The organism is Neptunicoccus cionae, from assembly GCF_014643735.1.
Classification (GTDB): domain Bacteria; phylum Pseudomonadota; class Alphaproteobacteria; order Rhodobacterales; family Rhodobacteraceae; genus Amylibacter; species Amylibacter cionae.
Genome location: NZ_BMKA01000002.1, coordinates 1021240 through 1077350 on the forward strand (window position 1 = coordinate 1021240; position 56111 = coordinate 1077350).

The 56111-nt window shown below is 56.4% G+C and carries 59 protein-coding genes and 1 tRNA gene (2 of these 60 only partly in view); 30 read left to right on the forward strand and 30 right to left on the reverse strand.

Annotated elements, in window-relative coordinates; genetic code table 11:
• A protein-coding gene (locus IEX10_RS10155; protein ID WP_188674181.1) for a response regulator crosses the window boundary here: on the reverse strand, window positions 1–14 show its start. The gene continues 799 nt to the left of window position 1, outside the view; 14 of the gene's 813 nt are visible here — the first part of the coding sequence; the start codon lies at window positions 12–14; the stop codon falls past the left edge of the window.
• Between the two features lie 101 nt (window positions 15–115).
• On the opposite strand from IEX10_RS10155, the gene IEX10_RS10160 reads away from it, so the two are divergent.
• From IEX10_RS10160 to IEX10_RS10200, 9 genes are all read left to right on the forward strand, one after another.
• On the forward strand, window positions 116–280 hold the full coding sequence (locus IEX10_RS10160) for a NepR family anti-sigma factor (RefSeq protein WP_188674184.1): 165 nt from the start codon (window positions 116–118) through the stop codon (window positions 278–280).
• On the forward strand, window positions 280–834 hold the full coding sequence (locus IEX10_RS10165; protein WP_373287467.1) for an RNA polymerase sigma factor: 555 nt from the start codon (window positions 280–282) through the stop codon (window positions 832–834). Before IEX10_RS10160 ends, IEX10_RS10165 begins: the two co-directional genes overlap by 1 nt.
• A 59-nt stretch (window positions 835–893) precedes the next feature.
• On the forward strand, window positions 894–2558 hold the full coding sequence (locus tag IEX10_RS10170) for a sensor histidine kinase (protein ID WP_188674190.1): 1665 nt from the start codon (window positions 894–896) through the stop codon (window positions 2556–2558).
• A 204-nt stretch (window positions 2559–2762) separates the two neighbouring features.
• On the forward strand, window positions 2763–3953 hold the full coding sequence (locus tag IEX10_RS10175) for a tyrosine-type recombinase/integrase (protein WP_188674193.1): 1191 nt from the start codon (window positions 2763–2765) through the stop codon (window positions 3951–3953).
• Window positions 3946–4827, forward strand: coding sequence for a hypothetical protein (locus IEX10_RS10180; RefSeq protein ID WP_188674196.1), 882 nt, complete (start codon window positions 3946–3948; stop codon window positions 4825–4827). The genes IEX10_RS10175 and IEX10_RS10180 overlap by 8 nt, the downstream gene beginning before the upstream one ends.
• Window positions 4828–4903: 76 nt before the next feature.
• Window positions 4904–5074, forward strand: a complete 171-nt coding sequence (locus IEX10_RS10185; RefSeq protein WP_188674198.1) for a helix-turn-helix transcriptional regulator — start codon at window positions 4904–4906, stop codon at window positions 5072–5074.
• A 109-nt stretch (window positions 5075–5183) separates the two neighbouring features.
• A complete protein-coding gene (locus IEX10_RS10190) occupies window positions 5184–5468 on the forward strand; it encodes a hypothetical protein (protein ID WP_188674201.1) in 285 nt (94 codons plus the stop codon).
• A 93-nt stretch (window positions 5469–5561) separates the two neighbouring features.
• Window positions 5562–5732 (forward strand): hypothetical protein, encoded by a 171-nt coding sequence (locus tag IEX10_RS10195; RefSeq protein WP_188674204.1) that lies wholly within the window; start codon window positions 5562–5564, stop codon window positions 5730–5732.
• Window positions 5729–6220: a helix-turn-helix domain-containing protein gene (locus tag IEX10_RS10200; RefSeq protein WP_188674207.1), complete on the forward strand. Its 492-nt coding sequence runs from the start codon at window positions 5729–5731 to the stop codon at window positions 6218–6220. Before IEX10_RS10195 ends, IEX10_RS10200 begins: the two co-directional genes overlap by 4 nt.
• 122 nt (window positions 6221–6342) lie before the next feature.
• Here the strand turns inward: IEX10_RS10200 and IEX10_RS10205 are convergent, their stop codons facing one another.
• Together IEX10_RS10205 and IEX10_RS10210 are read right to left on the reverse strand one after the other, a co-directional pair.
• Window positions 6343–6780, reverse strand: coding sequence for a hypothetical protein (locus tag IEX10_RS10205; RefSeq protein WP_188674209.1), 438 nt, complete (start codon window positions 6778–6780; stop codon window positions 6343–6345).
• Between the two features lie 561 nt (window positions 6781–7341).
• Window positions 7342–7416, reverse strand: a tRNA-Thr gene (locus IEX10_RS10210).
• An 88-nt stretch (window positions 7417–7504) separates the two neighbouring features.
• Between IEX10_RS10210 and IEX10_RS10215 the strand changes: the two genes are divergently transcribed.
• The 6 genes from IEX10_RS10215 to IEX10_RS10240 are packed head-to-tail and all read left to right on the forward strand — an operon-like array spanning window position 7505 to window position 11735.
• On the forward strand, window positions 7505–7669 hold the full coding sequence (locus tag IEX10_RS10215; protein WP_188674212.1) for a hypothetical protein: 165 nt from the start codon (window positions 7505–7507) through the stop codon (window positions 7667–7669).
• Window positions 7670–7687: 18 nt separating this feature from the next.
• Window positions 7688–8953, forward strand: a complete 1266-nt coding sequence (gene murA, locus IEX10_RS10220; RefSeq protein ID WP_188674215.1) for a UDP-N-acetylglucosamine 1-carboxyvinyltransferase — start codon at window positions 7688–7690, stop codon at window positions 8951–8953.
• Window positions 8953–9432: a DUF2948 family protein gene (locus IEX10_RS10225; RefSeq protein ID WP_188674218.1), complete on the forward strand. Its 480-nt coding sequence runs from the start codon at window positions 8953–8955 to the stop codon at window positions 9430–9432. The genes murA and IEX10_RS10225 overlap by 1 nt, the downstream gene beginning before the upstream one ends.
• Before the next feature lie 45 nt (window positions 9433–9477).
• A complete protein-coding gene (gene hisD / locus IEX10_RS10230; protein ID WP_188674220.1) occupies window positions 9478–10791 on the forward strand; it encodes a histidinol dehydrogenase in 1314 nt (437 codons plus the stop codon).
• Window positions 10784–11272 carry a UPF0262 family protein gene (locus IEX10_RS10235; protein WP_188674222.1) on the forward strand — a complete coding sequence of 163 codons (489 nt, stop codon included), beginning with the start codon at window positions 10784–10786 and terminating at the stop codon, window positions 11270–11272. The genes hisD and IEX10_RS10235 overlap by 8 nt, the downstream gene beginning before the upstream one ends.
• Before the next feature lie 7 nt (window positions 11273–11279).
• The gene (locus IEX10_RS10240; RefSeq protein ID WP_188674755.1) at window positions 11280–11735 is read left to right on the forward strand and encodes an arsenate-mycothiol transferase ArsC; all 456 of its coding nucleotides are present in this window, start codon (window positions 11280–11282) and stop codon (window positions 11733–11735) included.
• A gap of 4 nt (window positions 11736–11739) precedes the next feature.
• On the opposite strand, the gene IEX10_RS10245 is transcribed toward IEX10_RS10240, so the two are convergent.
• The 3 genes from IEX10_RS10245 to IEX10_RS10255 all read right to left on the reverse strand — a co-directional run bounded on the left by IEX10_RS10245 (window position 11740) and on the right by IEX10_RS10255 (window position 14921).
• Entirely contained in the window at window positions 11740–12675 is a 936-nt protein-coding gene (locus tag IEX10_RS10245; RefSeq protein WP_188674225.1) for a DMT family transporter, read from the reverse strand.
• A gap of 145 nt (window positions 12676–12820) precedes the next feature.
• Window positions 12821–13927 carry a 3-isopropylmalate dehydrogenase gene (gene leuB / locus IEX10_RS10250; RefSeq protein WP_188674228.1) on the reverse strand — a complete coding sequence of 369 codons (1107 nt, stop codon included), beginning with the start codon at window positions 13925–13927 and terminating at the stop codon, window positions 12821–12823.
• 115 nt (window positions 13928–14042) lie between these two features.
• Window positions 14043–14921, reverse strand: coding sequence for a LysR family transcriptional regulator (locus tag IEX10_RS10255; RefSeq protein ID WP_188674231.1), 879 nt, complete (start codon window positions 14919–14921; stop codon window positions 14043–14045).
• A 108-nt stretch (window positions 14922–15029) separates the two neighbouring features.
• On the opposite strand from IEX10_RS10255, the gene IEX10_RS10260 reads away from it, so the two are divergent.
• Window positions 15030–15914: a Rossmann-fold NAD(P)-binding domain-containing protein gene (locus IEX10_RS10260; protein WP_188674234.1), complete on the forward strand. Its 885-nt coding sequence runs from the start codon at window positions 15030–15032 to the stop codon at window positions 15912–15914.
• Here IEX10_RS10260 and IEX10_RS10265 read toward each other — a convergent pair.
• The 5 genes from IEX10_RS10265 to IEX10_RS10285 form a co-directional block, all read right to left on the reverse strand.
• Window positions 15861–16985: an endonuclease/exonuclease/phosphatase family protein gene (locus tag IEX10_RS10265; protein ID WP_188674237.1), complete on the reverse strand. Its 1125-nt coding sequence runs from the start codon at window positions 16983–16985 to the stop codon at window positions 15861–15863. The two genes, IEX10_RS10260 and IEX10_RS10265, sit on opposite strands and share 54 nt — an antisense overlap.
• A complete protein-coding gene (locus tag IEX10_RS10270) occupies window positions 16985–17812 on the reverse strand; it encodes a hypothetical protein (protein ID WP_188674240.1) in 828 nt (275 codons plus the stop codon). The genes IEX10_RS10265 and IEX10_RS10270 overlap by 1 nt, the downstream gene beginning before the upstream one ends.
• A gap of 206 nt (window positions 17813–18018) precedes the next feature.
• Entirely contained in the window at window positions 18019–18624 is a 606-nt protein-coding gene (leuD, locus tag IEX10_RS10275; protein WP_188674243.1) for a 3-isopropylmalate dehydratase small subunit, read from the reverse strand.
• A 12-nt stretch (window positions 18625–18636) separates the two neighbouring features.
• Window positions 18637–20046, reverse strand: a complete 1410-nt coding sequence (gene leuC / locus IEX10_RS10280; RefSeq protein WP_188674245.1) for a 3-isopropylmalate dehydratase large subunit — start codon at window positions 20044–20046, stop codon at window positions 18637–18639.
• Window positions 20047–20413: 367 nt separating this feature from the next.
• Window positions 20414–21559, reverse strand: a complete 1146-nt coding sequence (locus tag IEX10_RS10285; RefSeq protein ID WP_188674248.1) for a DUF1176 domain-containing protein — start codon at window positions 21557–21559, stop codon at window positions 20414–20416.
• Between the two features lie 137 nt (window positions 21560–21696).
• Here IEX10_RS10285 and IEX10_RS10290 point away from each other — a divergent pair, with 137 nt between their 5' ends.
• The 3 genes from IEX10_RS10290 to IEX10_RS10300 all read left to right on the forward strand — a co-directional run bounded on the left by IEX10_RS10290 (window position 21697) and on the right by IEX10_RS10300 (window position 25357).
• On the forward strand, window positions 21697–23067 hold the full coding sequence (locus tag IEX10_RS10290) for a mechanosensitive ion channel family protein (RefSeq protein ID WP_229678505.1): 1371 nt from the start codon (window positions 21697–21699) through the stop codon (window positions 23065–23067).
• Window positions 23068–23153: 86 nt separating this feature from the next.
• Window positions 23154–24539, forward strand: coding sequence for a leucyl aminopeptidase family protein (locus tag IEX10_RS10295; RefSeq protein ID WP_188674251.1), 1386 nt, complete (start codon window positions 23154–23156; stop codon window positions 24537–24539).
• On the forward strand, window positions 24536–25357 hold the full coding sequence (locus IEX10_RS10300) for a C40 family peptidase (protein ID WP_188674254.1): 822 nt from the start codon (window positions 24536–24538) through the stop codon (window positions 25355–25357). Before IEX10_RS10295 ends, IEX10_RS10300 begins: the two co-directional genes overlap by 4 nt.
• 6 nt (window positions 25358–25363) lie before the next feature.
• On the opposite strand, the gene IEX10_RS10305 is transcribed toward IEX10_RS10300, so the two are convergent.
• Window positions 25364–25711, reverse strand: coding sequence for a DUF2794 domain-containing protein (locus tag IEX10_RS10305; protein ID WP_188674257.1), 348 nt, complete (start codon window positions 25709–25711; stop codon window positions 25364–25366).
• A 576-nt stretch (window positions 25712–26287) separates the two neighbouring features.
• Here IEX10_RS10305 and IEX10_RS10310 point away from each other — a divergent pair.
• Window positions 26288–27868 (forward strand): gamma-glutamyltransferase family protein, encoded by a 1581-nt coding sequence (locus IEX10_RS10310; protein WP_188674260.1) that lies wholly within the window; start codon window positions 26288–26290, stop codon window positions 27866–27868.
• Between the two features lie 406 nt (window positions 27869–28274).
• Here IEX10_RS10310 and hspQ read toward each other — a convergent pair whose 3' ends face one another.
• Window positions 28275–28601, reverse strand: coding sequence for a heat shock protein HspQ (gene hspQ, locus IEX10_RS10315; protein WP_188674264.1), 327 nt, complete (start codon window positions 28599–28601; stop codon window positions 28275–28277).
• A 107-nt stretch (window positions 28602–28708) separates the two neighbouring features.
• Between hspQ and IEX10_RS10320 the strand changes: the two genes are divergently transcribed.
• Entirely contained in the window at window positions 28709–29590 is an 882-nt protein-coding gene (locus IEX10_RS10320) for an AEC family transporter (RefSeq protein ID WP_188674267.1), read from the forward strand.
• Window positions 29591–29677: 87 nt separating this feature from the next.
• On the forward strand, window positions 29678–30253 hold the full coding sequence (locus IEX10_RS10325) for a transglycosylase SLT domain-containing protein (RefSeq protein ID WP_188674270.1): 576 nt from the start codon (window positions 29678–29680) through the stop codon (window positions 30251–30253).
• Between the two features lie 50 nt (window positions 30254–30303).
• Here IEX10_RS10325 and IEX10_RS10330 read toward each other — a convergent pair whose 3' ends face one another.
• From IEX10_RS10330 to IEX10_RS10345, 4 genes are all read right to left on the reverse strand, one after another.
• Complete coding sequence (locus IEX10_RS10330; RefSeq protein ID WP_188674273.1) at window positions 30304–30912, reverse strand: LolA family protein; 609 nt, start codon at window positions 30910–30912, stop codon at window positions 30304–30306.
• 104 nt (window positions 30913–31016) lie between these two features.
• Entirely contained in the window at window positions 31017–33878 is a 2862-nt protein-coding gene (locus IEX10_RS10335) for a DNA translocase FtsK (RefSeq protein ID WP_188674276.1), read from the reverse strand.
• Window positions 33879–33889: 11 nt separating this feature from the next.
• On the reverse strand, window positions 33890–35068 hold the full coding sequence (locus IEX10_RS10340) for an aminotransferase class I/II-fold pyridoxal phosphate-dependent enzyme (protein WP_188674280.1): 1179 nt from the start codon (window positions 35066–35068) through the stop codon (window positions 33890–33892).
• 155 nt (window positions 35069–35223) lie between these two features.
• Window positions 35224–36561 carry an amidase gene (locus tag IEX10_RS10345; RefSeq protein ID WP_188674283.1) on the reverse strand — a complete coding sequence of 446 codons (1338 nt, stop codon included), beginning with the start codon at window positions 36559–36561 and terminating at the stop codon, window positions 35224–35226.
• An 83-nt stretch (window positions 36562–36644) separates the two neighbouring features.
• Between IEX10_RS10345 and IEX10_RS10350 the strand changes: the two genes are divergently transcribed.
• Window positions 36645–37871, forward strand: coding sequence for a UbiH/UbiF/VisC/COQ6 family ubiquinone biosynthesis hydroxylase (locus tag IEX10_RS10350; RefSeq protein ID WP_188674762.1), 1227 nt, complete (start codon window positions 36645–36647; stop codon window positions 37869–37871).
• Here the strand turns inward: IEX10_RS10350 and IEX10_RS10355 are convergent.
• From IEX10_RS10355 to IEX10_RS10375, 5 genes are all read right to left on the reverse strand, one after another.
• A complete protein-coding gene (locus IEX10_RS10355; protein WP_188674286.1) occupies window positions 37868–38050 on the reverse strand; it encodes a Trm112 family protein in 183 nt (60 codons plus the stop codon). The genes IEX10_RS10350 and IEX10_RS10355 overlap by 4 nt on opposite strands.
• Window positions 38047–38694 (reverse strand): LON peptidase substrate-binding domain-containing protein, encoded by a 648-nt coding sequence (locus IEX10_RS10360; protein WP_188674289.1) that lies wholly within the window; start codon window positions 38692–38694, stop codon window positions 38047–38049. Before IEX10_RS10360 ends, IEX10_RS10355 begins: the two co-directional genes overlap by 4 nt.
• Before the next feature lie 26 nt (window positions 38695–38720).
• Complete coding sequence (trxA, locus tag IEX10_RS10365; protein ID WP_188674292.1) at window positions 38721–39635, reverse strand: thioredoxin; 915 nt, start codon at window positions 39633–39635, stop codon at window positions 38721–38723.
• An 84-nt stretch (window positions 39636–39719) separates the two neighbouring features.
• Window positions 39720–40511 carry an exodeoxyribonuclease III gene (gene xth / locus IEX10_RS10370; RefSeq protein ID WP_188674295.1) on the reverse strand — a complete coding sequence of 264 codons (792 nt, stop codon included), beginning with the start codon at window positions 40509–40511 and terminating at the stop codon, window positions 39720–39722.
• 121 nt (window positions 40512–40632) lie between these two features.
• On the reverse strand, window positions 40633–41319 hold the full coding sequence (locus IEX10_RS10375) for a response regulator transcription factor (RefSeq protein WP_188674299.1): 687 nt from the start codon (window positions 41317–41319) through the stop codon (window positions 40633–40635).
• 153 nt (window positions 41320–41472) lie between these two features.
• Here IEX10_RS10375 and ribA point away from each other — a divergent pair, with 153 nt between their 5' ends.
• A complete protein-coding gene (gene ribA / locus IEX10_RS10380; protein WP_188674302.1) occupies window positions 41473–42549 on the forward strand; it encodes a GTP cyclohydrolase II in 1077 nt (358 codons plus the stop codon).
• Window positions 42546–43055, forward strand: coding sequence for a L,D-transpeptidase family protein (locus IEX10_RS10385; protein ID WP_188674304.1), 510 nt, complete (start codon window positions 42546–42548; stop codon window positions 43053–43055). Before ribA ends, IEX10_RS10385 begins: the two co-directional genes overlap by 4 nt.
• A 15-nt stretch (window positions 43056–43070) precedes the next feature.
• Here the strand turns inward: IEX10_RS10385 and IEX10_RS10390 are convergent, their stop codons facing one another.
• The 3 genes from IEX10_RS10390 to IEX10_RS10400 form a co-directional block, all read right to left on the reverse strand.
• Entirely contained in the window at window positions 43071–43727 is a 657-nt protein-coding gene (locus tag IEX10_RS10390; RefSeq protein ID WP_188674307.1) for a YggS family pyridoxal phosphate-dependent enzyme, read from the reverse strand.
• Between the two features lie 101 nt (window positions 43728–43828).
• Window positions 43829–44779, reverse strand: a complete 951-nt coding sequence (locus IEX10_RS10395) for a porin (protein ID WP_188674310.1) — start codon at window positions 44777–44779, stop codon at window positions 43829–43831.
• Between the two features lie 287 nt (window positions 44780–45066).
• Entirely contained in the window at window positions 45067–46020 is a 954-nt protein-coding gene (locus tag IEX10_RS10400) for a porin (protein ID WP_188674313.1), read from the reverse strand.
• Between the two features lie 278 nt (window positions 46021–46298).
• On the opposite strand from IEX10_RS10400, the gene IEX10_RS10405 reads away from it, so the two are divergent.
• The 5 genes from IEX10_RS10405 (at window position 46299) to IEX10_RS10425 (ending at window position 51559) form a co-directional block, all read left to right on the forward strand.
• A complete protein-coding gene (locus IEX10_RS10405) occupies window positions 46299–46832 on the forward strand; it encodes a DUF3576 domain-containing protein (RefSeq protein WP_188674765.1) in 534 nt (177 codons plus the stop codon).
• 75 nt (window positions 46833–46907) lie between these two features.
• Entirely contained in the window at window positions 46908–49445 is a 2538-nt protein-coding gene (gene leuS / locus IEX10_RS10410) for a leucine--tRNA ligase (protein WP_188674315.1), read from the forward strand.
• Window positions 49432–49929, forward strand: coding sequence for an LPS assembly lipoprotein LptE (gene lptE, locus IEX10_RS10415; protein ID WP_188674318.1), 498 nt, complete (start codon window positions 49432–49434; stop codon window positions 49927–49929). Before leuS ends, lptE begins: the two co-directional genes overlap by 14 nt.
• A complete protein-coding gene (holA, locus tag IEX10_RS10420) occupies window positions 49926–50948 on the forward strand; it encodes a DNA polymerase III subunit delta (protein ID WP_188674321.1) in 1023 nt (340 codons plus the stop codon). Before lptE ends, holA begins: the two co-directional genes overlap by 4 nt.
• An 11-nt stretch (window positions 50949–50959) precedes the next feature.
• Window positions 50960–51559 (forward strand): glutathione S-transferase family protein, encoded by a 600-nt coding sequence (locus tag IEX10_RS10425; RefSeq protein WP_188674326.1) that lies wholly within the window; start codon window positions 50960–50962, stop codon window positions 51557–51559.
• Here IEX10_RS10425 and IEX10_RS10430 read toward each other — a convergent pair.
• The 5 genes in view from IEX10_RS10430 to IEX10_RS10450 are tightly spaced (at most 30 nt apart) and all read right to left on the reverse strand, a layout consistent with a single transcriptional unit that may run on beyond the window.
• Window positions 51556–52752: a TIGR03862 family flavoprotein gene (locus tag IEX10_RS10430; protein WP_188674329.1), complete on the reverse strand. Its 1197-nt coding sequence runs from the start codon at window positions 52750–52752 to the stop codon at window positions 51556–51558. The genes IEX10_RS10425 and IEX10_RS10430 overlap by 4 nt on opposite strands.
• An 8-nt stretch (window positions 52753–52760) precedes the next feature.
• Window positions 52761–53492: an enoyl-CoA hydratase/isomerase family protein gene (locus IEX10_RS10435; RefSeq protein WP_188674331.1), complete on the reverse strand. Its 732-nt coding sequence runs from the start codon at window positions 53490–53492 to the stop codon at window positions 52761–52763.
• Window positions 53489–54241, reverse strand: coding sequence for an SDR family oxidoreductase (locus tag IEX10_RS10440; protein ID WP_188674768.1), 753 nt, complete (start codon window positions 54239–54241; stop codon window positions 53489–53491). Before IEX10_RS10440 ends, IEX10_RS10435 begins: the two co-directional genes overlap by 4 nt.
• Before the next feature lie 13 nt (window positions 54242–54254).
• A complete protein-coding gene (locus IEX10_RS10445) occupies window positions 54255–55079 on the reverse strand; it encodes an MBL fold metallo-hydrolase (RefSeq protein ID WP_188674333.1) in 825 nt (274 codons plus the stop codon).
• Window positions 55080–55109: 30 nt separating this feature from the next.
• Window positions 55110–56111, reverse strand: the 3' portion of a protein-coding gene (locus tag IEX10_RS10450) for a mechanosensitive ion channel family protein (RefSeq protein ID WP_188674336.1). 1341 nt of this gene lie beyond the right edge of the window; 1002 of the gene's 2343 nt are visible here — the last part of the coding sequence; the start codon falls outside the window, past its right edge; its stop codon occupies window positions 55110–55112.

A 56111-nucleotide genomic window follows, 5' to 3' on the forward strand; every position in this document is an offset into this window, starting at 1 on the left:
TGGGTGGTCGACATTTTTTTCGCCTTTTTTTCGTATTCCTTGGAACCAAACGCACACTTGCGCGTTTGGTTCCCTAGTGTGATAATATTTTTATGTAGATGAAGCTATGGGCCTGATGAGTAGAAGCGACGACAATGAAAAAGAGCGGGTAGCAACCTTAATAGACCAGAATCTGAAGACGATATACTCTGATCTGGTCCAAGAGGAGCTTCCCGACAGATTTAAGGATCTTCTGGCGGTGTTGAAAGCACAAGACGCCGGTCAAAAGGACAGTCAATGATGTCCACAGATCCGCGGAATGAGCTGGTAGAGCATCTGCCGGCCCTAAGGGCGTTCGCCCTGAGTTTGACCAGAAATTCCGCAACTGCGGATGACATGGTTCAGGACGCTGTTGTTAAGGCGTGGACAAATATAGATAAATTCGAACCTGGCTCGAAAATGCGGGCTTGGCTGTTCACGATCCTGCGCAACACCTATTATTCCAGCCTGCGCAAATCCAACCGCGAAGTGGCGGATGTGGATGGTGCCTTCACCGAGGGTCTGTCCGTTAAGCCGGACCATGACGGGCGGATGCAGTTGAGCGATTTCAAAGAAGCGTTTGAGACCCTTCCCGACGAACAGCGCGAGGCGCTTGTACTGGTCGGGGCCTCGGGCTTTACGTACGAAGAAGCCGCATCGATGACAGGTGTAGCCGTTGGTACAGTCAAAAGCCGGGTGAATCGAGGACGGGAGAAATTGACCGAATTGTTAAATCTTTCGGAGGGCGACCCTATGGAACTCACCGATTCTGCCACAATGGCAGTGATCACAAGTTCCGCGCCGGTTAAACGTTGAGCGAAACAATAGAGTCAAACCCTAAATGGTATAAGAGTCTGCGAATCCGCCTTGTGCTGATGATGTCGCTGGCTCTTTTACCGATTGGTTTGATTGCACTGATCCAGACCAACACCGTTTCCACCAAGGCGCGCCAGAATGAAGAACTGGCGCTTTTGGCGTTAACTGAGCAAGCTGCATTGCAAGAGCGACTGGTCATACAGAGCGCCTTTGGTGCGGCGCGGGGTCTGGGGGCCATGCTCTCGGATAATTTCAACAATACCGAAGCGTGTGATCGTGCTTTGTCCAAGTTGGTCGCAAGCGTCAAAGGTTACAGCTTTGCCGAGGTCGTAGACCTGTCTGGCGGCAATATCTGTGTTTCTGACGACCTGTCCAAGCGCAAGTTTGCCTTCCCCGATATTTCCGCAGTCGCCGAAGCTGGAAAACCGGCTGTTGTCACAAAACGCAGCCTGCAAGCCGATGGCAGCTCTGCGGTGTTTGTCATGCAGCCCTTTTACAGCCGCGATACTCTCTCGGGGTTCATCTCGATCACGGTGCCTCATAAGGCGCTGACGATTGAAACCGATACCATCGCCAGCGGTCAGTTCTTCGATATTGTCACGCTAAACAACAAAGGGGAACTGCTGTCCTCTCAGAATGACTGGCAAGTCGCAAAGAAGGCTCTGCCCACGGGCTTTAACATGGACTGGCTGTCCACCTTCGGGTCCCGGGTCTTTCTGGCCCGCAGCAGCGACGGCGTTCCGCGTATGTACACAGCCGTGCCTGTAGAAGAAGGCCAAATTTTCGTCGTCGGCATTTGGTCGTCCTTAGGCGAAAGATCAGAGCGGCTGTTGCGTATCTTGTCGACGTCGGTCTTTCCGGTCCTGATGTGGATTTTCTCGCTGACAGTGGCGCTGATGACCATTCACCGGCTGCTGACGCGGCAGATCAACTCGATCGGGCAGCAGATGCTTGAATTTGCACGAGACCGGACATCGGTAACCGATACCATCGCGCCCGATATGCCCAACGAGCTGCAAACCATTCAGGATTCCTACCTGTCGATGGCGGACTCGATCCTGCGGGAAGAGGCCAAGATGGAAGACGCGATGCGGCACCAATCCGTGTTGACCAAAGAGGTTCACCACCGCGTCAAGAATAACCTGCAGCTGATCTCATCCATCCTTAACATGCAGATCCGCGCGGCAAGGCATGATGAAACCAAATTGATGCTGCGTCGCATTCAGGATCGTGTTCTCAGCCTCGCCACGATCCATCGCGATCTCTATCAGAGCGGAACCGGAGGGCAGGTTAACGTCGGTGAACTGGTCCGCGAAGTGATTGAGAAAACCGTCCAAATCGGCGCTGAAAAAAGTATGGATATCGAGGTTAAGCTTGATGTGGATGAGGTCATGCTCTTCCCGGACCAAGCCGTCCCAATGTCTCTGCTGGTAGCGGAAGCCGCCACGAACGCTCTGAAATACGTTGGCGCGCCCGAAGGACAAACGCCTTGGATCTCCGTCGAATTCAAAAAGCTGGATGATGGTAAGAGATGCTGCTTGGAACTGAAAAATTCCACTGGCGCGGAACGCGAAGTAGAAAGCACCGGCCTCGGAGCCAAACTCATCTCAGCATTCGCCATTCAACTGGACGCAGACATCGAGATTACCGAGGACGAAAACACCTACACCATGCTGGTAAATTTCGACATCGCCCAGTTCGAACCGGAGTCGGCAGACTTTTAAGACAGCGCTACCGCGCGCTGAAGTCCGTTGATAGGCGGGAAAAGTGGTGCTGCTGGAGAGAAAAGAATTACTATATCTTGGTGTTCCGTGGTATAGGTGAAAAACCTAAATCCCTCTATTTTACAGGCAAAAACTGGTGTAGCCTATTCCATGGCAACCCACGGCATACTATATGTTGAGGGTGGATAGAAAGGTGGATACGTTTTGGCCCGTCAAATTGACCGACTTTCAGCACAGAGTTTGAAATCTATAGCGCCGGGCAAATACGCGGATGGGAACGGGCTTTGGTTCCACAAGCGACCCAATGGCGGGGCGCAATGGGTCTTGCGCGTAAACGTCCACGGGCGGCGGCGGGAAATGGGGCTTGGGGGCTACCCCAATATTACCCTAAGGGATGCGCGGCAAATGGCGCGGGATAAACGCGCTTTGGTGGCGCTGGGCTTGGACCCGATCAAGGAACGCGAAAAACAGAAACGGGATGCGGCGCGGAACATCCATCTGTTGCGCGATATTGCCTTAGATGCCTTTGAAAGCCGCAAGGCAGAACTGAAAGGCGACGGTGTGAACGGGCGCTGGTTCTCCCCCCTTGAACTGCACGTCCTGCCCAAGCTGGGCGCGGTTCCGGTTTCTGATATTGACCAAAAAGACATACGCGACACGCTGGCCCCGATCTGGCACGACAAGGCGCATACGGCAAGCAAGGCGCTGAACCGTCTAAGCATCTGTCTGCGCCATGCGGCCGCGCTGGGCTTGGAGGTTGATTTGCAAGCGACTGAAAAGGCAAAGGCGCTGCTGGGCAAACAACGGCACAAGACACAGCACATTCCTGCAATCCCTTGGCAGCAAATGCCCGACTTCTACCAAAGCCTGAATGGGGGCAGCATAACCGAACTTGCAATGCGGCTGCTGATTTTAACGGCGGTTCGCTCCAAGCCTTTGCGGTTTATCCGCTTGGACGAAATCGAAGGCGATGTTTGGACCATCCCCAGCGAAGCCGTGAAAGGCCGCAAGGATGCGACAAGCGCGTTCAGGGTTCCCCTGTCACAAGAGGCGTTGGCCGTGATCGAGCAAGCCAAACCATTTGAACGGGATGGCTACCTGTTTCCCAGTATCCGCAAAGGCGTGATTTCAGACGCAACTATGAGCCGATTTATGGAGCGGCGCGGCATGGTGGAGCGTCCACACGGGTTCCGGTCCAGTTTCAGGGATTGGACCGCAGAAGCGACCTCTACGCCCCGTGACGTGGCAGAGACTTGTCTGGGGCATGTTTCTGGCGGCGTGGTGGAAAGGGCTTATAAGCGGACGGATTTTTTGGAGCAGCGGCGGATGCTTATGGAGCGGTGGGCGAGTTTGAATGCCGCTGACAATTTAAAGGTAATTATGCTGAGTGTCTGATATGAAAAACAAACTTAAGCCTACGCATAAGGAAGACCTTTCAGAGGCTTTAGAATTTGTAAAAGTCTTGCGGCCATCAAATCACCGTTTTGAGAGGTCTTGTTTGGAGGATTGCCGTCTGCGCTTTGAGGCTGGTGATAGTTTGGCACTGCATGAAGCGATAATACATTGTGAGAGAGGGGCTGTTCCTCTTCCAATTTGGTTGTCTACTGCACTGAAAGAGTTCCTAGTGGATGGACTTACGGATGGTGTTAAAGGGAGAAAAGGACGCAGCAATTCGCCTTTTGGTTTATCCGCGAAGGCATTTAAACAGGAGTTACACTATCGCCTAGTGGAGAGAATATTGGGGGCCTCTCTAGGGGTTGAGCTAGCGCATTTTGTTTCAAGAGCAGTTGGAATGGATGTAAAAAGTAACTTGGGCTCTTTGCCGTCTGGCCTACGTGAAAAATTAGCGGATTCCGCCAGCAAAATTAGATTGAAACAATTCGTCCACACTAAAGCAGCAGCGTATGAAATAGCGTCTCTCTTTCTGCGGGGAACTTTTGCACAAGCCGAACCAAGGACCATACGAAGCTCCCACAAAGCTTTTAAAAAGAAAATGCAGGAGTGCGATTGTTTGCAAAACAATAACGTCTCATTTTTCTCTGAGACTGACCCTGAAACACTGGATGCTTTTGGTCTGCAAATAGAACTAAGTGAGACAGAATTATATGCATGGGAAGCGGGCCAAGACCTAATAAATTTCTCACAGTCAATGGGAGTGGGGCACAAGCCCGAAGTACTTCCCTGCAAAAGATGCGGGGAATTGACAGAGAAGTTCGACAGTGAAGAGCAATCGTTGGTGTGCGATGATTGTGTGGCGTTGGCAGAATAATCGGTGTTTTGTCGTAATTGGAGAAAATATCGCTTTCGTTAGGTTGGTGTTCCGAAGCAACTAATGGAACATCAAAATGCGTTATCTTTCTTTCCGTGACCTGCAAGCCAAGCTAGGTGGCCGTGGGCGAACCACGATTTACCGTGACTGCGAAACGGGCCGCTTGCCCAAGCCGTTCAAAATAGGTTCGCGCCTGTATTGGAAGGAAGCCGACATCGACGCGGCGATTGAATCCCAGAACCAATAGAAAACCCCACCGCTCACGCGGATAACCGCGCTGGCATGTGGGGCCATTCCTGTGAGACGGAATACAATGACCTTACACGCCCAGCGCCCCTTTGAAAAGGAGGCCGCTCATGGCCCAAACCTCTTTTTACTCTCAACAAACGCAAGTCTACTGGGCTTGCAAATCACTTCTGGCAGGCCGGAAAATCTCAACCGGAACCGAAATTCGAGAAAGCCACGGCTGGCGCTTGGGCGCTATTGTCCATCGGCTGCGAACCGAATTTGGTTGGCCGATTGAAATGGAGCGCGGCGCTGGGCGTGTTGCCTATTACTCGCTTGCCGTGGATGCCGACAAATCCGCATTGCGCTTTCCGCCGTCTGCAAAGGCGCTGGGCGCTTCGGAGGTGCAGCAATGAAAGCCGTTCGCATCGCCCGCCTACGCCGCCGTTATGGACTAACCCCAACACAAGCCCGTCTGATAGACCGCTTGGCCTACGGAGGTGTTTAGAATGCCCCAGACATACCGACTGAAGCGCATGGCGGGCCGCTGGCACGTCATGGCCGTAAACGCCGCCACAGCCGCCCCAGAAACGGGCTGGCTGTCCCTTGGGGGCTGTGCCGATCCCGTAACCGCAACCCGCGTCTATCTGGCGCTGAAGCGGAGAAAGGACCACCAATGAGCCGCAAGCCATTCATTCGCGGCAAAAGGGGGGCTGGGCGTCACGTCCAGCTTCCTGAGTGGCTGCAAGCCTCCCCTGCATGGGCAACGCTAAGGCCGGGTCCAAGGGCGCTCTATATCGAGCTGAAGCGGCGATTTAACGGGGTGAACAACGGGCAAATAATCCTAAGCCACCGCGATGCGGCTATGGCCCTACACGTCCACCGCAACACAGTCGGGCCGTGGTTCCAAGAATTGCAGGAACGCGGGTTCATAGAAATGGTGCAAGCGCCCCACCTTGGCCCGTCCGGTTATGGCAAGGCGGCGGTGTGGTCGCTGCAAGAACTGCCCAGCGCAGACGGGCGTTCGGCTGCTAAGGCGTTCATGGGGTGGCGGGCAAAGGAAAAGCCCCGCACAAAAAGCCAGCACAGGTGCCACAAAAAACAGGACGGTTGCGGGGTAGATAGTGGATCTAGTGGGGGTACTGGCACAAAATCTGTGACGCTTTGAGGGGTTTGCCTGTAAGAAGCGTCACAAAAAGCAGGACATATATACATCTAGCCATGGGCAGTGTGTGGCTGGGACTCAAAACTGAGAAAAATGTTTCTAGCGAGTTCGCTACAATCGCAGTCTCAATCGCAGTTGGCTTGATATACTGCGACTTTGGGAACTATCGGGCCGAGTTTGTTGCTGGTCCAAGCGACCTGCCTCCCTACAAAGTCGAAAGTATAGACATCTGCGTAATTCGAATGGAACGCTCCAACTGACAAAAGGCTACCTTTGCTTATCAGCGGTACTACGGTTGCGCCGTCCTGCCTGTAGCCGGACGCTCCAACACTATCGTCAAACAGGATGTCCCATTCCTCCCCGTATCGAACTAAGACAATTTTACCGGTACTAATACCGTCTTGGCTCCAGTTTGGACCGTCTGGGTTGGTCAAATCATCTTGGAAGAAATACCCGTGACCCTTAGACGCTCCACAGCGTATTTGAACGCCGTCTTTTTGTTGGGCCAAAGCTAGTCCCGTGCTTAATCCGAACGTAATAAAGAAACGAAAAAAAAGGTTCATTTTTGCGCCTGCGAATATGTCGAAAAGAATGCAGTTATCCTCTGGGAGAGAGCAGGCAATTGTCCACCAAAAAGTTGCGCTCCCCAAGATTCTATTTGGATTTTAGCAACCAATACGCGCGTGTGGAGGGGGGGGCTTGGAAAGTCTTGGCGCGGTTCGATTGGGGACCGATACCCGCTGCGAAATTCGCGCACCCACAAATCAGGGAACTTGCGGCAACCTTTCTATCGGGCTTGCTTTGGCTCTTAGGTGTTCTGAAGCCTTAAAAAACCAAAACAGGCTTAAAAAGCAATCAACCTTTCAAAACCTGAAAAAACCTTAGTTTTGCGTAGCGGTTCAAGCGATGCGGGTTCAACATACTTCAACAGGGTTCTAAGCAACTGCGGTGACGTCGGACAGCCAGTGAGGCTACTGGAGGCAGGTCATTCGCGGCAATTTTACAACGGCGAACCAAAGCGGATTTTGAACGGGATGGAAACGGCTTAGGGTGGATAAAAGGGTGGATACGGAAACCAGACAGCTCTGAAACCCATTCAAAAACAACGATTTAGGTGGATTTAGTGGTGCTGCTGGAGAGAATCGAACTCTCGACCTCTCCCTTACCAAGGGAGTGCTCTACCTCTGAGCTACAGCAGCACGCTGTGATTGGCGGGGTTTTAGCGGAAAATTCCGCGAACGCAAGGCCTAACTGGACGGGTTTGTCAGTCTGATGTACAGAGTGGCTATGGGCAAGACAGATGCAGAGAACCGGGAACAGCTTTCCCCCAAGGAACGCGCCGCCGCCGAGCGGGCAGAGCGTTTGCGCAAGCAATTGCGTGACAACCTGCAACGGCGTAAGCAGCAGAGCCGTGCGCGCAAAGCAGACACGACAACAGACAACAACGAATAGCGCAGAGGGCAGCGTATTATGGACAGCATTCTCGTAACGGGCAACGGGCCTGTGAACGGCCAAATTCCTATTGCAGGCGCGAAAAACGCCTGTTTGACGCTGATGCCAGCGACCTTGCTGAGCGAGGAGCCTCTGACGCTGACGAACGCGCCGCGGCTTTCGGACATTAAAACGATGGCGGAACTGCTGTCCTCGCTCGGGACTGAGGTTGCCGGATTGCAGGATGGGACGGTTCAGGCGCTCGGCACCAAGGAAATCAGCAATCACGTCGCCCATTACGACATTGTGCGAAAGATGCGGGCGTCCAATCTGGTGCTCGGCCCGATGCTGGCGCGGCTGGGTCATGCGGTCGTTTCGCTACCGGGGGGCTGTGCCATTGGAGCACGGCCGATGGATATCCACACGGATGCGCTGGAACTGATGGGCGCGCAGATCGAACTGAAGGACGGCTATCTTCACGCCAAGACCAATGGTGGCTTGAAAGGCGCTGTGATTCCCCTGCGTTTTGCCTCGGTCGGGGCGACAGAGAACATCCTTATGGCAGCGACATTGGCCAAGGGGACAACGGTGATCGAAAACGCCGCGAAAGAACCCGAGATCGTGGATCTCGCCCAATGTTTGCGCAAAATGGGCGCGCAAATTGAAGGGGAAGGCACCAGCCGGATCGAAATTCAGGGTGTGGACCGCTTGCACGGGGCGACGCATCCGGTTGTGACCGACCGGATTGAGCTCGGCACCTATATGCTTGCCCCTGCGATTGCCGGCGGTGAGGTGGAGCTGTTGGGCGGACGCCGCGAATTGCTGGGCGCGTTTTGTGACAAGCTGGAAGAAGCGGATATTTCTGTCGAAGAAACGGAAAAAGGCCTGAAGGTTAAGAATAAGGGTGCGCGGGTGAAATCGGTGGACGTGAAGACCGAAATTTTCCCCGGTTTCCCGACCGATTTGCAGGCGCAGATGATGGCGTTGTTGTGTACAGCGGAAGGGACTTCGGTTCTGGAAGAAACCATTTTTGAGAACCGCTTTATGCACGCGCCCGAACTGATCCGGATGGGTGCAGATATAGAGGTCCACGGCGGTGTGGCCACGGTTAAAGGCGTGGATCGTCTGAAAGGTGCGCCGGTGATGGCGACGGATTTGCGCGCATCGGTTTCGATGATCCTTGCCGGTCTGGCAGCAGAGGGCGAAACCATCGTCAGCCGCGTGTATCATCTGGATCGCGGCTATGAAAAAGTCGTGCGCAAGTTCAGCGCGGTCGGTGCAAAGATTGAACGGGTAAAAGCGTGATGGCACAGGACGCAAAATTCGAAGATGGTGCAGAGCAGCCCTTGCGGTTGCGCGCCCTTGACGGGGACGATCTGGTTGCTGTTTCCGCAATGTTGCAGGATGCGGTGCTGCCCGTGTCCGAGATGGACTGGCAAGCGGGCAAGCGGCGGTTTGGTCTTTTGGCGAACCGGTTCCGTTGGGAAGACGCAGAGGCGGCCACCGTCGCGCGGCGCAAGGTTGAGCGGGTGCAGGCGGTTCTGGTGGTGGACAGCGTGTTGAAAGTGCGCACATCGGGGGTGGATATTACCGACAAGGATCAGGTGATCTCGCTGCTGACTGTGACGTTTGAACCGGCTGAAGATGGCGCAGGGACGATCCTGCTGACGCTGGCAGGGGACGGGGCGATTGCACTAGATGTGGAATGTGTTGAGGTCACGCTAAAGGACGTTACCCGCCCTTATGTTGCGCCATCGGGCAAGGTGCCGTCGCATCCTTCTTGAGCCTCTCCGCCCATGCGGGTATCAGCACGGCAGGAGAATTTGCCAATGCCCTTGTTTCTAGACACCTCATCCCCGAATTTTGACGCTGAATTCGATAACTTTCTGCATCTGAAACGTGACACAGACGTGCAGGTTGACGCTGTTGTTGCGGATATTCTGGCCGATGTTCAGACCCGCGGTGATGCGGCTGTGATTGATCTGACAGCTAAATTTGACGGGATGGATCTGACGCCCGAAACGCTGGCGTTTACCAAGGCAGAGATTGATGCGGCGATTGAAACTGTGCCTGCGGCAGAGCGTGCTGCGCTGGAACTGGCGGCAGACCGGATTCGCGCCTATCACGAGAAGCAACTGCCCGAGGATGCATGGTGGCAGGATGACAGCGGCGCGCAGCTTGGCTGGCGCTGGAGCGCGGTAGAGGCCGCAGGGCTGTACGTGCCGGGCGGTCTGGCGTCCTATCCTTCAAGTGTGCTGATGAATGCGATCCCTGCCTCTGTGGCTGGAGTGGAAAATCTGGTGATCTGTGCGCCCACCCCCAAAGGCGCGGTTAATCCGCTGGTGTTGCTGGCGGCGCGTCTGTCCGGTGTTGAAACCGTCTACCGGATCGGCGGCGCGCAGGCGGTTGGGGCGATGGCCTATGGAACGCAAACGATTGGCAAGGTGGATAAGATCACCGGACCAGGCAACGCTTTTGTGGCTGCGGCCAAGCGGCGGGTTTTTGGGACGGTGGGCATCGACATGATCGCTGGCCCATCCGAGATTCTGGTGATTGCCGATAAGGATAACAACCCGGACTGGATCGCGATGGATCTGCTGTCACAGGCGGAACACGATGAAAGCGCGCAGTCGATCCTGATCACGGATAACGCAGATTTCGCGCGGGCGGTGGCGGCTTCGGTCGAAAAGGCGCTGGAAACGCTGGAACGGCGTGAGATTGCCGCGAAAAGCTGGGCCGATTACGGCGCAGTGATTGTGACATCCGATCTGGATCAGGCGGCAAAGCTGTCCGACCGGATCGCACCTGAACATCTGGAACTATGCGTGGCGGATGCCGCCGACTACAGCCGAAAGATACGTCATGCGGGCGCTATCTTTATCGGGGCATGGACGCCCGAGGCGATTGGTGATTACGTGGGCGGGCCTAACCATGTGTTGCCGACCTCCCGTTCTGCAAGATTTTCCAGCGGGCTGTCCGTTCTGGATTTCATGAAGCGGACCACTCTGGCGCAGATGACTCCGGCAGCTTTGCGGGCCATTGGACCAGCGGCCGAAACACTGGCCATCTCCGAAAGCCTGCAAGCACACGGTCTGTCCGTTCGGGCACGACTGGATCAAATGAACGAGGACGACAATGGATGATCTTTCCAAGCTGATCCATATTGAACTGGACGACAGCGGCCTTCCAGCCCCCACACCCGAGGTGGAGCGGGAACGCAAAGTCGCGTTGTTCGATTTGATGGAAGAGAATGTGTTCGGCCTTGTGGCGCGCAACGGCAAAGACATTCCGGAAGGGCCTTATCAGCTGTTCATGTCAATCAAGGATCGCCGTGTCGTATGTGACGTGCGAACCGAGGACGGGTCACCGGCGTCTGAATTTCACCTCTCGGTGTCGCCGCTGAAGCAGGTGATCAAAGATTACTTCCAGATTTGCGAAAGCTACTTTGACGCGGTGAAAAAGCTCCCGCCGGCCCAGATAGAGGCGATTGATATGGGGCGGCGCGGTATTCACGACGAAGGCTCTCGTCAGTTGCTGGAGCGCTTAGAGGGGAAAATCCGCACAGACTTACCCACAGCGCGGCGCTTGTTCACCCTGATTTGCGTCCTGCATATGCGTGGCTAACCCGAATATGGAGCTGACCCGTCCCTCATCTGTTTTGTTTTGTTGTGACCACAACTCAATCCGTTCGCCGATGGCGGAAGGCTTGCTGAAACAGGCTGTTGGGACATCCATCTTTGTGCAATCCGCTGGCGTAAAAGGCGACATGGAGATCGACGGCTATGCCATTACGGTCTGCCGCGAACTTGGCGTGGAACTGTCCCGCCATCGCACCCGATCCTTTGACGACCTGATGGAATGGGGCGACGATCTGGACAGCTATGACCTGATTGTCGCGCTGTCCCCTGCCGCACAGCGCCGCGCGCTTGAATACACGCGCTATTATTCGCTGGAAGTGGAATACTGGCAGACCTTGGACCCGAGCGGATTTGGCGACAGCCGCGAGGCCAAGCTTGACCGGTACCGCGAAGTGCGGGACCAGATCGCAGAACGCATCCGCAAAAGATTTCCGACAGAAGAGTCCTGATCCGTCAGGGTTTCTTGCGCAGAAAGGGTGAAATATTGATTGCACCCGGGCTTTGGTTGCGTTGCCGTGTGCGCAAAACAGGCGTGTTGTTTGATCGTCCCCGACTCTCGCGCCAGACGATGTAGATGCCGCTCAGGATGATCAGGGACGTGCCGATCAGGGTTGCTGAATCCAGGGTCTCATTGAAAAGGGTGTAACCGAAGATCGTGGCCCATATGATCTGTGAATATTGCATCGGCGCAACCACTGCAGCCTCTCCGGCGCGGTAGGCGGCGATCAGGAACAGACCGGCCACAAAGGCCGAGACCGCGATCAACCCGACCAGCCCCAGATGTTCTATCGGCATCGGTTTGTAGACGAAGGCAAGCGCGGATCCCATGATCAGAAAGTTCAACGCCAACGGGTAGAGCATCAGCACAACAGAGCGTTCTTGCCGCCCGATCCGGCGCACAACCACCGAAGCAAAGGAGGAACACAGCGCTGCCATCAGCCCCGCCAGATGCCCCAGTTCCAGATCAGCACTGCCCGGTCGCAACACCACCAGCACGCCGCACAAGCCCAGCACCACAGCGCCCCAGCGGTGTATGCCCACTTTCTCGCCAAGGATTGGCACAGACAGCACCGTAATCAGCAAGGGCATGGCGAAAAGCAGGGCATAGACCTGTGACAGCGGCAGGTTGGAAAAGGCGTAAAACACGCATAGCGCGGCAGAGACGGATGCCAGCGTGCGCGCCGCAACCCACCACGGATTGACCGGCCGCAAGTTTCCCTCGGTCGGGTCGCGCATCAGCATGGCCGTGACCAGCGGGAAAGACATCAGTGAGGAGAAAAAGATCAATTGCACGGGGGAATAACTGCCCCCGAGGAATTTCACGATCAGGTCGTGGGTTGCAAAGAATGCAAATGCGAGAAGGGCGAAGATGATGCTGCGCAGGGCCATTGATAGACTGCTTTGGTCAGGGTCTTGGTGTCGCGGGCATCTTTGACCATTCCCGCCCTATTAGCAAATCCAAAGGGGGCCGGAGAGTGTTGCAAGGCAGCGGTTTTTCCCGCCGCCTTGCACGAATTTACGCGAGTGTTGCCGCTTACAGGCTGGCTTGCAGCTCTGCGATGATGGCGTCTGTCATTTCGGATGTGCTGACAGGTTTGCCACCGTCCGCCTGCATCAGATCGCCGGTGCGGATGCCTTTGGCCAGAACGGTTTCGACCGCTTTTTCCAGACGGGTTGCTTCTTCGCCCAGATCAAACGAGTAGCGCAGCGCCATTGCAAGGGACAGGATACAGGCACAAGGGTTAGCCTTGCTCTGGCCCATGATGTCAGGCGCGGAACCGTGGACCGGTTCGTACATTGCCTTGGGACGGCCGTTTGCCATTGGCGCGCCCAAAGAAGCGGACGGCAGCATGCCCAGCGAACCGGTCAGCATGGCGGCGCAATCGGACAGAATATCGCCGAACAGGTTGTCGGTGACGATCACATCGAACTGCTTCGGCGCGCGTACCAACTGCATTGCGCCGTTGTCGGCGTACATGTGGGACAGTTCTACATCCGCATAATCGGCTTTGTGGACAGCCGTGACAACTTCACGCCACAAGATGCCGCTTTCCATCACGTTGGCTTTCTCCATGGAACAAACTTTGTTGTTCCGCTTGCGGGCCAGTTCGAATGCGCTGCGGGCAACACGGTCAATTTCCGCTTCGGTGTAACGCTGGGTGTTGATGCCCACGCGCTGTCCGTCTTCTTCAAAGATGCCGCGCGGTTCACCGAAGTAGGAACCGGAGGTCAGTTCGCGCACGATCATGATATCCAGACCGGAAACGATGTCTTTCTTAAGCGAAGAGAAATCCGCAAGGGCATCAAAACATTGTGCCGGACGCAGGTTGGCAAACAGGTCCATTTCCTTGCGCAGACGCAGCAGGCCCCGTTCGGGTTTTACGGAAAAGTCCAGATCGTCGTATTTCGGACCACCCACAGCGCCCAGCAGAACCGCGTCTACCTCTTGTGCCTTGGCCATAGTCGCATCGGTCAGCGGGGTGCCATGCGCGTCATAGGCTGCACCGCCCACTAGATCCTCGCTCACGTCGAATTTAACATCGCGCTTGTCGCCGAACCAAGCAATAACGCGCTGCACTTCGGTCATAACTTCCTGCCCGATGCCGTCGCCCGGCAGGATCAGCATTGATGGAGTGTTCATTGTCCCATGTCCTTTTTTTAAATCTCGCATTTTCCTAGGCCGCAGGGGGCGTAGGGTCAAGACGGACGGCGCGGGAAAGCCGGCTCAAAGCCAGCATAAAACTGTGCTGCATTGCTTACAGGCGGCCGGGCAGATGATCTGTCAGAAAATCAAAAACCCGCCGCACCTTTGCCGAAGTGCGCAGCGCGGAATGGGCTGTTATCCAGACGGGCAAGGGCGGGATGGTCAACTCGGGCAACAGTTCGATCAGGCCATATCGCTCCGCCTGTCGTTTCTGGCAGGCACCAAGCCCCACACCCGCCCGAAGCGCCTCCATATAGGTGACTTGATCGTCTACACGAAAGGCAAAGTCCTCTCGTTTTATCGGAAAGCCAAGGGCTGCTATGCCACGGATCATCAGGTCGGAACGGTCATACCCCAGCAGTACATGGTTCGCGATTTCTTCAAATTGTTGCGGTCTGCCTTTGCGTGCCAAATAGGACGGCGCGCCGTATAGCCCAATGGGGATTACACCGATCCTGCGTGCGATCAGATCTTGTTGCATCGGTTGCACCATCCGCAGCGCAATATCCGCTTCGCGCAGCAACAGGTTTTCTGTGCTGTTGGTGGCGACCAGCTCAATCTGCAATTCCGGTTCCTGCGCCAGCAGCTCTGCGAGGAGTTCGGGCAGAATATAGGTCGCGACAATCTCGGAGGCTGTGATCCGGACGGTCCCGCGAACTTCGGCAGCGCGCCCTTCCGTGACCAGTGACATTTCCGCCGCCGCCCGTTGCATGGTTCGTGCGTGATCCAGCAGCGCGCGACCTGTGGGCGTCAGATCGTATCCTTTCGTGGCCCGCTGGAACAGGGTTGCGCCCAACTGGGACTGCAATTGTTCGATATGGCGGCCAATGGTGGGCTGGCTGCGTCCGCTCTTTCGCGCGGCGGCGGAATATGATCCGCTTTGCGCCACGGCAAGGAAGCTTTGGATCAGCGTCCAGTCAAAACTTTGCATGGGTTTCCATTCACTATTGAATAGTTGATATGCTTTTACAGGGAATTATCATTCAGATTTATTATAGATAGCTTTCCAGCACACACAATCACTTTGGAAGGACTGGAAATGACAAAAACTGTATTAATCCTTGGCGCTTCGGGCCGGTTTGGCCGCAGCATGGGCGTCGCGTTTGAACGCAAAGGTTGGCAGATTCGCCGCTTTGATCGCAAGCGCGATGATCTGGAAACGGCCGCGAAGGGCGTCGATATCATCGTTCATGGTTGGAACCCGCCCTATCACCGTTGGGCAAAAGATATGCCCGAGCAAACCCGCATGGTCATCTCTGCTGCCCGCAAATCTGGTGCGACGGTGCTGCTGGCAGGCAATGTGTACGTCTACGGTGCGGATGCGCCGGAGGTGTTCAGCAGCGATACCCCCCATCATGCCGAAAATCTTATGGGGCGTCTGCGGATCGAGCTGGAACAAGCCCTAAAACAAAGCGGCGTTCCGACGATTATCCTGCGTGCTGGCGATTTTCTGGACACGAAGGCCAGCGGGAACTGGTTTGACATGATCGTCAGCAAACCCGTGGCCAAAGGCCGGATCGCCTATCCCGGTCCGGTGGATACCACCCACGCTTGGGCCTATTTGCCCGATTTCTGCCGCGCGTTTGTGGAACTGGCCGAAAAGCGGGAGAGCCTGCCGCAGTTTACCACGCTCAATTTCGAAGGTTACACGCTGACTGGACAGGAAATGGCCCGTATCCTCGGGGTGCAGGCGGGCCGGTTTAACTGGCTGCAAATCTACGCGCTTGCGCCGTTCTGGCCGCTTGGGCGTCGAATATTAGAGATGCGTTACCTTTGGCACAAACCGCACCGGATTGATGGGGGTGCCTTTCAAAAAGTGTTACCGGATTTCGTCCAAACGCCCGTCGCCGAAGCGGTGCATCGTGCGGCTTCAGTCAATATCGATCCAGACAAGCCGATGGTCAGAACTGGCGCGACCGTCTGAACCAATCCATTCAAACCCTGCGGTGTCGGGTGCTGGCCAGAACACGCCAGCGTCTGACACGTTCAGGGCGGCCGAGGGCAAAACATAATCCACCCGCAGATTTCCCGGCCCGTTGCTATCGTTCCAGTCTGCCGTATCGGTGGCGGGATCGCTTTGATGTTCGGCGTTTACGCCAGCTTGGGCTTGCGCTGCCAAGGCACCGCCTTTTGAACGCGGTTCAGGGTCTTGAATGTACTCGGCAGACAAAAGAGTATTGATCGCATCGTGGCTGCCTTCGCCATCTGCTGGGTCCGCGTTCAGATCGCCCAGCAGGACAAAATCTGCATCGGTTGGCAGCAGGGTTTCGCGGATGTAGCTGTCCCAGAACAGGATTTCGGCACGGTTGCGTTTGCCGTTCATATCCTCGGGACCGTCAAAAACAGGGGGTGTCGGATGGGAGGCCAGAAGGTGTAAGCGGCGACCGTCCGGCAGAACAACCGGCACATCCCAGTGGGACTTGGACGACAGTCGCATCGCGTGCAGCGCGTCGTAGCTGGGAAAAGCGCTGCCATCTGCCGCTTTGGGCATTTCAGCATTCGGGATGTGCTTCCACAACAGGTCTGAAAAATCGAGGGCCTTTTCGGTATCCAGCGGGAAACGGGACACCAGCGCCATTGCGTATTGGCCGCGAAAATAGCCAAAGCCATAATTGTCTGCCGGACCACCCAGCCGCCCGTCGCCGTCAAGGTCACGACCGCTCGGCAGGCCGGTGTTCTGCGCTGGGGCATAGTAATAGGGATAGTCGAGCGCGGCCCCGTCTTCGGTGTCTTGGGCAAGCCTGCGGAGAAAGGCTTGCAGGGTAAGATTTTCGTGGTCGTGATCAAGCTCGTTGATCAGCAAGATGTCAGGGCGCACCGTTTGAAGAATTGCTATCACAGCTTTGATTTGCGCATCATTGCCCTGTTCAATATCCCGCAGCAATAGCCCCGGACCCTTCCGGCTGAGCGCGGCATTGAAGGTCGCGATTCGGATTGGATCGGCGGCAGCAGCAAGTCCGGTCAGGCAAAGTGCAACGACCGGAAGAAACCGCATCAGACGTCTTCGGATTTGGACAGTTCGATGCTTTGTGCGGCCAGCAAATTCGCCACCTTATAAAGCGCCACGGCCCGCAGGATGGACACTGCCGGAACAAAACACCAGATCACAATCATCCAAAGCAACAACAAGCTGTTTCCGCTGTTGATGGGATGAAGGGGACCAACAAAAGCGAAGGCGGCCTCTGGGATCAGATATGGCAGGGTAAAGCCAATGATCAGGCTGACCAAACCGGACTGACGCAAGGTATCTTGGGTTTCCTCATCCACCGCAACATCGAAGTTGGGCATGTTGATCCAGAGATTGAAGTTCTCTGCGTGAAGGGGCCAAGAGAAATTCCAGATTACAACGCTAGAGACCACCAGCGTGATTGCCGTCAGGCTTAGGGCCAGTGCGGCGGCATTGGTCACCAACCGTTGGCTCGTAGCGCCCATATTGGCTGTCAGCCCTTCAAAGAAGGTCAGCGGGCTGCCGGTGAAGTCCCATATCTGCGCGCTGGTTTTGGCAAATCCGGAAACTGCCAGCGAAGTACCGGTGGAGCTGACCGGCTCGCTGAAGGCGAATGCAATGCCTGTCAGCAGAAGCGCCAATATCGCAAAGCGGAACCTGTTATAGGGCGCCGCGAAACGGAATTCGATTAAACTGGGGGTGGTGAACCCGTATTCGAAGATCACGAAAGCTGCGGCGATTGCCGCCGCCAGAATCGCCAGATCCGCGGAGTTCGGTGATAGCTCGGGTAACACAATTACCGGCAATACAATCATTGCGGCAACCAATGCGGCCCTCACAGATGCGCCTGCAAGCCTCGTCAACACTGCTCTCATCCTCTCGTCCAGTTCATGCCGGACTTTTGTATAGGCCGAAGCCTTATTTATGCCTTAATGAAGCCCAAATCAAAAAAGTGATCAAGCGCCAGAGCATAAAATTGTTGAGAAACAGTGGGTTTTGGGGTGAACCTGTAGTAGAATTGCACCACCACAATATGGCCACATTTTACTGTGGCCATATCAATATCTGGTAGTCTGACCGATTAGACCCAAGGGGCCTGTGCCGCATAGCCGACTTCGAAACTGTCGATCGAAGCAGCCTTTTGCAGGGTCAGGCCGATGTCGTCCAAGCCATTCAGAAGGCAGTGTTTTTTGAACGCGTCCACTTCGAATTTGAACTCTGTTCCATCCGTGGCAGAGACGGTCTGGTCTTCCAGATTGACTGTGATCCGCGCATTGGAGCCACGTTCCGCATCTTCCATTAAAACATCGACGGCTTCCTTGGGCAGAACCACCGGAAGGATGCCATTTTTGAAGCAGTTATTATAAAAAATGTCTGCAAAAGATGTGGAGATGACGACTTTGATTCCAAAATCTCCCAGCGCCCAAGGGGCGTGTTCACGGGAGGAGCCGCAGCCGAAGTTGTCTCCGGCCACGAGAATCTCGGCCTCGCGGTAGGCGGGTTTGTTCAGAACAAAATCCGTTACCTCGGTGCCGTCGCGGTTAAAACGCATCTCGTCAAACAGGTTGGCGCCAAGGCCGGTGCGTTTGATGGTCTTAAGGAATTGCTTCGGGATGATCATATCGGTGTCGATGTTGACCAAGGGCATTGGGGCGGCAACGCCCGATACTGTCTGGAACTTTTCCATGATGATATCTCCTTACGCGAAGTCGCGGATGTCTGTCAGTTTACCGGTCACAGCAGCAGCAGCGGCCATGGCGGGGGACAGAAGGTGGGTGCGGCCTTTGTAGCCTTGACGGCCTTCAAAGTTGCGGTTGGAGGTGGACGCACAGCGTTCGCCTTCGGACAGTTGGTCGGGGTTCATCGCCAGACACATGGAACAGCCCGCCATGCGCCATTCAAAGCCTGCGTCGAGGAAGATCTGTGCTAGACCTTCTTCTTCGGCTTGTGCCCGTACCAGACCGGAGCCGGGCACGACCATAGCCCGCATCCCGTCCTTGATCTTCTTGCCCTTCAGTACCGCAGCCGCAGCGCGCAGATCTTCGATCCGCCCGTTGGTGCAAGAGCCGATGAAGACAGTGTCGATTTCCACGTCTGACAGTTTGGTGCCGGATTCCAGCCCCATATAGTCCAGCGCACGGCGTACGGCGTCTACCTTGCCGCCCTCAAAATCTTCAGGGCTCGGGATAGTGGCTGTGATCGGCAGCACGTCTTCGGGGGAGGTGCCCCAAGTGACGGAGGGCGCGATGTCCTCGCCCTTGATGGTGATCACTTTGTCGAAATGCGCGCCTTCGTCGGTGAACAGCTCTTTCCAGGATTCCACGGCCATTTCCCACTGTGCGCCTTTGGGGGCGTGGGGGCGGCCTTTGCAGTATTCGAATGTGGTTTCATCCGGCGCGATAAGACCGGCGCGGGCGCCGCCTTCGATGGCCATGTTACAGACGGTCATCCGACCTTCCATAGACAGTTCGCGGATCGCTTGACCACAGTATTCGATCACATAACCGGTCCCGCCAGCGGTGCCGGTTTCGCCGATCACGCGCATGGTGATGTCTTTGGCGGTGACGCCCGGTTTCAACGATCCGGTGATTTCCACCTTCATGTTCTTGGATTTCTTCTGGATCAGCGTTTGCGTGGCCAGAACGTGTTCCACCTCGGATGTGCCGATGCCGTGGGCGAGCGCGCCGAACGCACCGTGGGTGGCGGTGTGGCTGTCGCCGCACACCACTGTCATGCCGGGCAAGGTCCAGCCCTGTTCCGGTCCGACGATATGCACGATCCCCTGACGCACATCGGACACGGGGTAGTAGTGCAGGCCAAATTCCTTGGCGTTTGTGTCGAGCGCTTCAACCTGAATGCGGCTGTCTTCGGTCATGGTTTCCGCATTGGCGCGGTCCAGCGTGGTTGGCACGTTGTGATCCGGCACGGCGATGGTTTTTTCCGGTGCACGAACGGTCCGGCCTGCCATGCGCAGGCCTTCAAACGCCTGTGGGGATGTCACTTCGTGGACAAGGTGCCGGTCGATATAAAGCAGACAAGTGCCGTCTTCGGCTTCATGGGCGACGTGGGCATCCCAGATTTTATCATAGAGTGTTTTAGGTGCGGACATTTGATCCTCCCGCTATGTAGATTGGCTATTGGAGTTGGCGAGCGTAGAAAATTACGCGGATAGCCCCTGGATGCGCAGAATAACCTGTCCGTGGAAACGCCACGGCAGGCGGGAGCGGTCATCCATAGTGAATCTGTGTTTCATACTGCGTTGGAATAGACCGAAGTGCGTAGTCTCGCAAGTGTTGAGTCGTTTGCGGGGGGGAGGGCGTAGCGATGACCCTGCAAATATGAAGCGTCATAAATGAAGCGTGATACAAGACGCGTGATAGATGAAGCTTCATACATGAAGCGTCGTTAATGCAGGGTGATCAGAAATGTGCCGCCCGTCAGCGTCCACCGCCAGCCCTTCTCGCCAGCCCCTACCATCAGTCCCCCATTTCGGCACGTGTCCACTCCAGAGGGAACTTCTGGGGTTCCACGTGGGGTCCGGTGCAGTCTGCCTTTGCCCTGTAAACCGACAGCGAAAACTTCTGCTCCTCTGCAATCCAGTCGTGAACCTCATATGCGCCGCAGTTCAGGTTCATATCGCCATAGACGGTCGATACCAGCCGGCCCTGTTCTGCCAGCCATTGCGGGTTCATTAGCGTTACACGGTCCGGTTTGTTATGCGCAGGCGGCAGTTCAAAACGCTGTATCGCATAATCGCTCCCGCTGTCTGGATCGTGTACCACAACATAATAACTGACGTTGGCTTGCCCGATCTGGCAGGGCACCAGAAAAGTCGTTTGGCCTGTCGCGTCCCTGTGAACAATGGCCCCCATTTCGTTCAGCGCAACGGTGGGATCGCCACATTCTGCCTCCGCGCGACCAAGTTCCAGAACCGCGGCTGGCAATTCCGCCGGAGTATACAGCACTTCTACCGAGGAACCGTTTGCTCCTTCCGCCACCGGCACGTCGATTGCATCGGCTTCCCCCGAATACTCCGGTTCGCTGCCTTCTGGCCCGATGCCATCCTTGGGGAACACGTCGGAGGGGTTGTCTACTGGCGCGGAACCGCGTGCGACGATGGCATCGGTCCGGCCCAAACGGTGTTGAACAACATCCATGATGGTCAATGAATCAATCGCTCCGGCCAGCGGAATGTCAAAGACCTGCGAACCGCGTGCATTTTGAAAGTCTATGGTCACAAACAGGGTTTCCCCTTTCATGATCCCCTGTAGCAGGGGACTGCCGATCGGCTCTGACAGGGTAAGGCTGTTGTCCGTAACTTTGCCAGCCTTGCGGTTGATCCCTTCAATCACGCCGGGAATATCAAACCGCAGGGCTGCACCCTCGTTCACCAAGGTTTCCGGTGTCAGTTCCAGCTGGATCGGGCTGTTTGCTACCCCGCTGCGCTGTATTCGCATCGTAAGAGTCTCGTAATCTTTGGTGAGCCCGTCAATGTCAGCGCTGCAATACTCCCGGCTGTCACATTCCACCCACCACTGCCGCATGGCTTGGCTTACGTCCTGCGCAAAGGCCGTTGGAGCGCACACAAAAAGCCAAGGTGCGAGGCGTAGGAAATTATACATTTGGACTCCTTCACGGTGCGTGCAGGGCGCGGGTTAACCCAATGCCTTCCCTGCTAACAGATCGACAATCATTTCCCTTATAAAAATTCGCAATATGTATATCGTGTATTCAGCAGGATCGCAGTGGGGGAATTTACTTGGACGAAGAGACAGGAAACGAGCCGGTTGCCATAATAGACGAGGCAATTAACGCCTTGCCAACCCTCACAGAGCAATCCGCCCTGCTGCTCGATATGGGGGAGCGTCTGGTCAATCGTCTGACCCAACCCTGGAGCGGCTATCAACTCGCCATCATCGTCGTGCTCGCAACACTGTCTTACGGGCTTTATCGTTTCTACCGGCCGCGCGTGCGTGAATTTCTGGGGGAATCCCACGGATTGCCCAAATGGTTTCTACGCATCTGTGCCGTTTTGAACCAGCGTTTGTGGCTGTTGCTATTTGTGGTGATGTCATGGGCCACGGTTTTCGTCATGCGGGAAATCACATGGCCAAGTCGCTCTTATTTTATCGCACTGGCGGCAACACTTGCGCTTTGGTGGCTGATACTGGTGGTGACAACACGGTTAATCCGATCGCGCACGGTACGCAAACTGGTGCGCTGGGCGGCAGGTATCTTTGTCGTGCTGACCATTTTTGGCCTGCGGGAAAATGCGGCCGATGCGCTGGATGCCATTGCGCTCGATCTGGGCGGCACGCGGGTGTCACTGTTGACCGTGCTGATCGCTGTCGTTTCACTCGCAACCCTGTTTGTGGTGGCAAGCTTCCTGTCCAAAGCAGGGTCGCAGCGCATTAACAAGGTCGAGGATATGTCCCCCTCGATCCGCGTGCTTCTGAACAAAGCCCTGCAGCTGATGCTCTACACCATCGCCTTCATGATCGGCCTGCGGGTGATCGGCTTTGATATCGGCAATCTTGCCTTGCTGTCCGGTGCGATTGGTCTGGGGATCGGGTTTGGCTTGCAAAAGATCGTCTCCAATCTTGTGTCCGGTGTGATCATCCTGCTGGATAAATCCATCAAGCCGGGGGATGTGATCTCGCTTGACGGTACCTTCGGATGGATCACCCAGCTTGGCGCGCGCTATGCCAGCGTGCTAACCCGCGACGGGCGGGAATATCTGATCCCGAACGAGGACTTTATCACCAGTCAGGTGATCAACTGGTCCCATTCCTCTGATCTGGTGCGGCTGGAGATCAATTTCGGTGTGTCTTATGACAGCAATCCCCATGAGGTAAAGAAACTGGCATCAGAAGCGCCCCTATCAGTGAACCGTGTGGTGCAGATCCCCAAGCCGGTCTGTCATATTGTGAATTTCGGGGATAGTTCGATTGATTTCACCCTGCGGTTCTGGATCAAGGACAGCACTGCGGGCCTGACCAATGTGCGCGGCGACGTGTTTCTGGCGCTTTGGGATGTGCTGGATGAAAACAACATTGAAATCCCCTTCCCACGCCGCGATGTCAGCATTCTCTCAGGGGCTGTGCCGACAAATCCTTTGCCCAACGACTGAAAACATCGCCCTGTGCGTTCCCGATTATGGCATTTCAAAGCGCTTGGCTTTGGGTGTAGGCTGCCCGGGAATATGAAGGAGTTCCCATGTCACCCAAATTCGCCGCCGCCTCTGATACCGCAATTCCGGTTGATGTCATCTCGACCGAAGGATTTGCCCACTTCACGGAACACGCCCCGAAAACGACAGTTGCTTGGGCCAAAGCAAACGGTTTTGCAGGCAAGCTCGGTCAGGTTTTGACGGTCCCTGGTGAAGGTGGCCTAGGGCGCGTGCTGGTTGGATGGGGCACCCTGCAGCAGCGTAAACGGGACCGGCTGCACATGGGAGCAGTGGTCGCGCAACTGCCTGAAGGGACCTATCACATCGCATCTGGACTGGATGGCGCAGAGAAAACCCAAGCGGCGCTGGCGTGGTTGCTTGGCGGATATGTGTTCGACCGCTACAAAAAGAAAGCGGTCCCAAAGGCCGCGCTGGTTGCGCCCGAAGGTGTGGATGCTACCCGACTAGAGGCAATTGCCGCCGGTGATTTCCTGACCCGCGATCTGATCAACACGCCTGCATCTGACATGGGGCCGGACGGGCTGGAAGCGGCATTTATGAAGCTGGCGCAATTTTACAAAGCAAAAACCGAAGTGATCCGTGGAAATGACCTGCTGGCGCAGAATTTCCCGATGATCCACACGGTGGGACGTGCCTCTGATCAGGCACCCCGATTGCTGGATATGATCTGGGGCGACGAAAACGCGCCCAAGATCACTTTGGTTGGCAAGGGTGTGTGCTTTGACACCGGTGGTTTGAACATCAAACCGGCCGGTTCTATGGGGCTGATGAAAAAAGACATGGGCGGTGCTGCGACGGTTCTCGGGCTCGCTAAAATGATTATGGAACTGAACCTGCCCTTGCGTCTTCGGGTGCTGGTGCCTGCCGTGGAAAACTCCATCTCGGCAGGGGCCTATCGCCCGCAGGATATTCTGACCTCGCGCAAGGGGCTGAGCGTTGAAATCAACAACACCGATGCCGAAGGCCGTTTGGTGCTGGCCGATGCCCTGACCCTTGCCGATGAAGAAGAGCCTGATCTGCTGGTTTGCAAGGCGACACTGACAGGGGCGGCCCGCGTCGCACTGGGGCCGGATCTGATGCCGTTCTACACGGAAGACGACACGCTTGCGCAGCAGATGTCAGCGAACGGCGCCAAGGTGGAAGACCCGCTGTGGCGGATGCCGTTCTGGGACGCTTACGAACCAACAATCGAACCGGATGTGGCCGATCTCGACAATGCGCCCAAAGGTGGCTTTGGCGGGTCGATCACGGCGGCCCTGTTCCTGCGGCGGTTTGTTGAACACACCGACCGGTTCGTGCATCTGGACATCTACGGCTGGACCCCTGCGGCCAAACCGGCCCGAACGTTGGGCGGCGCCTGTCAGTCCGCACGCGCCATGCTAGAGGTCATCGAGCAACGGGTCACAAAATGACCGACCGCCGCCTCTGGCGTAGCAACGGGCGGGTGGCCCACAGCAGTCTTGTCGGGCAGGTTGGCGAAACGCCCCTGACCGATGGCGAAGTACTGGGCGTTCGGGTGCCCGTGGCAAATCTGCTGGCGGAACCGGACGGGGCGCTGGACCGGCAACTCATTCACGGCGACAGGTTTCGCGTATTGGAAACCCGAAACGGTTACGCTTTTGGGTTTGCTGAACCGTCAGGTTATGTGGGCTATATAAAGACTTCTCATCTGGTGGCGGCAGACGCACTGACCCATCGCATTCAAACTTTCGGTGCGCATCTTTATCCGACCCGTTCTATAAAAACCGTGCCGGCGATGACCCTGCCGTTTGACAGTTTCCTGACATGCAAGGAGCAGAAAGACGGCTTCTGGAAAACACCGCATGGATATGTTCCCGAACAGCAGGTCATCGCTATAGACACCTTGCAACAAGATACTGCCACTACCGCTCTGCGGTTTCTGGGTGTGCCATATCTGTGGGGCGGGGACAGCAGCTTTGGGATCGATTGTTCCGGTCTGGTTCATGCCGCTTTGCGGGCTGCCGGGCTGGCGTGTCCCCGCGACAGCGACCAGCAAGAGGCGTTCTTTGATGCGGTTCCTGATAACGGTCCGCTGCAACGGGGGGATCTTGTGTTCTGGAAAGGGCATGTGGGTATGATGCTGGACGGCGAGCGGCTGATCCATGCAAACGGGCATCATATGTGCACAACGGTAGAGCCGCTGGAGGTGGTTGCAGCGCGCATCAAAGCAGCAGAAGGCAAGGATGTCAGCGCATATCGGCGTCCTTAAGCCGGATCAGTCTACGCTGCGGATCAGTTTGCGCTCCAATACACGCAGCACCGCTTTCAGGTCATGACCCCGTTTGAGAACACGACCATCCATGCCGATGATCGCGTACATACCCTGCTTTCCCGCCAGCTTCGGACGTTTTTCGATCCGGTACAGCGCGTGCTCAGCGCTGCGGCGGAAGACACAGAAAACTGCAACGTCTTTTAACGCCGAAATTCCGTAATCCCGCCACTCACCCGCGGCAACCATGCGCCCGTATAGGGACATGATCGGCCCAAGCTCCGTGCGGTGGAAGTGGATCTTTTCCCCATCCGGACGACGGGAAGAGAGCGATGTAACTGTGTGCATGTTCATGCAAAGAGTTTGATCCGCACAACTACGAATGGCAAGCGTCTTTCTTGTCGGAAATAGGGCGTTAAAACACCGCTGTATCGCCCCAATCAGAGCACAGAATCGTCAAGGTCGGGGGGCATAAAAGCCCTACGCGTATCGTGAGTAACGAGTAACAGCCCCGACGAGACCGCCGCGTACTGGCGCCTCGGTCGGGGTTTTTCATTTTAGCGACGCGGGTTGAGAAAGCGCGCCCAAGCGCCAAGCCGACGCGAGATGTGGCTTTCTGAAAATTCCTTAATCTTGCCGCATTCCCTCCCTTTATTTGCCCTGATCACAGGTGAAACTTCTTCTATAGCTGAAACAATGCTTGCCCCTGACGCAGTGCTCATAACAGCCCCCACCCTTGGGTGCCGCGTCGGGGCTCTATTCTATCCCCCAATAAAATCTGACAGAACCGCGCGAATGGAATTTTGCGTTTGCCCTTTCAGCCCTGCTGTAGTTCTTTAGGCGCGGACACCCCCCTGTTAACAGCGGGGGGCAAATTTATGTACGCTGCCTTATGAAGAATGGCGGGCAGCGCCAGAAGGGGATTATACTATGCGCGACTTTCACCTGCCCGGACGTTCTCCGGTATTTGCGGCAAACGGTATGTGCGCCACGTCTTCCCCACTAGCGGCGAAAGTTGCTGTCCAGATGCTAGAAGCCGGTGGCAATGCAGTGGATGCTGCGATTGCAGCGGGCGTGTTGCTGGGATTGTGCGAACCGCAAATGACCGGCATCGGCGGGGATTGCTTTGTTCTGGTAAAACCTGCGGACAGCGAAGAGGTTGTGGCGTTGAACGGCTCGGGGCGCGCTCCGGCGGCGCTCGATGCGGAAAAGCTGCGGGCGGCGGGGCACAAAACCATGCCGCTGCACGATGCAGCAGCAGTCACGATCCCCGGTGCGATTGATGCGTTTTGCCGGTTGTCGAAAGACTATGGTAAACTGGGGCTGAAAGCGCAGCTTGCGCCAGCCATTCACTATGCCCGCGCTGGCGTGCCACTTGCGCCGCGTACTTGTTTTGATTGGGAACGCGCGGCGGAGTCTTTGCAGGGCGCGGCACGGGATTTTTATCTTCTGGACGGAAAGGCCCCGACACCGGGCCAGATATTCCGCGCGCCAAACCAAGCCGAGGTGCTGGAACGTGTCGCACTGGAAGGGCGCGCCGGTTTTTATGAAGGCGAGGTGGCCGAGGATATGGTCAACTCACTCAACGCGCTGGGCGGGGTGCATACGCTGGATGATTTTGCAGCAACCGCCTGTGATTATTCCGGTCCGATCAGTGGCACCTACAAAGATGTGGAGCTTGTTGAACATCGCCCGAACGGACAGGGGGCCACAGCGATCCTTTTGGCGAACATCCTGTCCCACTTTGACATGGCCGCTTATGGTGCGCATAGCACGCAGCGGGTTCATATCGAAGCGGAAGCCACTAAATTGGCCTATGACACACGGAACCGCTTTCTGGCCGATCCCGATTACATGAGCCGTCTGGACTATATGACATCGGCGGAGACTGCGGCCAGTTTGGCAGCGCTAATAGACCCGCATAAGGCGATGCCTTCAGCCACGGCCATTTCGGAAAGCGTGCACAAAGAGACGGTTTACCTGACGGTGGTGGATCGGGACCGCATGGCGGTGTCGCTGATCTATTCCGTGTTCCATTCCTTCGGGGCGGGGTTGGCGTCTGATAAATTCGGGATTAATTTTCAGAACCGTGGTGCAGGGTTCTCGCTTGAGGCGGGGCATCCGAATGAAGCAGGCGGTGGCAAGCGACCAATGCACACGATCATTCCGGCGATGCTGCGCAAAGGCGGCAAGGTGATCATGCCTTTCGGTGTGATGGGCGGGCAGTATCAGTCCACGGGGCACGCACGATTAATGTCCAACATGGTGGATTTTGAGATGCCGGTGCAGGAGGCGATCGACGCGCCGCGCAGCTTTGCGGCTGATGGAAAGCTGCAATTGGAGCGGGGCTATAGCGCGAGTGTGCGCAATGACCTCATGACTATGGGGCATGACATCATTATCCCTGATGTGGCCATCGGCGGGGCGCAGGCGATTGTGATCAATCCTGAAACCGGCGTTCTAGAAGGCGGGTCCGATCCGCGCAAGGACGGCTGCGCGCTCGGCTATTAGTGAGTTTGCTCCTGAGCGAAGACGGCCCGTCAGGAAACTGGCGGGTCTTTTTTGTGTGGGCTTACTGCCTTCAAATTCCTTTTAGACCCTGCATTTATGAAGCTTCACATATGAAGCTTCATTTAACACGCGTCTTGTAAGACGCTTCATATTTGCAGGGTGATAATTCAAGTTTGCAAACTAATTCAGAGAGTTAAAAATCTGTCCGACACAGCCATCATCGCCACAACAGCAAAAGCCGCCTGACCTGCCAGTTATTGGAAGGCACGGCGGTTTTGCAGAATGTGGTGTTTTGTGTGTAAAACCGCGCTGGCGTCACGCTCTACGATTTTGGCATCCAGAGAGAGAAACGGAAGGCGAAAATGCCTCACCAGAGACAGTAACACTGTCCTCTCCGGTCGCTGCCTTAGTTTAACTGAACGTCGAGACGGTATTGACCGTCATTCAATTCGCCGAACATGGCGATGACTTCTGGATGGTCTACCGGCGCGCCGGTCGGATCCGTTTCGAGATTTTGCTCTGAGACATAGGCCACGTAATAAGAGGAGTCATTTTCCGCCAGCAAGTGGTAGAAAGGCTGCTCTTTATTAGGACGTGTCTCCTCTGGGATACTCTCCCACCATTCCTCGGTATTTGAGAAAGTTGGGTCTACGTCAAAGATCACACCCCGGAAGGGGTGCTTGCGATGGCGGACGACTTGTCCGATGGTGAATTTAGCTTCCGCTTCAAACATGGTTACTCCTGATTCCCCACAACCCGTGTAACAAGAATCTTACGATTCCATTGACATTCTGTCCGATATTGGGGGATTGAATGCAAGGAATTTCAGGGAAACAGTACGTGGCGCTATTCTTAACAGTATTGCAAGTTGTCGCACCTGTGTTCCTTCTGGCGCTGATCGGCGTGGTGTGGGTTCGTCTCGGGTACGAATATAGGGTGCAGTTCGTCACGCGGCTTTCTATGACGCTGGGTGTGCCGGCGCTGATCTTCACTTCTCTCATGAAAACGGACATAGATCGCGCTACGCTTTTTGATACGATTTGGGCCGCATGCTCTGCCTATATTGCTGTTACCATTGTATTTTTTGTGATCTTCAAAGTGTTCAAACTGGATATGCAGACCTATCTTGCACCATTGATCTTCGGGAATACCGGAAACCTTGGCCTGCCGCTGGCGCTGTTCGCTTTCGGAGAGGCGGGGATGGGCTATGCTGTGGTGGTGTTTGCGCTCATGGGTATCTATTCCTTTACCTTCGGAATCTGGCTGGTGTCGGGCGGCGGATCGCCGCTCAAGGTGCTGAAGGAACCGATGGTCTGGGCCACGCTGCTTGGCGGTCTGTTCCTGTTGCAAGGTTGGAGCACACCGGTCTGGATGACCAACACGCTGAGTTTGATCGGGCAGATGGCCATTCCGTTGATGCTAATTACACTCGGTGTAGCACTGGCGCGGCTGACACCGCAGAACATCTTGCGGGCGGTAGCCTTGTCGGTCGTGAAGATACTGGTGTGTAGTCTGGTGGCTTACGCTGTGGGCCGGTTTTTCCAGCTGGAACCAGTGGCGCTTGCGGTACTGGTCTTGCAGGTTTCGACGCCCGTTGCGGTCACATCCTATCTGCTGGCCGAAAAATACGGTGCTGCCGCCGGAGAAGTCGCCGGCCTTGTGGTGGTATCGACCCTGCTGTCGGTCATGGCAATTCCGCTCACATTAGCGTTATTCCTGTAACGCAGCGCAGCCGCCCCTTTTTTCCAACAGCATTTTAGTGTAGCATCGGTCAAAATCCGGCGCTCAGAGACCGGCATCGAGGCAGATATGAAATACAGCACGATCCTTATTGCGATCCTGATCCTGACCGCCTGTTCGGGTGGCCGGTCCGATCCCCCCAGAAATCTGGACAACGCCTGTTCTATTCTTGACGAAAAACGCGGCTGGTCCCGTGATCTTAAGAAGGTCGAGCGTAAATATGGCGTTCCCGGTGAGGTGATCCTTGCTACGATCTATCACGAAAGCCATTTTAAATCCCATGCACGCACACCGCGGAAATTCACGCTCGGTGTGATCCCGATGGGGCGGCAGTCTTCGGCCTACGGTTTTTCGCAGGCGATTGACGGAACGTGGGATTGGTACAAGCGGGCGACTGGAAACCGCAGCGCCAAGCGTCACAATTTCGACGATGCTGTTGATTTCATGGGCTGGTACATGAACGAGTCAACGAAACGCAATGGCATCGAGAAAACGGACGCCTATAACCAGTACCTTGCCTATCATCAGGGCCACACAGGTTTCAAACGAGGCAGCTATCGCAATCAACAGTGGCTCTTGAATGTAGCGGCCAAGGTTCAGGCCCGTGCGATCCTTTACGGTGCGCAGTTGAACACCTGTCGCTGAGAAAAGTAGAAAAGCAGGCGGGTCAAACATCAAACCGCCTGCATCCGTCGTCAGCGTATGTCGCCTTCCTTGGCGATCCGGTCCACATTGAACAACCGCGCTTGCAAGCGGGCGTTATGTTCGAGTTTGCCAAGAACGACCGTGGTTTTCTGCCCGCTTTCATCCGTCACAATCCACTGACGCAGTTCAGTCGGCTTGTCTGTAAACACCAGCTTCACATTTCCATAGTTGGGATGTTTCGGGTCCTGTGCCGTTACGGTCGTAGACGTCCCGTCATGCTGATGTGCAACGACCATACCGCTTGCGTTCAGGTTTACGCGATCCTTCAGGATGATATGCAGCGGAGTGCGGTGAAGCGGATATTGTTGCCCACCTGAATTGGAACGCTTGTCAAAAATTGCCAGTTTGCCTTGCCCTGCCACAACCAACGCATCATTGGGTGGCTCATACTCGAACCGCATCCGGCCCGGACGCTTCAGATAAAACGTGCCCTTGGACAGGGTGCCATCGGGGTTCACCTGCGTAAACGCACCTTGTGCACTGGTCAGCGTGTTCAGGTAAGCGGAAAGCTCGTTCAGCGACAGCGGTTTGGACTGGGCCAAGGCCGGTGAAGCAAGACTAAGGGCGGACAAAGCGCCAAGGAAAAATCTACGTTTCATAAAATCTAATATAGGTCGCCTGTGAGAATGGCAAAAGATACATCAGAACACAGGACTGTGAAAAGGGGCACTTAAGGCGGAAAACCGCCTTAAGCCAATATCAGTTAATGTTGTTCAGGCACCAGAATTTCCCGTTTACCAACGTGGTTAGCCTGACTGACAACGCTTTGTTCTTCCATCTGCTCTACCAATTTGGCGGCTTTGTTGTAGCCGATGGACAGCTTGCGCTGGATATAGCTGGTGGAACATTTGCGATCCTTGATCACAATCGCCACAGCCTGATCGTAAAGCGCATCCTCGCCGTTGGTATTGCCGCCAAGGCCCAACACCGCATCGATGCTGTTTTCCTTGTCCTCTGCCGGACCTTCAACCACGCCAGACACATATTCCGGTGCGCCAAGCGCCTTAAGGTGGTTCACAACCTCTTCGACTTCTTCGTCACTAGCAAACGGCGCGTGAACCCGCGTGATTTTACCGCCACCCGCCATATAGAGCATATCCCCCATACCGAGCAGTTGTTCCGCACCCATTTCCCCAAGTATCGTGCGGCTGTCGATTTTCGACGTGACCTGAAACGAAATACGGGTTGGGAAGTTGGCCTTGATCGTGCCGGTGATTACATCCACCGACGGGCGTTGTGTGGCCATAATGAGGTGGATACCGGAAGCACGGGCCATTTGTGCCAGACGTTGAATACAGGCTTCGATCTCTTTGCCCGCAACCATCATCAGGTCGGCCATCTCGTCCACGATCACCACGATGAACGGCATTTTTTCCGGCGTGAAGGTTTCTGTCTCGAATACGGGTTCGCCGGTGTCGTCGTCAAAACCGGTTTGGACGGTGCGGGTGAAATCCTCGCCCTTTTTAAGCGCCGCTTCGACACGGGCGTTATAGCCGCCGATGTTGCGCACGCCCATTTTGGACATTTTGCGATAGCGCTCTTCCATCTCGCCCACGACCCATTTCAGCGCCACAACAGCCTTTTTAGGGTCGGTCACAACAGGCGAGAGCAGATGTGGAATGCCATCATAAACTGACAGTTCCAGCATCTTCGGGTCGATCATGATCATCCGGCATTCATCCGGTGACAGCTTATACAGCAGGCTGAGGATCATGGTGTTAATCGCCACGGATTTACCCGAGCCGGTGGTCCCCGCGATCAGCAGGTGAGGCATCTTCGCAAGGTTGGCGATCATCGACTTGCCGCCGATATCCTTCCCAAGCGCGAGCGGCAGGCTTTGCTCGCCGTCGCCGTAATCCTGCGAGGCCAGCAACTCGCGCAGCAGCACGGTTTCCCGTTTCTCGTTCGGCAGTTCGATCCCGATCACCGATTTACCCGGAACAGTGGACACACGTGCCGACAGGGCGGACATGGATCGGGCGATGTCATCGGCCAGACCGATCACACGGCTTGCCTTCAAACCAGGCGCAGGTTCCAGTTCGTACATGGTGACAACGGGACCGGGGCGCACCGAAACGATTTCGCCTTTGACGCCGTAATCATCCAGAACATTTTCCAGCATACGGGCGTTTTCTTCCAGTGCCTCGTCGGACAGATGATGTCGCACAATGCTCGACGGGTGGGCCAACAGGTCCAGCGGCGGCGTTTCGTATTCTTCTTCGGCGCCTTTGAACAGGCTTGGCTGGGCCTCTTCCTGTGCCCGTTTGCTTTGCTTTTCAGCAGTGCGCGGGGCGCGGGGTTGCACAACCTGCTTTGCCTCGGGCTGTGGTGGGCGCGGGCGGGCCGGAGCGATCGGTTCTGCTGCTTGCGCAGGCGCAGAGGCAGGGGCCGCAGGTGCCGCGACTTCGGCACGTGCGCGCACGGACTGAAAGCTGACGGGCGGTTCAGCCACATCGTCGCTGTACCCACGGGACGCACCGCCAAGGGCTGGCATCACCGCATAGCCGTCATCGGCTGACTCGCGGAAGATATTCTCGGTTACGACAGGTTCTGGCGGTGTGTTTTGCACACGCAGGGTGCGGGCGCGCAGAACTTTGGTTTTGATCGCATCGTTGATCCGGTTGCGCACACGGTCTTCGTCGTGAACGTGTTCGTCATGCGTTTCGTGGGGCAGGGTTTCGATCAGTTCGTCTTCTTCTTCTACGTCGATCTCGGCCTGTGGCTTGCGCAGGGTAGGGAGCTTCAGCTTGGGCAGTGTGATCCCCCGCAGAGGTTTGATTTTCTCAACAGCGGTAGGTTCTGCATCTGTTGGTTCTTTCGCCACCAAAGGTGCTTTTTGTGCAGCGGTTTCCTTGCGAGTGGCACGGCGGGTTTCCATACCGGCTTTGGCGGCAACGGCACCTTTGGCACCGCCCTGCACCAAAAGGGTCAGGAAGGACACGATAGAGGCGTAAGACAGGATCACTGCAACCAATGCGTACTGGCTGATGTGGGACAGTTCCTGTTTGGAAAAGCCAAGGGCAAACAACGAGGTCACCACAAACAGAAAGGCAAGCGCCAGCGTGATCACGATCAGACGCAGCGTCAGCTGCATCGGTACCAGATCCATCAGGATACCAACGGCGGCATCGCCGGACAGACCGCCAAGGCCGAACCCGTGCTGCCAGCTATCCAGCGGTACATGAGTGGCAAGAAATACGGCAGTAAAGGCGATGAAAACCGGAATGCTGATGGCGCGGCTCAGCAGGCGTTTGTCGCCGGTGTGCAGCACGAAACGAGAGCCCCAAACAAAGAACAGCACCGGCAGACACCAGGACGCCCAGCCGATTGTCAGCATAAGGCGGGATGAAATGGACGCGCCAAACGTGCCCAGAATATTCTGCGCCGGTGCGGATGTCGCGGACAGCCAGCTTGGGTCTTCCGGAGAATAGGTCCACAGCATCGCCCCCATCAGGATGGCAAAACCCACCATCGCAAGGCCGATCAGCTCGGTTCCGCGTTTGCGGATCGCTTCCTGCATGTGGGTTTCCAAAAGTGGATCGCGCGTGCGCGTCTGATACGCCATGTCCCTACCTCTCAGTACAAATGGCGGCGGATGTCATGCAGTCCGCGCGTCATTTCATCTATCGGGGCAACCAAGGCCACACGGATATATCCGTGGCCCGGGTTCGTCCCGTTTACGTCTCTTCCCAAAAATGCACCTGGCAACACCCGAACACCGGAGGCTTGCCACAGCTTCAATGCAGCCGCTGCGCCATCTTCCACAGGCAGCCACAGGAAAAATCCGGCTTGCGGTGCAACATAGCCGTTGATGCCGTGAAAGACTTCATCGGCCAGTTCAAACTTCGCGCGGTACAGGGCGCGGTTTTCAATTACGTGGTCCTCATCCGCCCAAGCCCGCGTTGCGGCCCGTTGGATCGGCAGGGGCAATGGCGCACCGGCGTAGTTGCGCAGCTGTTTTAGGTGGGCCATCGTCGCCGGTCCACCCGCTGCAAAACCGGAGCGCAGTCCGGGCAGGTTGGACCGCTTTGACAGTGAATGGAAAATCACCACACGTTCGGGATCAGCGCCCAACTTGTGCGCTGCCTCTAACGCCCCTGTGGGGGCTGTGTCGCGGTAAATTTCGGAATAACATTCGTCGGCGAAGATGCGGAAATCGTGCTTTTCGGCCAGCGCCAGCAGGTCGCGCCAATAGTCAAAATCCGCCACAGCCCCTTGTGGGTTCGAGGGCGAACAGACGTAGACAATGGCGGTATCGTTCAGAATGTCTTCAGAGACACCGGCGTAATCGGGCAGAAAGCCGGTTTCAGCGGTAGAGTTCACAAAGACGGGTTTTGCCCCGACCGCAGCGGCGGCAACAGCATAGACCTGATAGAACGGGTTCGGCATCAGCACATAAGGTGTCTTGCCGGACTTCTTTTCGGGGCAGGTGGCTACGCAGGCGTTGAACAGTCCTTCGCGGGTGCCATTCAGGGATAACACTTGGGTCGCTGGATCAACCGACACGTCAAACCGGCGTTTGATCCAGTCCGCAATCGCGCCCAAAAGTTCGGGCGCGCCGTCATTGGGCGGGTATTTCGCAAACTCATGCGCGTGCTTTGCGATTTCTTCTTCGACGAATCGCGGGAAGGCGTGTTTGGGTTCGCCAATGGACATATGCAACACATCGCCGCCCGCAGGATGGTGATCCAACAGGGCACGGAGACGCGGAAACGCGTATTCTGGCAGGTTCGAGAACCGCTCTGGAAATTTCATGTCTGCCTCAGGGTATGGGGTCTAAGCGCCCCGTTTCCACCACATTAGACAAAAATATCCAGCGGGCCAAACCTCTTTTGGTGAAGGCGAGGCGATTGTGGCTTTTTTGCCCTGCGCCCCGCTTTAACAATCCTAAGGTTGATAGCTTAACAGTTTCAGGCGTTTAGCGCGGCCTCCAGCGCGGCCCCGTCCCGCAGGATTTTCCGCTCGCCAAAGGGTGTGCTCATCGCCATCAGACCTACGCTTGGCGTTCCGGTCGGCAGGGTCAGGCTGCACACACCCAGCAGATTGGCCACCCGCGTATTGCGCAGCGCCATCAGATTTGCGTGCTGGTAATAGGCGCTTTCGGTTTTCAGACGTTCCAGATCGGGCGGCAGAATCGGGGAAGCGGGCAGCAGCACTGCGTCATACCCTGCGACATGGGCAAGGTATTCTGTGCGCAGTTGCATCATCCGCTTCTGCGCTGCGACATAATCCACGCCGCTGAAATTCAGCCCGCCACGAAACCGTTCCAGAATCTGCGGGAACATCGCATCGGGGTTCGCTTCCAATTCGGTTTTCCACTGGGCATAGGCCTCTACCGTGAAGACAACCGGCGACAGGGACAGCAGTTCGGGCAGTAGGGGCACTTCGATCTCGGTGATTTTCGCCCCCTGTTTTGCCAGACGGTCAATCGCGTCCTGAAAGCCGTCGGCAATGCCAGTGTCGAGATCATCAAGAACAGATGTTTTGCACAAGGCAAAGTGACGGCCTGACAGGCGCGACCCTTCCAGATCAGGGGTTTTAGCATTTCCTGTCAGCGCTGCAAGAAGCTGGGCGCTGTCCTCAACCGAGCGGCACAAGGGGCCGATGGTATCAAAGCTCGCCGCGAGAGGCACCACACCGTCAAGAGAGACCAGTCCGGAGGTGGTTTTCAACCCGACTAGATCATTCCACGCGGCAGGTATCCGCACCGAGCCGCCAGTGTCGGACCCGATCGCCGCCGCAGACAGGTTAAACGCAACCGAGGCCGCTGCACCCGAAGACGATCCCCCCGGCACGGCGTTATGATTGTTCACACAAGGCGGCGTCTGGGTAACCGGATTATAGCCAAGACCCGAAAACGCCAGTTCCGACATATGGGTTTTGCCCATGCAAACCAGTCCCGCACGGGTGGCGTGTTGCAGGCATTCGCCGTCCTGTGCGGGCACGCGCCCTTTCAACAGGTCACTGCCGGAAACGGTTTCAATTTCGGCGGTGTCCACTAGGTCTTTCCAAGACACCGGCACCCCGTCGAGCAGGCTGTTGCGCAATCCGGCATCGGCGCGGGCTTTGGCGGCTTTTGCTTCGGACAGGGCGCGGTCGCGGGTGACGTGGGTGAAAATTCGCTGGCTGAATTCGTGGGTCTCGGCGGCGTCGAGATAAGTTTCGCAAAGCTCTACAGGGTCGATTTTACCTGCGGCGATGCCCCGCCCCAGATCGGATGCGGTTGCGTGTAGCCAGGGGTGTGCCATCACGGGTCTCCTTCGTATTTGGATCGAACCCTAGCGGCGGAATGACCGATGGACAATCCCGCAGAAGCGCCCATATTCAGCCTATGACTATGGATACGGATATTCTGATTGCAGGGGGCGGGCTGAATGGCTCCGCGCTCGCCTTGGCGCTGGCACAAGCCGGTTTTCGCAGCACGGTAATTGACGCGCTGCCGGTGGATACCCGCAAGGAAGCGGATTTTGACGGGCGCGGTTATGCGCTGGCGCTGACCTCGCAGCGGATGCTTGCAGCGTTGGGATTGTGGGACGACTTGCGCGAGCACGCCCAGCCAATTCTGGATATCAAAGTGTCCGACGGACGCCCCGGCGAAGGTGCTTCGCCCTATTTCCTGCATTTCGATCATAACGAGATCGAAGAAGGTCCGATGGGGCAGATGATTGAGGACCGTTACCTGCGCCGCGCTTTGCTGGAGCGCGTGGCCGACCACGAACGCATCACCCATCTGGCCGAGCGTTCGGTGATTGCACAGGACGTGGACGCGGCGGGGGTGACAATCACGCTGAACAACGGGGAAACCCTGCGGGGGCGTATGCTGGTGGGCAGTGACGGGCGGCAAAGCAGTGTGGCACAGCGCAGCGGTATCCGGCGCACCGGATGGCAGTACGAACAAGCCTCGCTAGTGTGTGCGGTTGAACATGAACTTCCCCACCAAGGCTGCGCCCATCAGTTGTTCCTGCCCTCCGGCCCGCTGGCGATCCTACCCCTGCCGGGCAATCGCAGTTCGATCGTATGGACCGAAGGCACAGCCCGCGCCGAGACGATACAGGCGATGGATGATGCGGAATATCTGGCCTGTCTGCGCCCCTCCTTCGGGGAGTTTCTGGGCGAGATCAAGCTGGCAGGAACGCGCTTTATGTACCCGCTTGGTCTGTCACTGGCGCAATCTTTTGTGGCGGATCGTGTGGCGCTGGTGGGGGATGCAGCCCACGGTATCCATCCGCTTGCGGGGCAGGGACTGAACCTTGGTCTGCGTGACGTAGCAGCTTTGGCGCAGGTGCTGGCGGATGCGGCGCGGCGTGGGCAGGACATCGGCAGCCCTGTGGCACTTCAACCCTACCAGCAGTGGCGGCGCTTTGATGCGGCCAGCCTTGCGGCGGCGACGGACGGTCTGAACCGGCTATTTTCTAACGACAATCCGCTTCTGCGCGGCTTGCGGGATCTGGGCTTGGGCGCGGTGAACGCTGTGCCATCGGCGCGGCGCAGCCTGATCCGGCAGGCGGCAGGTCTGACAGGGGAACTGCCCCGCCTGATGCAAGGGCATGCGGTTTAGTCCAGCGGGCGGGCCTCGTCTATCAACATCACCGGAATGCCATTGCGAATGGGAAAGGCCAGACGGGCCTTTTTCGAGACCAGTTCATGTGCCTCCGCATCATAGCGCAACAGGGTGTGCGTCACCGGACAGATCAGCGCTTCCAGCATCTTCGGGTCGGTCTTGGAGGTATCGCTCATTGGATGGGGTCCTCTCCGAGATCGCCTGCCAGCGTAAATTCCATCAGCGTCACCAGTGTTTCGCGGCGGTTTGCCAGATTGGGCGCCTCCAGCAACGCCTGTTTTTCTTCCGGATCAAACGGGCAGAGCATCGACAGGGAGTTGATCAGCAGCTCCTCATCAGCCTCTTTCAAGCTTTCCCAATCCGTAGACAGCGACGTCGCGGTGAAATAGCGGGACAGGGTTTTCAGGAAATGCGGTCGATCAAACCGGTGGTCAACGTCCTGTGCGCCCTTGTCTGCCGTAAAGCTGGACCAGTCCACGGCTGCGTTGATGTAGGGGTGAAACCCGTCTTCAAGATCGCGCAGACGAAAGCGACTGATGCCGGATAGCGTAATCAAATAACGCCCGTCTTCGGTTTCCGAAAATGAAGTGACACGCCCTGCGCAGCCGATGTGCTGCAAGGCCATTTCCCCAGTGTTGCCCGGAATTTCGCGGGGTTGCACCATGCCGATCATCCGGTGGTCGGTCTTCAACGCATCATCGAGCATCGTCAGATAGCGCGGTTCGAACACGTTGAGGGGGAGTCGGGTGCGCGGCAGAAGCAGCACACCTGACAAAGGAAAGATCGGAATTTTCGGGGGCAGGTCGATGACGTTTATCATGTGCCAAACATAGCCCCCGAACCGCGTTAGGCAAAGATCATTGATGACAATTTGCGTCGACCGTTTTGCGCGACAGGATCGGTCGGTCCGAGACTGTCGAAAACCTTGAACAATTGCGCCTTGGCCGCGCTGTCGTTCCATTCGCGGTCGCGACGGAAAATATCCAGCAGTTCTGCAATGGCCTCTTCGGTTTTACCCTCGCCCAGCAACGCCATAGCCAGATCAAGCCGCGCCTGATGGTCGTTCTCATCCGCGTCAAGCTTGGCACGCAGTTCGGCAGTTTCCCCCGCATCTGCGGCAGTGGCGGCCAGTTCGGCCTGTGCTTTCACCGCAAGGATCGCTGTGTCCTGCGCGATGGCTTCTGGCACATTTGCCAGCAGTTCATTGGCCTGATCACTGTCCCCAAGCGCGAGGCAGGATTTCACCAGACCGGCATATGCAGCGGCGTGGCTCGGGTCTTCCTCGACGATTGCAGCAAAGGTTTGGGCCGCATCCGCGATGTCGCCTTGCTCGTACATTTCTTCGGCAGCGGCCACCGCATCGTCCAGACCGTTGTCTTCCTCACCCGCAAGAGCGGCGATTTTATCTACGAATGTTTTGATCTCGCTTGGGGGCAGTGCGCCCTGAAACGCATCGACGGGTTTGCCTTCGTGGAAAGCAAATACAGTCGGGATGGATTGCACCCGCAACTGACCGGCGAGCATCTGGTTCTCGTCCACGTTGATCTTAACCATTTTCACGCGACCACCCGCCGCTGTCACCGCTTCTTCCAAAGCAGGGCCGAGCGTTTTGCACGGGCCGCACCACGGTGCCCAGAAATCAACGATCACCGGGGTGGTTTGGGAGGTTTCGATCACGTCCTCCATAAAGGTCGCTTCAGAGCCGTCTGTGATCAGATCACCGGCAGGGGCGGAGGCGTCAGCGCCATTCAATTCCAACATATGTCTCTCTTGCAATTAGACTTGGGTTGCTTGTGATGTAGGCGAACAGGGCCGCTGGAACAAGGTCTGGCGGCCTGTTGCGGATCAATCCAGATCAAAGGTAGCGAACAACGGGGCGTGATCGCTTGGCTTTTCCCAACCCCGTGCATCGCGTAACACGCGGCTGGAGTGGGCGCTGGCAGAAATATCCGGCGTGGCCCAGATGTGATCGAGCCGCCGACCCTTATCCGCAGTGTCCCAATCCCGTGCGCGGTAGGACCACCACGTATAAAGCAGACCTTCGGGAATATCCTGACGGGTGATGTCCACCCATTTGCCCGCATCCTGTGTTTCGGCCAGCTTTTCAACTTCAATCGGCGTGTGGGACACAACTTTCAAAAGCTTCTTGTGATCCCAGACATCATCTTCGCGCGGCGCGATGTTCAGATCCCCTACCATCACGGATTTCTGCGGCGCTTCGCTGTGGAACCAGTCGCGCATCTCTGTCAGGAAATCCATCTTGTGGCCGAATTTTTCGTTTACCTCGCGGTCGGCAACATCGCCACCGGCCGGAACATAGAAATTGTGGACGATCATGCCGTTGTCCAGTTGGGCTGCAACGTGACGGGCATCGCCTTTTTCGCAGAAATCCCGATGACCCGCATCGACGATAGGGCGTTTGGACAGGATCGCAACGCCGTTGTACCCCTTCTGGCCACGAGCAACCATGTGGGAATATCCAAGGGCGGCAAAGTTCTCGGTCGGGATTTTTTCTACAGGACTTTTGCATTCTTGCAGGCACAGAACATCCGGTTGTTCGTCTTCCAGAAGCTTCATGACAATCGGTTCGCGCAGGCGAACGGAGTTGATGTTCCACGTACAGATTTTGATAGGCATGGGGCAGACCTTTAATGATTTGGCCGCACCTTAGAGGAATGTTTCATGCAAAAAAAGACCCGCCTGCGGGGCGGGTCAGTGCAGGGAAAAACTATGAAAAGCCCTGCGAGTCTTTGTGCGCTTACGCGTTCAGGCGATAGCCGCCTGATTCCGTTACCAACAGCCGCGCATTGCCGGGATCGGGTTCGATCTTCTGGCGCAGACGGTAAATGTGGGTTTCAAGCGTATGGGTCGTCACACCTGCATTATAGCCCCAAACCTCGTGTAAAAGAACCTCTCTTGGCACAACGCCGTCCTGCGAACGGTACAGGAACTTGAGAATATTGGTTTCTTTTTCGGTCAGACGCACTTTTTTGTCTGCCTCATCGACCAGCATCTTGGATGAAGGTTTGAATGTATACGGACCCAGATTGAACACCGCATCTTCGGATTGTTCGTGCTGGCGCAATTGCGCGCGGATGCGGGCCAGTAGGACCGGAAACTTGAAGGGCTTGGACACATAGTCATTGGCCCCTGCGTCCAGACCCAGAATGGTATCAGCATCCGTGTCATGGCCCGTGAGCATCACAATCGGACACTTAACGCCCTGTTTGCGCATCAGGCGGCACAGTTCGCGCCCGTCCATATCCGGTAGGCCGACGTCCAGCAGCACCAAATCATAAAGCGCCTGTTTCGCCTTTTCCAAGCCTCCGGCACCATCTTCTGCCTCAAAGACATCGAATTCTTCGGTCAGCACCAATTGATCCGCCAAGGCTTCGCGCAGGTCGTCATCATCGTCAACCATCAGAATTTTCTTCACATTACTCATGGAGTATCTCCTCATCTCGTGATGAAATTGCGCGTCTCGGGAGCATTTATCAATCCGCCTCACAGGGACGTGTTAAATTTCGTTATAATGTTTCACTTCTGCGTTATGAGAGATATAGAAGGCAGGCAAATTGTTTCAAGCAACAGGATCCAAATGCCGTTTTCTGTAACACTGGATGAGAAAATCGCACGCGCCCGTGCCGATCTGCGTATGGGAGTGCCCGTTGTTCTGCGCGAAGGCGCGGCGCGGGTTGTTGTGGCTGCTATTGAAACGCTCAGTTCTGACCGGCTTGCCCAGATGCGCGATGTGGGCGATGTGCTTCATATTGCGATCACGAACCGGCGGGCCGAAACCCTGTCTGCCCCTGCCTATGACGGCGATCTGGTGCGAATCGCGGTGCCGTTTGATGCCCCTGCAACCTGGGTTCACGCGATGGCTGACCCCTCGCTCGATCTGGTGATGCCGATGAAGGGGCCGTTCCTGTACCTGCGGGATGGCTCTGCGCTGGTGGATCGCACGATCATCCGTCTGTGCAAGACCGCGGGCCTGCTTCCCGGTGCGATCCTTGCCCCCGTAGCGGCAGAGCCTGAGGGGTTGCTGGTGCTCGACGTGGCCGAGATTGCGGCGAGTGCGGCGCTGCGTATGCCGCTGGATCAGATTGCCCATGCCCGTGTGCCCCTGCACGTTTCCCAGAAGTCGCGGGTCCACGTCTATCGCAAGCGGGACGGCGGCGAGGAACATTACGCTATCGAAGTGGGCCAACCAGCACGGGACAAACCTGTGCTGTCACGGCTTCATTCGGCGTGTTTTACCGGTGACGTTATAGGCTCTCTCAAATGCGATTGCGGGCCGCAGTTGCAGGCCGCACTGGCGCAAATCGGGATCGAGGGCGAGGGCGTCTTGCTATACCTCAATCAGGAAGGGCGCGGGATCGGGCTGGCCAATAAGATGCGGGCTTATTCTTTGCAAGATCAGGGGTTTGACACGGTAGAGGCCAATCACCGTCTGGGGTTTGAGGATGACGAGCGTGATTTCAGGCTTGGCGCGGAAATCCTGCAAAGCCTCGGCTTTGAATCGACCCGCTTGATGACAAACAATCCGGCCAAAGTTGCGCGGATGGAAGAAGCTGGTATCGCGGTGGCCGAACGGGTGCCTTTGCAAGTGGGCCGCACGGCGCAGAATACCGGATACCTTGATACCAAAGCAAAAAAGAGCGGGCATTTACTATGAGAGCCGGTTTCGACGATCTGATTGTGACAAAATGGGGCGCGCGGTTTCAGGGGCGCCGTTATTGCTGTGCGATCGGACGCGGTGGGATCGGTGTGAAACAGGGCGAAGGCGACGGGATCACACCGCTTGGAACCTATCAACTGGGCGGCGTTGGGTATCGCAGTGATCGCGTCAGCTTTGACGCGCCTGCGCTTGATTGCTGGCCAATCCATCTGGCGGATATCTGGTCTGACGATCCCAAGGATCCGGACTATAACCAAAAGGTACAGGCGCGCAATTATCGGTTCAGCCATGAAAGACTGCGCCGTGCCGATCCGCTTTACGATATCTTTGCAATTGTGGATTATAACTGGCCCGAAGCGGAATCCGGTGCGGGCAGCGCGATTTTCCTGCACAAATGGCGCAAGCCGCGTCACCCTACGGAAGGCTGCATCGCTTTTGATGAAATTGATCTGGTAGAGATCCTGTCAGGCTGGACCGATAGCTCCCGGCTGATCATCCGATAGGGTCAGACCACCGGATCAGACTTCGTAGGCCCGTTCCCCAAAGATCGCAGAACCGACACGCACGTGGGTCGCACCAAGCGCCACAGCCCGTTCAAAATCGCTGCTCATCCCCATCGACAGACCAGATAGGCCGTTCCGCTCGGCAATTTTACGAAGCAGGGAAAAATGCAGGGCCGGTTCTTCGTCAACGGGCGGGATCACCATCAAACCATTGATGACCAGATCCATCGCGCGACATTCCGCGATGAAAGAATCCGCTTCAGCGGGCAGGACGCCAGCCTTTTGCGGTTCTTCACCGGTATTCACTTGGATAAACAGCTCGGGTGATTTGCCCTGCGCCTGAATTTCGCTGGCGATCTTGCGGGCAAGCTTGGCACGGTCCAGCGTGTGGATTGCGTCAAACAATTCCACCGCAGGCTTGACCTTGTTGCTTTGCAGCGGGCCGATCAGATGAACCTCTACAGGACCAAACTCCTCGCGAAAACTTGGCCATTTGCCTTGGGCTTCCTGCACTTTGTTTTCCCCGAACACACGATGGCCGGTTTCCAGTACGGAACGCACCCTTTCATCGGGTTGAACCTTGGAAACGGCAATCAAACGGGTGCTGCCGGCGGGGCGGTTCGCCTCGGCTTTGGCTGCGGTGATGCGGGATGTGATATCTGAAAGGGACATGGCGAATGAATGCCTGTCTGCTTTGATTTGGGCAAGCCCAAAAAGAGAAAGAGCAGACCCGATGGGCCTACTCTTCCTGTGCACCTAATATTCAGCCTAACTTAGAAGGCAAAGCGAACGCCGAGGTCCGCCATTGTTTCTTCTGTGTAGTCGCGGGAGATACCGCCAGCCAAAACTGCGCCACCCAGGGAGTGGGTGAAGCCGATGCCGTACTCTGTTTCGTCGCCAGTTGCGCCGATACCTGCGGAACCAAATGAGTCTTCGTCTGTGTGTGCAACGAAGGCAGTCACAGTTGTCGCGTCAAAGGCGTAAGAACCGGACAGAACTGCTTTGGAACCAACGTTCTCCAGATCGGAGTAGTTCACGTTCACAGCGAAGTCAGCAATCTGGCCGCCAGCGGAAAGCGACCACATGTCCAGTTCGCCTGCAGCTGTTGTCGCGTTGTTTGCGTTTTTCGCGTAACCCGCAGCAACAGTCCAGTCTCCGAAGTTGTAGGATGCTGCGATTGCATCTTCGGAACCGTTGGACAGGTGGTCGCCTGTTGAGTCAGTGGACACGGACAAGCCAAAGCCGCCAACATTGTAGTCCAAACGGACAACATCACCAGCGTTCCCGCGGGAAGAGTATGTGTTCAGCAGGGATTGGAACGTACCGATGTTGAAGGAGTTGTCCGCGTCGTGCAGACCAGTCAGACCAACGGTGCCGTCAAAGTAAGCGATGCGGTTAACAAGCGCGCCATCAGTGTTACCAACTGTGATGCGGAACATGTCGTTGCCCATCCAGATGTTGGCGGAACCAACAGCACCGGAAGTGTCGCCTTCATCGGAACGCAGACGGATACGGCCACCGAATTCCAGACCAGTGTCTGTGGCGCCTGTACCGTCGATGTTAACGGTCATACGACGTTCGATTTTTGTTTTTGACTGACCGGCAGCATCGCGGGAGCTGTCGTATACGATACCGAAACGGCCAGAGCCGGACAGTGTTACGTCAGCGGCAGCGGCGGAAGCCGAAGCAACAATCGCTGTCGTTGCAAGGAGAACTTTTTTCATTTTGTTTCTCTTTTGGTAGTGGGAGGAATGGCGCAAGCGCCAAGGGGAGGAAGCAGCAAGCAGCTGCCAGCCTCACGGATACCTAAAGTATCCACTAGGCGGAAGGTTGTTTTCGACAAATTTCGTTGGGTAATTATCACAAGGGTGTGAGGTGCTTGAATTTAAGCAATAACAACAACATGGCGCCAGTGCGGTTCCGAGCCCTGCTTTTAAGGTACAGGCGAATACGCACAAAAAAAAGAGCAGACCCGAAGGCCTGCTCTTCTCGAAACTTCTTCTAAGAAAACTTAGAAGTTGAAGCGAACACCCAGGTCAGCCATTGTTTCGTCTGTGTAGTTGCGGGAGATACCGCCAGCCAGAACTGCGCCACCCAGGGAGTGGGTGAAGCCGATGCCGTATTCGGTTTCTTCGCCAGCAGCGCCGATACCTGCGGAACCAACAGTGTCTTCATCTGTGTGTGCAACGAATGCAGCTACAGTTGTTTGACCGAAGTCATATTCACCGTTCAGAACAACTTTGGAAGCTACGTCTTCCAGATCGGAGTACTGAATGCCAACACCGAAGTCACCGATGTTACCAGCAGCGGACAGGGAGAACATGTCACGCTCGGTTGCGCTTACAGCAGAGTTGTTTGCGTTTTTAGCGAAACCAGCAGCAACGTTCCAGTCACCGAAGTTGTAGGAGATAGCGATGCCATCCTCAGAGCCGTTGGACAGGTGGTCGCCTGTGGAGTCGGAAGACAGGGATACGCCGAAGCCGCCTACGTTGAAGTCCAGACGCACAACATCGCCAGCGTTACCGCGGGAAGAGTATGTGTTCAGGATGAAGCGGGAAGCGCTACCCATGTTGAAGGATACGTTTGCCCAGTGCAGACCTGTCAGGCCGATGGAACCTTGGAAGTAACCGATACGGTTAACCAGAGCGCCTTCAGTGTTGCCCACTGTGATGCGGAACATGTCGTTGCCCATCCACACGTTTGCGGAAGCAGCAGAGGAAGCAGCGTCACCCTCGTCGGAACGCAGACGGATGCGACCACCGAAGTCCAGACCTGTGTCTGTGGAGCCTGTGCCATCAACGTTGATGGTCATACGCTTTTCGATTTTGGTTTTGGACTGGCCAGCGCCGTCCAGTGCGGAGTTGTATACAATGCCGAAGCGGCCGGAACCGGACAGCGTTACGTCAGCAGCGGCCATGCCGCCTGTTGCGATAAGTGCTGTGGTTGCAAAGAGAACTTTTTTCATAGTTTTCCCTCGTTAGGTTAAAAGGTGCACCTCTATCCGAGGTATCCGGAAAGAGTGTGTATGCTTTTCACTCTCCGGGCCCCGAATATCAAGCGTCTGTGCTGCGGGCAGGATGATAAGCCTGAAGTTGGTGCAATGATGCCACAGTCGTTTTCCACCCCTTGAAGCTTCCTTATATATAACAGTCCGTTCCCCCGTGCGCAGAATAAGAACTTGTTCGTATTCGCAAGGAACGGTACATGAAAGAAACAGCTGTAAAGCTTGGGGCGTAGAGCATGATGAATTATGGTTTCAAAGCAGGTCTGATCGCGATTGTAAGCGGCGCACTTGTTGGATGTGGCAGTTTCGGTAACTCGGGACGCAGCAGTGGCGGCTTTTTAAACCGGCCTGTCGCAGTGACACCGGACCCGTCCCGCGAGGATCCGTCCTCCGGCGCGATGGAACGGGCTTTGGGCGAAGCTGGTGGCGATACGGTCTCTATTTTTGACGCGCTACGCTCTCCTGATGAAAATACCAACGTCCGTGTGAATAAATACCTTTGGAGTGCGGCTCTCGAAACGCTGAGCTTCTTGCCGGTCGAATCGGCTGATCCCTTTACGGGTGTGCTGGTTATGGGCTGGGGCCGTGCGCCCGGCAGCGCCCGCCAGTACCGCGCGACTGTATTGGTGCAGGATCCTGCCCTTGATGCCCGGTCCCTGAAACTGTCGATCCAGACCCGTAACGGTCCGGCCAGTGCGGAAACCGTGCGCCGTGTGGAAGATGCTATCCTGACCCGCGCCCGTCAGTTGCGCGTGCGCGATAAAAACCTATAACGCGGGTGATACCGCCCGTTGAAGTTAATGACGCCGGGCTGATTGTCCGGCGTTTTGCTGTGTAAGGAAGAAAACATGTCTCGTTATAATGCCCGTGTTGTGGAACCGAAGTGGCAACAAGCCTGGGACGACGCATCCGTGTTCAAAGCAGAACGCGATGAGTCCCGCGCGAAGTATTATGTGCTGGAGATGTTTCCTTACCCGTCAGGCCGCATCCATATGGGCCACGTGCGCAACTATACTATGGGCGACGTGGTCGCGCGCTATAAAGCGGTAAACGGATTCAACGTCTTGCATCCGATGGGCTGGGACGCTTTCGGCCTGCCTGCGGAAAATGCCGCGATGGAAAAAGGTGTGCATCCAGGCGAGTGGACCTATCAGAACATCGCCGATATGCGCGAACAATTGAAGCCGATGGGCCTTTCGATTGACTGGTCCCGCGAACTCGCCACCTGTGATCCGGAATATTATGGACAGCAGCAGGCCATGTTCATCGACATGATGGATAAAGGGCTGGTCTACCGTAAAAAGGCGGTGGTGAACTGGGATCCGGTGGATATGACGGTTTTGGCCAACGAACAGGTTGAAGCAGGGCGCGGCTGGCGCTCCGGTGCGCTGGTGGAGCGCAAGGAACTGACACAGTGGTTCTTTAAGATCAGCGCATTCTCCGAAGATCTGCTGAGCGCGATTGATAAACTTGACGGTTGGCCGGATAAGGTTCGCCTGATGCAGCAGAACTGGATCGGCAAGTCCCGCGGGCTGGAGTTTTCGTTTGAACGTGTGGACGGCGGGGAAAAGATCGAGGTCTACACCACGCGGCCAGACACGCTGAACGGTGCGTCCTTTGTCGGCGTTTCGCCGGATCATCCGATTGCCAAGCAGCTAGAGGCGGAAAACGCCGATGTGGCGGCGTTTGTTGCAGAATGCCGCAAGGGTGGCACCACGGAAGAGGCTATCGAAACCGCGCCGAAGCTGGGAATGGACACGGGCATCCGCGTCAAACATCCGATCTATGAAGACCGCGAACTGCCGGTCTGGATCGCCAACTTCATCCTGATGGACTATGGAACGGGCGCGATTTTCGGCTGTCCGGCCCATGACCAGCGAGATTTGGATTTCTGCCGCAAATATGACCTGCCCGTGATCGACACCTTCTTTGCGCTGGATGACGAAACCCCTGTCGCCAAAGATGCTTTCGTTCCGCCAAAGACAGAGAAAGTGAAATGGGTCGACCATTTCGCCGGTTTGGACGCGGCTACCGGACAAGAGGCCATAGACGCCACCATCGCCTACATTGAAAAAGAAGGCTGGGGCAAAGGTACCACGAATTACCGCCTGCGGGACTGGGGCGCGTCGCGTCAGCGGTTCTGGGGCTGCCCGATTCCTGTGGTGCATTGTGAAAAATGTGGTGTGGTGCCCGAAAAGAAAGAGAACCTGCCGGTTGAACTGCCAAAGGACGCGACATTCGATCGTCCGGGAAATCCGCTGAACTGGCACCCCACATGGCGCGATGTGCCCTGTCCAGAATGTGGTGCGCCTGCGCAGCGCGAAACCGACACAATGGATACCTTTGTGGATTCAAGCTGGTATTTCGCCCGTTTCACAGCCCCCCGCGCCGATACACCTACCGTAGATGCGGATCTGTCCTACTGGATGAATGTGGACCAGTATATCGGCGGTGTGGAACACGCGATTCTGCACCTGCTTTATGCACGCTTCTTTGCGCGGGCGATGAATCTGACCGGCCATATGCCCGACAGCGCAACCGAACCGTTTAACGCTTTGTTTACGCAAGGCATGGTATGTCATGAAACTTACAAAGACCCTGACGGCAAGTGGCTCAATCCGGATGACATCAAACCGGTTAAAGGCGGCTATGAAACACAAGACGGGCGGCCTGTGACCGTTGGACCGTCTATCAAGATGTCCAAGTCTAAGAAAAACGTGGTCGATCCGGAAGATATTATCGATCAATACGGCGCGGATACCGCCCGCTGGTTCGTGATGTCTGACAGCCCGCCCGAGCGGGATGTGGAATGGACAGCCTCCGGCGCAGAGGCCGCTTGGAAACATCTGCAACGGGTTTGGCGGCTTGCGGATGAACTGGAAACAGCGGATGCCGAAGGGTCGGATGCGGATAATCTCGCATTGGACAAAGCCTGCCACCGCGCCATTGACGAAGTGACCAAGGGGATTGAAGGTTTTGCCTTCAATAAATCCGTGGCCAAACTTTACGAGCTTACCAATGCTCTGGCGAAATCCAAGGCGGATAAGGCGACGCGCAGTCGTGTGCTGAAGGTCATGGCGCAACTGATGCAACCGATGACCCCGCATCTGGCTGAGGAACTTTGGGCGCATCTGGGCGGCGAAGGTCTGGTGGCACAGGCGGATTGGCCGAAAGCCGACCCTGCGATGCTGGTGGACGATGACGTTACCTTGCCAATCCAGATCAATGGCAAACGGCGGGACGAAATCACTGTGCCGAAATCCATGCCGAAAGAAGAGGTTGAAAAACTGGTTCTGGCCAACGAGACTGTGATCAAGATGCTGGACGGCGCAACGCCGAAAAAGCTGATCGTGGTTCCGGGGCGGATTGTGAATGTTGTTGTATAACAGACGGATATTTCTGGCGCTCGCCCTTTCGGGCGGCGTCGCGGCCTGCGGTTTTGAACCTGTTTACCAACAGGGCACAACTGCGGCCAACCTGCGGGGCCAGATTGCGATTGATCTGGTTAAAGGGCGCAACGGGTTTGAATTGCGCCAACAGCTTGAGGACCGTTTGGGCTATGCCAGCGGCAACGCGCCTTATGTTCTAAGCTTTTCACTAGCGCTGAGCGAGAGCGCCCTTGCCGTGACCGAAGACGAAGGTACGACTCGCACCAGTCTGACAGGCACAGCGAAGTTCACCGTGCGGGACAGCGCGACACAACAAGTCGTTTTTGAAGATAGCGTGAAGAACGTGACCTCCTATGGCTCGACCTCTGAAACCTATCCTTCCAGTGTGGCGGAGCGGGATGCGAATACCCGTCTGGCCAAGGCGCTGGCCAATCAGATCGCGCAACGCATTGCGATTACGTCGGACGGCTGGGCGGGATGAAACTGTCTGGTGCGCAGGCGTCAGCTTTCATCGCCAAACCCGAAGGTGCACGCGCGGGTATTCTGCTTTACGGTATGGATGCTATGCGGGTTTCTCTCAAGCGTCAGCAGCTTATCAAGGCGCTGGTCGGCCCGAGCGCGGAAGAAGAGATGCGGCTGGAGCGGATCAACGGTGCCGATCTGCGCAAGGAACCAGCTCGTGTGCTCGATGGCCTGAAAGCGCAGGGATTCTTTCCCGGCCCTCGTGTAGTGTTTATCGAAGGCGTGACCGATGGGCTAACGGACGTGATGGCCACGGCCTTGAAGGAATGGACTAAGGATGACGCCACCCTTGTGGCGACGGCTGGCAGCCTAAACGCCCGTTCCAAACTGCGCAAAGCCTTTGAAAGTGACCCGCGCTCTGTGGCGATTGGCATTTATGACGATCCACCGGGACGCGCAGATATTGAGCGGATGGCGAAAGAAGCCAACCTCGCGCAGCTGTCACAGTCTTCTATGGATGATCTGCTGACACTGGCCCGCACGCTTGATCCGGGTGAAATGGCGCAGACGATCGAAAAGCTGGGCCTTTATAAATTCCGCGACGACACCCCGATCACCGGTGATGATATTGACGCCTGCATGCCCGCCACAGCGGATGCGAACCTTGATGATGCGGTTCATGCTGCCGCCGAAGGGCGCAGCGGGGATGTGGTTCCAACGCTTAAACGGCTTGCCGGACAGGGCGTCAATCCAACGGCATTGTGCATCGCAGCCACCCGTCATTTCCGCACCCTTCACGCCGCCGCGACCCATCCCCAAGGCCCCGACACCGCCCTGTCCCGCGCCCGTCCGCCCGTATTTGGACCGCGCAAGGACCGTTTGGTGCGACAGGCCCAACGGTTGGGCGCCGCGCGATTGGAACGGGCGCTTGATGATCTGATGAACACCGATCTGACGTTACGCTCTGCCAAGAAACCACCCGAGATGGCGCTGGTGGAACGGGCCTTTATTCGCATATCAATGTTAAGACGGTCTTAGGGAGAGAACAGATGTATACAGTGGTCGGATCACCGAAAACACGCGCGTTTCGGGTTGTTTGGGCGATGGAGGAACTGGGGCTTGAGTATGATCTCGTGTCAGAGCCGCCGCGCGGGGAAACCGCGTCGGCGTTGAACCCGACAGGCAAGATTCCCTGTCTGAAAGTCGGCCATGCGACGATCATCGATTCTGTAGCGATCCTCCAGTATCTCGCGGATAAACACGGTGCGTTGACCTATGAAGCGGGCACGCTGGAACGGGCCGAACAGGACAGTTTTACCCAGTTCATTTGCGACGAGATCGACGGCGCGCTCTGGACTGCGGCGCGTAATGATTTCGTCAATCCCGAAGAAAAACGGGTCGCGGCGATCAAGGACGTGCTGGTTTGGGAAATGGAACGGTCTGTCAAAGCGTTGGAGCAGCGGTTGGGCGATAGGGAGTTCCTGATGGGCGACAGGTTCACTGTGCCGGACATTCTTCTAACCCATTGTGCAGGCTGGATGCGCGGCACTGGTTTCCCGCTGGAAAGCGACACGCTGCGGGCCTATGTGCGCCGCAATATCGAACGCGAGGCTTACAAAAAAGCCAGTGCGGTGCGCAAACCGTCCTAAGTTTTCAGGGCCTTGGCAGTGCGCGCCGCTGCCAGACCTGCGGCGCGTCCCGTGGCCAGACACGCAGTGATCAGATAGCCGCCGGTTGGTGCCTCCCAGTCGAGCATTTCGCCCGCGCAAAAGACACCTTTGGCCGCGACAAGTTCGAAATCTTCCGAGAGTGATCTCCAGCGTAGCCCACCTGCCACAGAAATCGCCTGATCCAAAGGCGCTGTGCCAGTGTAGGGAATTGTTAAGCCTTTCAGTGTAGACCCGAGTGTACTGCGGGGTGTCTGGCGTGCGAATTCCAGAAACAACGCGGTTTTGGCGGGGTCCAGACGCAGGGTCTTGCGCAGGATATTGGTCAGGGAAGTTTTGGCACCCGCCTTGTCGATCCGTTCCTGAAGCTGTGCTGCGCTTAGATCAGGGAACAGGTCTACCTGCAACTCTGCGCCCGCCCGAAACGCGGCCGAGAATTGATAGATTAGTGAACCTTCCAGTCCTGCACGGGACAGGACAGCCTCGCCGGTTGCGGTTTTGCCGCCGCAGGTTATGGCAATTGACTTAAGGGGGCTACCGAAACGGGGCTCCATATGGGGTGACCATTCAACTGTGATGCCCATGTTGGACGGCGCAAATTCGGTGATTTCAGCGCCTTTCGCAGCCAAAAGCGCGGTCCAGGCCCCGTCAGAGCCGAGCCGCGCCCAGCTTGCACCACCAAGCGCGAGAACGGCGACTTTTGGCGTAACAATCCGCGTCCCCTCAGGCGTTTCGAATTGAAACCGAGAGCCTTCCCACCCGGTCCAGCGCCATCGGGTGCGCAGGTCGACGCCTTTATTATTCAACCGAGCCAACCAGTTGCGCAGTAGGGGGGAGGCTTTCATGACTTCTGGAAACACCCGACCGGATGATCCCGTGAACACGGTTTGCCCCAAATCCTCGGCCCAGCGTTTCACATGCTCGGGGCCGAATTCTGACAGACACGCGTGCAAGTGTTCTCCAGCAGGACCGAAAGCCGCCAGAAACGGTTCGTCCGGTTCGTCCTTGGTAAGGTTCAAACCGGATTTTCCTGCCATCAAAAACTTGCGCCCGACAGAAGGTTTTGCCTCGGCCAGCAGCACCGACAACCCTGACTGGACGAGCATTTCTGCCGCCATCAGGCCCGCCGGACCGGCGCCGATGACCAGCGCATCGGGTGTTTGATCTGGTGTCATCGTCTGCCTTAAACCGCTTCCGCAGTGCTCGGGCGGCCCGTGATCCGCGAGATTGCTGCGGCATCATCCTCGTATGCAGCTTTGTAGCAGTCCTGCAATTGTGCCGCATCCAGATCGTCAAACAGACGGTTGATGGCCGCGATGCTTTGGGGTTTTGCGGCCGCCGCGTCACTGGTGAGCGTGTCAAGGAAACCGTCAAACTCTGCCAGTGGCAGGACCCGTTCCACCAGCCCGATCCGCAGCGCTTCAGCCGCGTCGATTTTCTGACCACCCATCAGGATCAGCTTGGCGCGGGCTGTGCCGGTCAATGCGGCCAGCCGTTGAACATCATCGGGTTGGGGCAGGAACCCCCGCTTAAGAACCGGATAGAAAAACTTTGCTTTGGGCGTGGCAATTCGCAAATCGCAAGCAAGGGCCAGCGCGAAACCGCCCCCTGCAAGCGTCCCGTTCAGCGCCGCGATGGTCAGGCAGGGCAGGGCGGCGATTGCACCGGAGGCTTCTGACCACAGCGGGCTTTGGGTGAAGGCGTACATATCTTCGCCGCCGCCCACATCGGCACCGGCACAGAAAACCCGTTCGCCTGCACCGGTCAGGATGAAACTGCGCAATTCAGGATCGCTGTGCGCCTTGCGCGCAGCAGCCGCCACGCCCCGCAACATATCCGGAGACAGGGCGTTGGCTTTGTCGGGCCGGTTCAGCGTGACGCGCCACAGCCCGTTTTCGTTTTGAACGTCGATCACACCAAACCTACCCGTTTGCGGATGCTTTCGTCGCGCAGAGAGACAACCGCGCCGCGATAATCATCGCTGTCGCTGGTGGCCATCCAGACCAGCGTGTCGGCCACCCACTCTGGTGGGATGTGATCCTCCCAGTCGAGCTGGCTGACAGGGTTCACGCCGGATTTTTTGATCACCCGCTGCATTTCCGTTGCTACTGTTCCGGGCGAAAGGACAAGCGCACGGATGCCGTTTTCGTCTTCCTCTGCGTGGAGGCAATTGTTCAGATGGTGAACCGCCGCCTTTGAAGAACAGTAGTGGGACCAGCCTTCCAACGCGCCGTTTGCAGCGCCGGACCCGATGGTCAGGATGGTGCCGCCTTTGGCTGCTTTCATCACCGGAAGGGCCGCGCGAATGCCGTAGAACACGCCCTTAACGTTCACATCAATGACGCTATCCCATGCCGCGACTGTGGCATTTTCCAACCGCTCCACCGGGTCGAGCGCGCCTGCGTTGTTGATCAGGATATCAAGCCCGCCAAACTCTGCCACCGCGCGGTCGACGGCGGCTTGTACCTGATCGTAATCGGCCACATCGGTCTTTTGCGCGATCGCGGTGCCACCGGCTTTGGTTATTTCAGCGGCGATGTCGTCAATGTCTCCACCGGAACGGGCGCAAAGCATGACCTTGGCCCCACATTCCGCAAACTTGCGGGCCGCTGCTGCGCCAATGCCACGGCTGGCGCCGGTGATGATAACCGATTTATTCTTCATATCCGTCAATTTTCTAGTCCTCTTTAAAGATATAGCCCGTGCCGGAGCGTTCGAGCCGGCCAATGTTGGGACGCAACATATGCCCCCCTGACAGCTTCATTCCGTCGGTCGCAACCATATCCAGCGTGCGTTTGCGTGTAGCGCGGGCCTGATCCATGTCGATGTCAAAGGCGATGCCGATTTCGGGGTTGGCGAATTGCAGCACCTGCGCATGAGCGATATCCCCCACATGGGCGAAACTGTCAGATCCGCTGTCCGCACGAAACCCCATATGCCCCGGCGTGTGACCGGGAAGGTTCAGCGCCGTTACGTCACCAACCAATGTATCGCCGTCCTTAATCAGCTCTGTGCGCCCGCTATAGGCGGCAAGGGCCGCCTGCGCCAGTTGTTGCCATTGGACGAGCGTGTCATCCGTGAAACTGTGGGAAGACCAGAACTTGTGATCTGCCTCGGACACCAGCATCTGCGCCTTTTCAAACACCGGTTGGTTGTCCGTGGTCAGCGCGCCTGCGATGTGGTCAGGGTGCAGGTGGGTGAAGTAAAGATGGGTGATCTCGTCCGGTCCGATACCTGCTTCTTCCAAAGCATCGCCAAGATAGCCGCAGGTCGGGCCAAACAGATCGCGCGGACCCGCGTCCACCAGCATAGTGTCACCACCGGATTTCACGATAAATGCGTTGAAATTCGTGTCGATTGCCTCTGCGTTGGCGGATTTCAAAAGCTCGTCAATCACAGCTTCTTCGGTGCCGGGGAACAGTTCAGCGCCGAATTGGGTTTCGCCGTCGGTCAGGGCAATGATCTCTACATCGCCTATGGTGGTTCTGTTGATACGGGACATGGTTTCCTCCTTCTAAGTGGTCAGTCGGGTCTAGCGGTCGTCGTCGGTGTCGCCTTCCGGCTGCCCTTCCAGTTCGTCTTCATCGATCGCAGCCAGCGCCGCGGCGCCGACGGCTTCTTTTTGTTTCTTGGTCAGATCATTCGGATCTACATCGGCCAGTCGCACTGTCACCTCTTTATGGGCAAAGCGGATGCCTTCCCGTTCAAAGAGGTCGCGGATTTCCTGATAGACCCGCTTGCGCAGGATCCACTGGTCGCCCGGTTTCGTCATGAATTTCACGCGGATGATCATGGCGCTGTCTTGCATTTCGATCACGCCCTGGGATTTGAGGGGTTGCAGAAACTGGTTTCCAACCACTTCGTCTTCAAGCAGTTCCTGCCCAAGTTTTTTGACCAGTTTGCGGACCTTTTCGACATCTGTGTCATAGGTAACCCGCAGCTTCAGCTTCATCATCACCCAGTCGCGGGAAAAGTTCGTCAGGTGCTGGATTTCTCCGAACGGCACCGTGTGTAGCGGGCCAAGATGGTGGCGTAACTGGAAGGAGCGTACAGAGATTTTTTCGACCGTGCCTTTAACAGAGCCGATGTCGATATATTCGCCCTTGCGGAAAGCATCATCGAACAGAAAGAACGCGCCCGAGAAAATATCCCGTACCAGCGCCTGCGCACCAAAGCCGATGGCCAGACCGACAACACCAGCACCGGCGAAAAGGGCAGAGACATTGATGCCGATATTCGTCAGTGCGATCAGCGCGAAAGCGACAAAGATGATTGCCAGAAGAAAGTTGCGGAACAGCGGCAGCAGGGTTGCAAGCCGCGATGCCCCACCGGCCCCGCCTTCATCTCCGGGAGCGACCTCTACCGCGTCACCGCCTTCTTCTGCAATCTTCTGATCGATCCAGATACGCACGAAGTGGTAGATCACATAACCGATGAACAGGATCGTTACGATGTCGTAAATCCGGTCAAAGCGGGTAGTAGCGATCATGTCGATGTCGATCTGCCAGATCTCTGAAATTGCCCAGAACGCCGC

Coding starts and splice junctions, on each gene's coding strand:
- IEX10_RS10215 (WP_188674212.1), top strand. CDS start 7,505: ATGGGCAAGACAGATGCAGAGAACCGGGAACAGCTTTCCCCCAAGGAA.
- IEX10_RS10360 (WP_188674289.1), bottom strand. CDS start 38,694: ATGATAAACGTCATCGACCTGCCCCCGAAAATTCCGATCTTTCCTTTG.
- IEX10_RS10300 (WP_188674254.1), top strand. CDS start 24,536: ATGACCGACCGCCGCCTCTGGCGTAGCAACGGGCGGGTGGCCCACAGC.
- IEX10_RS10310 (WP_188674260.1), top strand. CDS start 26,288: ATGCGCGACTTTCACCTGCCCGGACGTTCTCCGGTATTTGCGGCAAAC.
- leuB (WP_188674228.1), bottom strand. CDS start 13,927: ATGAACACTCCATCAATGCTGATCCTGCCGGGCGACGGCATCGGGCAG.
- IEX10_RS10375 (WP_188674299.1), bottom strand. CDS start 41,319: ATGAGTAATGTGAAGAAAATTCTGATGGTTGACGATGATGACGACCTG.
- IEX10_RS10325 (WP_188674270.1), top strand. CDS start 29,678: ATGAAATACAGCACGATCCTTATTGCGATCCTGATCCTGACCGCCTGT.
- murA (WP_188674215.1), top strand. CDS start 7,688: ATGGACAGCATTCTCGTAACGGGCAACGGGCCTGTGAACGGCCAAATT.
- hisD (WP_188674220.1), top strand. CDS start 9,478: ATGCCCTTGTTTCTAGACACCTCATCCCCGAATTTTGACGCTGAATTC.
- leuS (WP_188674315.1), top strand. CDS start 46,908: ATGTCTCGTTATAATGCCCGTGTTGTGGAACCGAAGTGGCAACAAGCC.
- IEX10_RS10350 (WP_188674762.1), top strand. CDS start 36,645: ATGACTATGGATACGGATATTCTGATTGCAGGGGGCGGGCTGAATGGC.
- IEX10_RS10160 (WP_188674184.1), top strand. CDS start 116: ATGAGTAGAAGCGACGACAATGAAAAAGAGCGGGTAGCAACCTTAATA.
- xth (WP_188674295.1), bottom strand. CDS start 40,511: ATGCCTATCAAAATCTGTACGTGGAACATCAACTCCGTTCGCCTGCGC.
- IEX10_RS10335 (WP_188674276.1), bottom strand. CDS start 33,878: ATGGCGTATCAGACGCGCACGCGCGATCCACTTTTGGAAACCCACATG.
- IEX10_RS10170 (WP_188674190.1), top strand. CDS start 894: ATGATGTCGCTGGCTCTTTTACCGATTGGTTTGATTGCACTGATCCAG.
- IEX10_RS10430 (WP_188674329.1), bottom strand. CDS start 52,752: ATGACACCAGATCAAACACCCGATGCGCTGGTCATCGGCGCCGGTCCG.
- IEX10_RS10400 (WP_188674313.1), bottom strand. CDS start 46,020: ATGAAAAAAGTTCTCTTTGCAACCACAGCACTTATCGCAACAGGCGGC.
- IEX10_RS10345 (WP_188674283.1), bottom strand. CDS start 36,561: ATGGCACACCCCTGGCTACACGCAACCGCATCCGATCTGGGGCGGGGC.
- IEX10_RS10405 (WP_188674765.1), top strand. CDS start 46,299: ATGAATTATGGTTTCAAAGCAGGTCTGATCGCGATTGTAAGCGGCGCA.
- leuD (WP_188674243.1), bottom strand. CDS start 18,624: ATGGAAAAGTTCCAGACAGTATCGGGCGTTGCCGCCCCAATGCCCTTG.
- IEX10_RS10340 (WP_188674280.1), bottom strand. CDS start 35,068: ATGAAATTTCCAGAGCGGTTCTCGAACCTGCCAGAATACGCGTTTCCG.
- IEX10_RS10185 (WP_188674198.1), top strand. CDS start 4,904: ATGCGTTATCTTTCTTTCCGTGACCTGCAAGCCAAGCTAGGTGGCCGT.
- IEX10_RS10445 (WP_188674333.1), bottom strand. CDS start 55,079: ATGTCCCGTATCAACAGAACCACCATAGGCGATGTAGAGATCATTGCC.
- IEX10_RS10260 (WP_188674234.1), top strand. CDS start 15,030: ATGACAAAAACTGTATTAATCCTTGGCGCTTCGGGCCGGTTTGGCCGC.
- IEX10_RS10240 (WP_188674755.1), top strand. CDS start 11,280: ATGGAGCTGACCCGTCCCTCATCTGTTTTGTTTTGTTGTGACCACAAC.
- lptE (WP_188674318.1), top strand. CDS start 49,432: ATGTTGTTGTATAACAGACGGATATTTCTGGCGCTCGCCCTTTCGGGC.
- IEX10_RS10190 (WP_188674201.1), top strand. CDS start 5,184: ATGGCCCAAACCTCTTTTTACTCTCAACAAACGCAAGTCTACTGGGCT.
- hspQ (WP_188674264.1), bottom strand. CDS start 28,601: ATGTTTGAAGCGGAAGCTAAATTCACCATCGGACAAGTCGTCCGCCAT.
- IEX10_RS10385 (WP_188674304.1), top strand. CDS start 42,546: ATGAGAGCCGGTTTCGACGATCTGATTGTGACAAAATGGGGCGCGCGG.
- IEX10_RS10225 (WP_188674218.1), top strand. CDS start 8,953: ATGGCACAGGACGCAAAATTCGAAGATGGTGCAGAGCAGCCCTTGCGG.
- IEX10_RS10245 (WP_188674225.1), bottom strand. CDS start 12,675: ATGGCCCTGCGCAGCATCATCTTCGCCCTTCTCGCATTTGCATTCTTT.
- leuC (WP_188674245.1), bottom strand. CDS start 20,046: ATGTCCGCACCTAAAACACTCTATGATAAAATCTGGGATGCCCACGTC.
- IEX10_RS10265 (WP_188674237.1), bottom strand. CDS start 16,985: ATGCGGTTTCTTCCGGTCGTTGCACTTTGCCTGACCGGACTTGCTGCT.
- IEX10_RS10235 (WP_188674222.1), top strand. CDS start 10,784: ATGGATGATCTTTCCAAGCTGATCCATATTGAACTGGACGACAGCGGC.
- IEX10_RS10285 (WP_188674248.1), bottom strand. CDS start 21,559: ATGTATAATTTCCTACGCCTCGCACCTTGGCTTTTTGTGTGCGCTCCA.
- IEX10_RS10390 (WP_188674307.1), bottom strand. CDS start 43,727: ATGTCCCTTTCAGATATCACATCCCGCATCACCGCAGCCAAAGCCGAG.
- IEX10_RS10295 (WP_188674251.1), top strand. CDS start 23,154: ATGTCACCCAAATTCGCCGCCGCCTCTGATACCGCAATTCCGGTTGAT.
- ribA (WP_188674302.1), top strand. CDS start 41,473: ATGCCGTTTTCTGTAACACTGGATGAGAAAATCGCACGCGCCCGTGCC.
- IEX10_RS10305 (WP_188674257.1), bottom strand. CDS start 25,711: ATGAACATGCACACAGTTACATCGCTCTCTTCCCGTCGTCCGGATGGG.
- IEX10_RS10425 (WP_188674326.1), top strand. CDS start 50,960: ATGTATACAGTGGTCGGATCACCGAAAACACGCGCGTTTCGGGTTGTT.
- IEX10_RS10355 (WP_188674286.1), bottom strand. CDS start 38,050: ATGAGCGATACCTCCAAGACCGACCCGAAGATGCTGGAAGCGCTGATC.
- IEX10_RS10200 (WP_188674207.1), top strand. CDS start 5,729: ATGAGCCGCAAGCCATTCATTCGCGGCAAAAGGGGGGCTGGGCGTCAC.
- IEX10_RS10205 (WP_188674209.1), bottom strand. CDS start 6,780: ATGAACCTTTTTTTTCGTTTCTTTATTACGTTCGGATTAAGCACGGGA.
- IEX10_RS10395 (WP_188674310.1), bottom strand. CDS start 44,779: ATGAAAAAAGTTCTCCTTGCAACGACAGCGATTGTTGCTTCGGCTTCC.
- holA (WP_188674321.1), top strand. CDS start 49,926: ATGAAACTGTCTGGTGCGCAGGCGTCAGCTTTCATCGCCAAACCCGAA.
- IEX10_RS10195 (WP_188674204.1), top strand. CDS start 5,562: ATGCCCCAGACATACCGACTGAAGCGCATGGCGGGCCGCTGGCACGTC.
- trxA (WP_188674292.1), bottom strand. CDS start 39,635: ATGTTGGAATTGAATGGCGCTGACGCCTCCGCCCCTGCCGGTGATCTG.
- IEX10_RS10330 (WP_188674273.1), bottom strand. CDS start 30,912: ATGAAACGTAGATTTTTCCTTGGCGCTTTGTCCGCCCTTAGTCTTGCT.
- IEX10_RS10440 (WP_188674768.1), bottom strand. CDS start 54,241: ATGAAGAATAAATCGGTTATCATCACCGGCGCCAGCCGTGGCATTGGC.
- IEX10_RS10165 (WP_373287467.1), top strand. CDS start 280: ATGTCCACAGATCCGCGGAATGAGCTGGTAGAGCATCTGCCGGCCCTA.
- IEX10_RS10270 (WP_188674240.1), bottom strand. CDS start 17,812: ATGAGAGCAGTGTTGACGAGGCTTGCAGGCGCATCTGTGAGGGCCGCA.
- IEX10_RS10255 (WP_188674231.1), bottom strand. CDS start 14,921: ATGCAAAGTTTTGACTGGACGCTGATCCAAAGCTTCCTTGCCGTGGCG.